Raw genomic sequence first — 57,671 nt, forward strand, 5'->3', positions numbered from 1 at the left:
AACATCGTGACCTGCTTCAACCACTTTGTTAACTTTTGCAACAAGTGAAGCGAAAAACTGTGTTGGTAAGGATGTTACAATCTCGGAAGGTTGAAAATGTTTCATACTTTCCACCTCTTTTGAAAGTTGTTACAATTCTAGTGACAAATGATATAACCTTTCCAAGTTTTTGTAAAGAAAAAATAATTGAAAATGGGGCGGATAAAATGAAAGTCGCATGTATTCAAATGGATATTGCTTTTGGTGATGTGAACACAAATATTGAAAATGCAAAGAAAAAAATAGGAGAAGCGATGCAAAGAAAACCAGACGTTATTGTATTACCAGAACTTTGGACGACTGGTTATGATTTAAAACGACTTCCTGAAATTGCAGATGAAGGAGGAATACAAACGAAAGAACTTCTATCAGAATGGGCGAAGCAATTTGCGGTGAATATTGTTGGGGGTTCTGTTGCAAAGCAAACAAAACAAGGTGTTACGAATACGATGTATGTTGTGAATCGCGAAGGTGAAGTGCAAAATGAATATAGTAAAGTACATTTGTTCCAGTTAATGGACGAACATAAGTATTTAATAGCTGGTGATGGAACCGGTGAGTTCACGTTAGATGATGTGCAGTGCGGGGGGACAATTTGTTACGATATTCGTTTTCCAGAATGGATGCGTGTTCATACTGTAAGAGGGGCAAATGTATTATTCGTTGTAGCAGAATGGCCGCTTGTTCGCTTAGCCCATTGGCGTTTACTTCTTCAAGCGAGAGCAGTAGAAAATCAATGTTATGTGGTTGCATGTAATAGAGCAGGAGAGGATCCGGATAATATGTTTGCTGGACATTCTCTTATTGTTGATCCATGGGGAGAAATTGTAGTAGAAGCAGGAGAAGAAGAATCTATTTTACATGGGAAGCTAAATTTAGAAAAAGTTAAGGAAGTACGTAAGGGAATTCCTGTTTTTACTGATCGACGTCCAGAATTATATAAATAAAAAATATTGACAAATGATTTTTATTCTTGTTATAGTCTGTAGCAGAAAGTTAAAAATTCAAATAAATCATGCAACTCTTATCAAGAGCAGGTGGAGGGATTTGGCCCGATGAAACCCAGCAACCGACCGTAATACCATTGTGAGATGGGGCGTTTATGCGCCAAAAAGGCACGGTGCTAATTCCAGCAGAAAGGATAGCTTTCTGACAGATAAGAGGGGAGAAGCTGAACTTCAAACCTCTTTCTTCATGGAAAGAGGTTTTTCTTATGATGAAAAACCTCTGAATTAAAAAAGGGGGATAAGAAAATGGGATATCGTTCATTAACAGAAGAAACAGCAGTTCAATATGTAAAAGAGCACGGATACTTTGAGAAAAAGGCAAAGGTAACTTGTCATGAAATAGGAGATGGAAATTTAAATTATGTATTTAGGCTCCATGATGGAGAACGCGGTATTATCGTAAAACAGGCTCTTCCATATGCAAAAGTCGTTGGAGAAAGCTGGCCACTTTCGTTAAGTAGAGCCACAATTGAAAGTCAAGCATTACAAGTTTTTGCAAAATATGTACCAGAATACGTTCCGAAAGTATATGGTCATGATGAAGAGTTAGCTGTGACAGTAATGGAAGATTTGTCAACTCTTACAATTACTCGTAAAGGATTGAGTGAAGGGGAAGACTATCCGCTTTTATCTCAGCATATTGGACGTTTTTTAGCACATGTTTTGTTCTATACGTCAGATTTTGGCCTACCAGCAGAAGAGAAAAGGGTGTTAGACGGAAAGTTTGTAAATCCTGATCTTTGTAAAATTACAGAAGATCTTGTGTTTACAGATCCGTTTGGAAACTATGAAACAAACGATTATGAGAAAGAATTGCAACCTGTCTTAGATGAACTTTGGTGTGATAAGAAATTAAAATTACAGGTAGCGCAGTATAAATATAAATTTTTAACTAGAAAAGAAGCGTTAATTCATGGTGATTTACATACAGGTAGTATTTTTTCATCACCTTCTGAAACGAAGGTGATTGATCCGGAGTTTGCAACATTTGGACCGCTTGGATTTGACCTTGGTCAATTTATTGCAAATTTATTGTTGAATGCACTATCAAGAGAAGACGAGAAACGAAATATTTTATTCTATCATATTGAAAAAACATGGAGTAATTTTGTAGAAGTATTTACAAAGCTATGGGTACTAGAAGGGGTAGAACCATATACAAAGGAGAAACGATGGCTTGCGATTGTACTACAAAATATTTTTGCTGATGCAGTAGGATTTGCTGGTTGTGAAATCATTCGTCGAACAATTGGATTAGCGCATGTAGTAGATTTAGATGGAATTAAGGATAAGAATAGAAGAATTCAAGCTAAAAAGCATGCATTATATTTAGGTCGAGAGTTATTATTACATGAAACGACAGGTGCGAATGCTAGATTGTTCCAAACGTTATTTCAAGGTAGTGTTTTGGGAGGGGTAAAAGCATGAACACAACAGTTGCCGTTCCGCGTTCTATAAGTTGGAAAGGAGATTCTATTGCATTATTAAATCAAACGCGGTTACCGCATGTTGTAGAATATAAAACGTTGAACACTATTGAAGATGTGTGGAAAAGTATTGTTATGTTAGAAGTGCGCGGGGCACCTGCAATTGGTATTACAGTTGCTTTTGGATTAGCACTTGCAGTAAAAAAATATAATGTTACGAATATCACTGAATTTGAAAAAAAGTTTAAAAGTGATTGTAATTATTTAGCAACTTCACGTCCGACAGCTGTTAATTTATTTTGGGCAATTGATCGCATGGCAGCTTCTATTAAGCAAGCAACAACAATAAAAGAAGCAAGAAAAATATTAGAAGAGGAAGCACTTAAAATTCAGCAAGAAGATGAAAATATATGTCGTAGTATTGGAGAGCATGCTTTAACTAGGTTTAAAGATGGTGACCATATTTTAACGATTTGTAACGCCGGAAGTATTGCTACTGCTCGTTATGTAACAGCGCTAGCTCCATTTTATATTGGAAAAGAGCGTGGGGTGAATTTACGAGCTTATGCATGTGAAACAAGACCTGTTTTGCAAGGAGCACGTCTTACTACATGGGAATTGCAACAAGCTGGTGTTGATGTAACGCTCATTACGGACAATATGGCGGCACATGCTATTCGAACAAAAAATATTTCTGTTATTATTGTAGGAGCAGATCGAATTGTCGCAAATGGTGATACAGCAAATAAAATAGGAACCTTGAATTTAGCTATACTAGCAAAATATTTTCATATTCCTTTCTACGTTGCTGCTCCACTTTCTACATTTGATATTACGAAAAAAACTGGTGCTGAAATTGTAATTGAAGAACGAGATGAGACTGAAGTTACAAAGATTTTTGGAAAACAAATTTCTCCCGAGGGAGTCGGTGTTTATAATCCTGCATTTGATGTAACTCCTCATGATCTAATTACTGGAATTATTACTGAAAAAGGAATTCTACAAGGAGATTATGCCGTAGAGATTGCTTCATTATTTGAGAAAACAAGCTATATAAATACGCATTGAAAGACCGACATAAAGCCATTCCTTTAAGGTGGAAGAGAGCATCCGCCTATGGGTAGGGCGGTCAATGCCTTTTTTAGCCCCATGCCATATGAAAATAGAAGGAGAAAATGAGTGGAGAACTTCTTTTGTTTTCATAACTGCGACTTATATGTCGGAAAATTAAAAGGGATATATATAATATACAGTAGCTTGTTTTTTTATTGCCCAATTTCCTTTCTTTTGCTTATTTATTTAAAAGAAAGGAGGGGAAATAGATGGGGGAATGGATATCTATGATCGGTAATGTTGGATTTCCAATTGTTGTGACATTATATTTACTGCATCGTATTGAAAGTAAATTAGATGGTGTAATTGTTGCAATTGAGAAATTACCACAACAGATGACAAGGTATGAAGCTCCGCACGAAACAAAATGACAAAAGGCTTTGCTCTCAATGAGCAAAGCCTTTTGTAACAAAGATTATTGCGTCGTATAACCCCCATCAATAACAACTGCTTGGCCGGTTATTCCTTTTGCTTTTTCACTTGCTAAAAATAAAGCATAATCGGCAATTTCCTGAACAGCTAGCAATCGTTTTTGAGGTACGAGGGGATAGATGACATCCTCTAATACTCTTTCTAGTGGAACGTTTCGTGTTGTCGCTAAATCTTGGAGTTGATTCCTGACAAGAGGCGTATCAACATAGCCTGGGCAAAGAGCATTTACAGTAATGCCGTGTACAGCTCCTTCTAAGGCAGCAACTTTTGTTAAACCAATCACACCGTGTTTGGCACTATTATAGGCAGCCTTTCCAGCAAATCCGACAAGACCGTTAATAGATGCAATATTAATAATTCGTCCATACTTTTGTTTTTTCATAATTGGAAACGCATGTTTTATTGCAATGAACGGCGCAATTTGCATGATTTGAATAAGAAGTTCAAACTTATCGGTTGGAAATTCTTCAATTGGTGAGACGTGTTGCATACCAGCATTATTTATTAACACATCAAGTGAGCCGAAATTAGTAATAGTTTCAGAAATAGCTTCTGATATTTCTTGCTCAGATGTAACATCACATCTTAGACCGATTGCCTCATATCCTTCCTTGCGCAACTGTTCGGCAGCTTCCTTTGCACGATCTTCAAGGCGATCACTAATGACCACTTGTGCTCCTTCTTTTGCAAATGCATTTCCCATTTCATAACCAATACCACTTGCAGCACCTGTTAAAAAGACAACACGATTTGTAACCACAATGAAAAACACCCCTTTATATAGAATTTATCTTATTGCTCTATTTAGAGGAGGTGTAACGAAAATCCTGCAAAGATTTTGGGAAAAATGTGGTTATCTATCTTGCATAACAAGATAGAGGGAGGATTTGGATCATGTCGACAAGTCAAATGCTGAAAGGGATTTTAGAAGGAGGTCTCCTTGCCATTATTTCTGAAGGCGAAATATATGGCTATGAAATGAGTGAAAAGCTAGCCAAGTATGGTTTCACAATGACAAGTGAAGGAAGTATTTATCCGTTATTAATATGGATGCAAAAGGCAGGGCTAATAACAAGTACAATGAAGGAATCTCCATCTGGTCCAAAGCGAAAATATTATATATTAGCATAAAAAGGTGAAGATACACTGGATGAATTTATGGATCGCTGGGAAGCGATGCAAAGTAGTGTAGGGCGTTTGCTGAAAGGAAAGGGGAGGCGCGAATCTTTTTGGCGGCAAAGGTTATCAAAGAAAGTGATATTGAGAGTTTTTTAGAAGATGCAGAACTACACTTAATTGAAGGTGAGAATGATGGGAAAAGTATAGAGGATATTTTTGGAAGCTCACCGAAAGTATATGTAAATGAGCTTGTTCGGGTAATGGAAAAAGATCGAAGAGAGAGCTGGAAACAAATCGGATATACAGTGATGAATATTGTTGTATTTTGGGTTATTGCTTCCATTTTAATTGTAAATGATAACGGGCCATTACAGATTTCATTCGTTCAATGTATTGGGTATGGCATGAATGATCGCACTTGTAGCACCTAATATAGCTTCCCGTAAAATGGCTTTTCGGATAGGGTTTATAAAATTAGCTATTTTATTTGTTCTTGTAATGATTTATACAAAATTAGAGACAAGAAAAGTGAATATATAGGATCGCCTTTTCTTTGTGGCCGGTATTGGGCATATAGACTGGAATATTTTATTTTAAACAGTAACGAATGGGTTACTGTTTTTCTTTGTGTAATAAAGAACTTTGTAAAGATAATGCTCGCTGTTCTTTTGTTAATAAAGAATCAATGTGTACTTGATCAGGACGAGGTACAATTGGATACATGAGGTTTGTGGAAGAAGGGTGATGTTCAGAGCCGGTTTGCGAGTGAGGGTCAGCATGTGTAAGTTTCCCTTCTATACGTCGTGTGAATAAAATATGACCAATTTCATGAGCAAGCGTATATATATTTTTCATAGGAGAAGCGGCGTTAGTAAGGATGATATAACCTGTGAGGATTTGGTTTATAACGAATGAATAGGCACATGCAATTACGGATTGCTCTTTAAAATAATTGCTTCCAATATAACAAATATAAATGTCACAATTTGGAATTCGTGATGAGCAAGTGTTAAAAAAAGAAGAAACTTTTGGTTGGATTTGGATAGAATCAATATAACTAATTTCACCATCGTGAAATCTAAATGATTCATTTAGTATAATAACGTCTTTAATTTGAAATGAAATTGGCTGCCATATTGATTCGGCGACTGCTAAGTCTTTTGCAATACGGTCGTCTGTAATATCGGAGCCTGGAGTAATGCAAATACATATATTTACGTATGGATCCATTAGAAACACCTCAAATGGAAAACAGTCTATTGCTATACTGTATGTGACGGGAAAGTACTATGTATGGATATAAACCCTATAAAGGGATGTATTTTAATAAATTGAAAAAATCCAATATTTATATAAATTGAGAAAAGGTACATTGGTGTAATTTGTTTATTGATAGCTGTTTTTTTGACTGACAAGCAAAATATAGATTAATGCAGAACGGAATATAAGAATGAGTAAAAGAAGTCGAAAAATATTCATAGTTTAATTACATTATATGTTATTTATTCTGCTATAGTAAAAGAAAGGGGGAGAATGTATGTATACATTAAAAATTGTATCAGACCGAGAAGCTGTTTACCAGTTTGCAAGTTATGTAAAGGTGGTTCAAGGGGTGAAGGATGTATATGTGGAAGTTGGAGAGTCTTTATATGAACATCCACTTATGAAATTTTATGTACAGGTAACGATTGAAGAGACATATGAGCAGCAAAAAACATTACAAGAAATCGCTCGGTTAGTAGAATTAGGGCGCTTTACATACGTTCATTATCGAAATGAAGAGATTGAAAAAGCATTTGAAGCAGTTAAATATGAAAGTTTTCGAAAATAAATGTAATGAAAAGGGAGCGAATGCTTCCTTTTTTTGTTAGTAGGAATATTTTTTCACATCACACAAAAAAATAAGGAATTTTGCTATGATAAGGAAGGAGAGGAAAGGAGAGTTTATATAATGGGGTATATTGAAGAATTACGAAAATCAGTCGGTACAAGGCCGCTCATTCTTGTAGGAGCAGCTGTGATTATTTTAAACGAAAAACAAGAGGTATTGCTTCAATATCGTTCGGATACATATGATTGGGGTGTACCAGGTGGCGCGATGGAACTAGGAGAAACGACGGAAGAAACGGCTCGACGAGAGCTATTTGAAGAAACTGGGTTAGAAGCGAAGATGTTGCAGTTTCTTGGTGTTCTTTCTGGGAAAGATGTATATTATCGTTATCCAAATGGGGATGAAATTTATAATGTGATTCATCTATATCAAGCACATTATGTGAGCGGAGAAATAAAGCTTGATGAAGAAGGGTTGGACCTTCGATATTTTCCTGCTGAAAAGTTGCCAAATTTAAATAAAACAACAGAGAAAATTTTACAAAAATTTTTATATGCACTAACAGAATAGGAGGGAATATTCCTCCTATTTTTATTATATTAAATATTTTGATTTTTTCGGTATATTTGTAGTATGATAAATGCAGATATACATCTTATGTTATACCATCCAAAAACTTACTAGGGTACATAAGAGAGGGGCAAGTGCAAGATGCATAATGTTGTCATTACAGCTGCAGTTCGTTCACCAATTGGAACTTTTGGAGGAGCATTAAAAAATGTAACACCAGTGGAATTAGCTGTTCCTGTACTTCAGGAAGCTGTAAAAAGAGGCGGAGTGGAACCACATGAAGTTGATGAAGTGATTTTAGGTCATTGTATTCAAAGAACAGATGAGGCGAATACAGCGCGAACAGCTGCATTAGCAGCAGGATTTCCAGATACAGTTACAGGTTATACGATCCAGCGTCAATGTTCTTCAGGTATGCAAGCGATTATGTCAGCGGCAATGCAAATACAATTAGGCGTAAGTGAAGTTGTTGTTGCAGGTGGAGTAGAAGCGATGAGCTCAAGCCCTTATGCATTGAAACAGCACCGCTGGGGACAACGTCTTCAGCACGGAGAAATTCGTGATACGGTGTGGGAAGTTTTAGAAGATCCGTTGCATCATATTATGATGGGCGAAACAGCGGAAAATTTAGTTGAACAATATGAGATTACAAGGGAGGAACAAGATGAAGTTGCGCTGCGTAGCCATCAATTAGCGCTTCAGGCAATTGAATCAGGCTATTTTGATGAGCAAATTGTTCCTATTACAATAAAAGAGCGTAGAAAAGAAGTAGTATTTTCAAAAGATGAACATCCACGTGCAGATATTACAGCAGAAAAATTGGCGGGGCTAAAGCCAGCATTTCGTAAAGGTGGATCAGTAACTGCAGGGAATTCCTCGGGTATTAATGATGGAAGTGCAGTTTTAGTATTAATGAGTGAAGAAAAGGCTAAGGAGAAAGGCTTACAACCATTAGCTAGAATTGTTGGTTATTCTGTAGCTGGGGTAGATCCGAAGATTATGGGGATTGGTCCAGCACCAGCAATTCGTAAAGGTTTAGAGAAAGTAAATTGGTCATTAGAAGATGCTGATTTATTGGAAATCAATGAAGCCTTTGCTGCACAATACTTAGCGGTTGAGAAGGAACTTGGCTTAAATCGTGAGAAAGTAAATGTCAACGGAAGTGGTGTTGGACTTGGACATCCAATTGGTTGCACAGGTGCACGTATTACGGTAAGTTTAATTCACGAATTAAAAAGACGAGGTTTAGAAAAAGGAATTGCATCTCTTTGTGTCGGTGGTGGCATTGGAGTAGCGTTATTTATAGAAGCACTATAAAAAAGAAGGAGCAGCGAGCTGCTCCTTCTTTTTTTGGGTATCAACGAGTAATATTACCTTTTTCTTTATGATTGGAACAAATGATGAAACAAGCGATCCCGATTCTCGAAAAAGAGTTTCATCGTTTGATAATGCTCAGTTTCCTCTAGGATTGCTTCTGTGATTCCTTCTTGTGAGAAAGAATATATATTGGACTCTGGATAAGCCATCAAAATAGGAGAGTGAGTTGCGATAATGAATTGTGATCCTTGCTCTGCTAATTCACGCATACGAATGAGCATAGAAAGCTGCCTCATTGGAGATAAAGCTGCTTCAGGCTCGTCTAAAATATATAAGCTTTGTCCTGTAAAACGGTTCATAAATAAAGAAAAAAATGATTCACCATGTGATTGATTGTGTAAGGAAATACCACCATATGAATCAATAACCTTACCTCCCAAAAATTGTTCAGAATCAATTTCATCGATATAAGAAGCAACATTATAAAATGATTCTGCTCGCAGAAAGAATCCGTCTTTTGGTGTCGCGACGCTTTTTGCTACGCGAATATATTTGTGTAAGGATGAATGCGAATCATGTGTAGCAAAACGGAAATTTTTTGTTCCACCTTCCGCATTAAATCCTAAAGCGATGGCGAGGGCTTCTAACAATGTAGACTTCCCAGTTCCATTTTCTCCAATTATAAATGTTACATTTGGATGGAAGTCTAGTGATTGTAATGTTCGGATAGCGGGTAAGCAATATGGATACACGGAAAAATTAGGGATATGTTCTTTTTGTAAGGAGACGTTCTTTAGAAAGGCTGTACGCTCATTCAAAATATATACCTCAATTCGTTGAAGATTTTGTTTCTAATATAGCAGCAAGTACAAGGATCAGGCAACTTGCAAAGCCGAGAAACCTAGTCCTTCCCAGCCATAGGTGTGTCTCTTTATAATAAAAATCAGTATAGTAGCTATAAAAACTAGTAGATTTGGAATATACTTTACTATTTTTATATATTTCCATAGAAAAAAGCCTATATACGTGGTTATAAAAAGTTCTAATAGAATAAGGAGAAAGACAAACATTAGGGACAAAATGATGTCACTTCCATTTCCTAAATATTACATTTGGATTGTATCATGTAAGTTGTGGATATTCCAATGTCAAAATAAGTGTTGCATATCAAGAATCGATATCGTTATGATAGAGGGTGTCTTACATAGAAATATTTTTTTGGTTTCAGAAGGGAGTAACATATGCCGTTTACATTTGCGCATCCTGCTGCTGTCATTCCTTTTTGCAAGAAACAACGATATGTTTCAGTAACAGCGCTAGTATTAGGAAGTATGGTACCCGATTTTGAATATTTTTTGCATTTTCGACCATATGGTGTCATTGGACATACATTTAGGGTTCTTTTATTTGAACTTACCGCTCGTTTTCAGTCTACTATCGTTATGTAGCATCTATTCCATGGAGGCTTACTTCAGGGAAAGAAATTTTTGTTTTTCTCTATTCTGCATTATTCGGTATGCTTACACATTTCGTTTGGGATGCTTTTACCCATAAGATGGGTTATTTTGTTATGAATTTACCATCTCTACAACAACATATATATTCCATGCCGATATATAAATTCATGCAGCACGGGAGTACATGTCTTGTTTTTTTGCTGCTTATATATGTTCTATGGAAACATCGAGATTTTCAAATAAAAGTAGATATAGTTTCAGCAAGAGAGAAAAGGAAATATTGGGGATGGACGATGATTACGGCGTTAGTAGTGTTTACTATGCACGCGTTGCTAGACCCCTATTTTCAAATTTTACAAATAGGGAGTATAATAGTTTCTGGATTTACAAGTGTTTTTTGTGGTCTATTCATTGTTTCCGCAATATACGAAACAAGAGAAGAATCGAGTTAGTATGAATGAGAGTGTTAGGAGTAAGATGATGAAAGTATGGAAAAGTATTTGTATTTTATGTAGTTCTATTGTTTTGTTAAGCGGTTGTTTTCAAAAGGAAGAAAAAAAAGAAGTAAAGAAAGAATCTATTCCAGAAACAACTGAATACGGTGGCAAGGAATTAAAGAAAGTTGGACAGGTTGTAAAAGAAAAAGGATGGGGAACATTTAAATTAGAGAGGTTAAAACATGTTAATCAAACGTTTGAAGTAGCTCCAATGAAAATTCATGTACAAGATGTAAAGGTTATTGCATTATCACAAATGAGTCAAGATGCAAAAGATACATTGAAAGTATATACCGCATTAAGTCCAGAAGAAGTGCAGCGTAGACTTGGAGACAAAGTCAATCGAGAAGATGCTGAGTTGTACGCTTCGTTAAGCGGAAAAGACATTGGAGATAAAGTGCGTTATGTTGAAATTACATATAAGGTAGAAAATAGTGGAGATAAAGACATGCAGTTTTTCTCTATGAATGATATTACTATTAATGAAACGCAGCACTTTAATGTCCCAAAACAAAACTTTTTATATGAAGAGGATACGCTTGTAGGTACAAAAAGTGTTACAAGAGAAGAGTATAAACCAGGTGAGACGAGGGAAGGGATAATTGGATTAATACTCGAGGATGAGAAAAAAGAGATTACTCAAATCTCATTTACAACAGATGTTCTTGCAACGGGTGATACACATGAAACGGTTACAGAACCGCAAACATTTAACATCTCACTGTCTAAGTGAGATGTTTTTTGTATAGAAAAAGAACAGGAAATTTGTCAAATCAAAGCGAATGTATTATAAAGTGCAAAGGGGGAAGAAAAATGGAAAAAAGATGTTACGAATGCGGTAGTAAGGAGATAGAAAAAGCAACGATAGCACCAGACCAAAAAGGTTATCTTACTTTATTTGCACAAGCAGTCGCAGTGGTAGAAATTTGTAAAAAATGCGGTACTGTTATCGCGATAACAGGGGAACATCCAGGCTATAAAAATCAGCAAATGGACTGAAAAAAATATACTATTTTTGGTTCTTGAAATAAACAGCCGTTATTAGGCGTTTACTGACCGTTTGTTTTACTCATTTAAATAGGTTTCTACGGTTTGTAATTGTTCAGAAATTCGAAATGCTTCTTTTTGTTCCTGAAATTGTTTTTCATTATAAGGACCAAAACGACGATTGTTGTTCATATCAATAATCCAGTAATGTTCGCTCCGTTTATTTGTAATACTAGATTCTGGGTTATTGGGATCGGATTTTTCTTCAATTTGTTTTGCAATAATATATATATCGTCCCATGCAATTTCTACAATTTTAGCTGGGACATATTGTGTAGCATATACAGCGTCTGGTTTTGGAAAAAGTTCAAATGCATTTCCGGAAGTATTTATTAGTTCATATTCTTCATTGATGGTGTAAGCTGAATGGCTAGAGTTTGCTGTGCAACCAGTCAAAAGTATAATGGCAATTACGGTCATCAATCGCTTCAATATGAGACCCTCCTTATAAAATGCTTGTGGTAAACATATTGTACAAGAAAAGGAAAAGAAACGCCAATATATGAGTTGTTTACAATGGTTTTTAGAAATGGTACGATGAGACAGGTAAAGAAGGATACAAAGGAGTCGACATAAAATGAAGTTAAAGATGCATCGTCCAGCGGTAGTAATGAATCGCATAGGTGCTTCCATTATCGATATGTTTTTAATCTCGGTTATGTACGGTGCTGTTGTGGCAGTTGTAACGAGGAATTATGGGGCCATTTTCAATCGTTTTAATATAAGCTTAGGTGATTATCGATATGATCTTGCGCTTGTTTTTATATTAATGGCTATCTATTTTATTTTTGTTCCATTTATATGGAATGGCTGTACAATTGGTAAAAAAATAACCCGAACAAGACTTGTATCATTAACAAGTGAAAAGTTAACAATTCAAACGCTAACAGTACGGTTCTTTGTATTGTTATTACCAAACATATTGTTGCTTGGAATTCCATCTATCTGTAACGTATATATGATGTTGTTCCGTCACGATAATTGTGGGTTCCATGACTTAATTATGAAAACGAAAGTGATGAGTCTCGTTTAAAGAATACTAGGATAGAATGATAAAGAGTTATATTTAGGACGTATTAAAAAATATATGTACCCTTAAGTTTTTACGAAATTCGATAAATTTAATTCGTATAATGGAGTTCATATAGGGCGGACATCTCCTATAGAGTACCCTTCATATTGATGCAGGATGTGTTAAAAAGCAAGCAATAGTAAACTTTTTAACACATCCTATTTTTTGTTGTATTAGACTGAAAATTAGGAAAATGATATGATAAATGAAACAGATGTGTTGTATAACAAGGGGGAGATCGAAATGACAGAAAGTAACTTAATTTTTTGGGGTACTTATTTTTATCGGTCTAGCTTTTGATAAATACAATAGTAAGAAAAAAGAGAAAACAGATAAGTAAGCGATTACAAAAAAAGGAATATGGGCTTTTCCTGCTTGTAGAGCTACGGGCGAAAGGGGTATACTGAGTGACGGTAAGACTTACAGAAGGGGTAATGACGATGAAGCTTGCAGGAAAAGTTGCCGTTGTAACTGGCGGTGGCATCGGTATTGGACGTAGTACGGCTCTTTTGTTGGCAGAACAAGGTGCAAAAGTAATTGTGACGGATATTGATCAGGAAAATGGACAAGCAACAGCGGAGGAAATCGTAGATTTAGGTGATGAAGCCCTTTTTGTTACTCATGATATGGCGAAACAAGGAGATTGGCAACGTGTCATTGGAGTTGCTATTGTCGCTTATAATCGTATTGATATGCTCTTTAATAATGCTGGTTTATATGAAATAGATTCTATTTTCTTACGTCAACAAGAGAACGATTCCAATGTACTTTGTATTAATGACGTTTGGATAGAACTAAAACAATTGACGGTATCTTTTATGAAACATCAAGAAGAAGTAATGCTAACTGATTTACTTATTTTCGGTATTATTAGTACAAAAGAACAGTCATTTCATACAGTAGGAACCCTAGTATAATAGTAGAAAACCGCCCGAAATACATATGTGGACGGTTTTTTTGTATCTGTATGACGTAAAGAAAAGTGGTGCTTTATCGAATACGTTTTTCTGTTGTACTATCAAAGAAATGTGCCTTATTCATATCAAATGCAAGTTTGATTTGATCACCATGTGTAAAGGTATGTCTTGCATCCAGACGGGCTGCAAAATCTTGATTTCCAAGTTTCATATATAAAATAGATTCTGCACCTAATAGTTCAGCAACTTCAATTTGAGTTGTAAATGTTGTATCTTGTGAAGCCTCTAAAAATAAAAGTTCGTCATGGATATCTTCTGGACGTATCCCCAATACAATTTCTTGATGCACATAACCTTGTTCGCGTAATAATTTCATTTTGCCTTCAGATACTTTGATTTTTACCTTATCATCTATAACAAAGTATTGTTCTGTTAATTTACCATGGAAGAAATTCATTGCAGGTGAGCCAATAAATCCACCAACAAAAATGTTTTCCGGTGTTTCATATACTTCTTTTGGTGAACCGATTTGTTGAATTTTCCCATCTTTCATAACGACAAGGCGTGAAGCCATTGTCATCGCTTCTGTTTGATCATGTGTTACATAAATTGTTGTTGTCCCAAGTCTTTGATGCAGTTTAGAAATTTCTGAGCGCATCGCTACACGTAATTTTGCATCTAAATTTGATAATGGCTCGTCCATTAAGAAAATTTTTGCGTCACGAACGATAGCACGACCTAACGCAACACGTTGGCGTTGTCCACCAGATAATGCTTTTGGTTTTCGATTTAAATATTCCGAAAGTCCTAGAATTTGTGCCGCATCCTTTACGCGGCGGTCAATTTCGTCTTTTGGGATTTTACGAAGTTTTAATCCAAATGCCATGTTGTCATAAACGCTCATATGTGGATAGAGTGCATAGTTTTGAAAAACCATTGCAATATCGCGATCTTTTGGAGGAACATCATTCATTACCTTACCATCAATAGAAAATTCCCCTTTTGAAATGTCTTCAAGTCCAGCTACCATTCGTAATGTTGTCGATTTTCCACAGCCAGATGGACCAACGAAAACGATAAACTCTTTATCTTGAATATGTAAATTGAAGTCTGTTACTGCTGTTACGTTATTATCATAAATTTTATAAATATTTTCTAACTTTAGTTCTGCCATGACTTTTCCTCCTAGAAAAATTATGCAAACGTTTTCTTTGAGTTCATTATAAACGAATGTATTTAAAAAATAAATAAAAATGATACAAAAAAATAAAACGTTTTCATAAAAGGGGGGGGGATATTTAATAAATAAAGCCTATTCTCTGTGAAAATTGGTTAAATTAAAATAGAAAAATGTAAGCGCTATTTTCATTTGTTTTAAAATCTGTTATCATTCATTAATGAAAACGTTTGCGCCTGGATTTTTCGATTTAAAAATGAAATGAGGTAGCATGATGGAAAAACAATGGTGGAAAGAAAGTGTTGTATATCAAATTTATCCACGTAGCTTTATGGATAGTAATGGTGATGGAATTGGTGACCTTCGCGGAATCATTTCAAAGCTTGATTATTTACAAAACTTAGGTATAGATGTAATTTGGTTATCACCAGTCTATGAATCTCCCAATGATGATAATGGCTATGATATTAGTGATTATCGTAATATTATGGATGAGTTTGGAACAATGAACGATTGGGACGAATTATTAAGTGAAATGCATCAACGTGATATGAAATTAATGATGGATTTAGTTGTTAACCATACTTCTGATGAACATAATTGGTTCATCGAATCTCGTAAGTCAAAAGATAACCCGTATCGAGATTACTATATTTGGCGTCCTGGGAAAGATGGAAAAGAGCCAAATAACTGGGAAGCGGCTTTTAGTGGACCTGCTTGGCAGTATGATGAAGCGACAGATGAATATTATTTACATTTATTCTCTAAAAAGCAACCAGATTTAAATTGGGATAATGAAATAGTGCGAAAAGATGTTTATGAGATGATGGAGTTTTGGCTTGAAAAAGGAATCGATGGTTTTCGTATGGATGTGATTAATTTTATTTCTAAAACAGAGGGATTACCAACTGTGAAAACGGAGAAAGAAGGTTATGTATCAGGCCATCAATACTTTATGAATGGACCAAATATTCATGCATACTTACATGAAATGAATCAGAAAGTATTGTCGAAATACGATATTATGACTGTTGGTGAAATGCCGGGTGTAACAACAGAGGAGGCTAAACTGTATACAGCTGAAGAACGTCAAGAATTACAAATGGTATTTCAGTTTGAACATATGGATTTAGATTCTGGAAAAGGAGGAAAATGGGACGTAAAGCCATGCTCACTCTTAACGTTAAAGCGTAATTTAACAAAATGGCAGAAAGCGTTGGAACAAACAGGATGGAATAGTTTGTATTGGAACAATCATGATCAGCCCCGTGTTGTCTCACGCTTTGGTAACGATAAAACATACCGCATAGAATCAGCGAAAATGTTAGCGACGGTACTTCATATGATGAAAGGTACTCCTTATATTTACCAAGGAGAAGAAATTGGGATGACAAATGTTCACTTTGATTCGATTGATGAGTACCGAGATATTGAAACGCTGAATATGTACCGTGAAAAAGTAATAGAGCGTGGTGAAGATGAAGAAAAAGTAATGCAATCGATTTATATAAAAGGGCGAGATAATGCTAGAACACCAATGCAATGGGATGATGGAAAGCACGCGGGATTTACAGCTGGAGAACCATGGATTGCATTAAATTCTAATTATAAAGAAATTAATGTGACACAAGCGTTGCAGGATAAAAATTCTATTTTTTATTACTATAAAAAATTAATTGAACTTCGTAAAAAACATGAAATCATTGTGTATGGAACATATGATTTAATTTTTGAAGAACATCCATCTGTTTTTGCCTATATGCGGACATGGAAAGATGAGAAAGTACTTGTCATTGCGAACTTTACTGAGAATGAGTGTGTATTTGAAATACCAGAAGAGGTAAATTATAATAGTTCAGAATTATTGATACACAATTATGATGTGCAAAATGAAACAATTAAGAGTATCGATTTACAGCCATATGAAGCGAGGGTATACAAGTTAAAATAATGAAAAGCCTTGGGTCAGAAATGACACAAGGCTTTTATATTTTACCATTTCAAAATTGAAAATCCATATGGTGGAAGTGTAACCTGTAATGAGTCTGCTTCTGCTGAAAATTCTTCGTTTGTATATAAATTTACAATTTTTTTACCGGCGATATCAAAAGGTATAGGAGCTGAAATTTCTTGGTTTGTTGGATTTAAAACAAAAAATATCGTTTCTTCTCCGTATGTTTTCGTATAAGAAATGTAACCTTGTTCATCGTTTGCTTCAATACATTGGAATAATCCATGTCCACCAAATGCTTTATATTGTCTTCGTAATGAAATTAATCTTTGTATATGCTTAAATAATACTGTATCTTGCTTATCTTCATCCCAGACCATACATTTCCGGCACCCAGGATCCATTCCGCCATCCATACCGATTTCATCACCGTAATAAACGCATGGTGAACCGATGAAAGAAAGGTGGAATACATAAAGTAGTTTTACTTTATTTTTATTTCCTTTACAGGTTGTTAAAATTCTCGGTGTATCATGACTGTCTAATAGATGAAAAGCAGCTTCGTTTACGTTCATGGAATAGGAGTGAAGAGAAGCTGTAATTTGTTCCATAAATTCACTTGCCCCAATTGTTTCGTTTGCAAAGTAAGAATGCAGAGCATTTGTAACAGGATAGCTCATGACGGCATCGAATTGATCACCTTGTAACCATGGCTGAGCATCATGCCAAATCTCTCCTAAAATATAGACTTCAGGGTTAATTGCTTTTATTTCACTACGGAATTCTCTCCAAAAGCTATGATCAACTTCGTTTGCTACATCGAGGCGCCAGCCATCAATGTGAAACTCTCGTACCCAATAACGCCCTACTTTGAGTAAGTATTCTTTTACATCTGGATGGGCTGTATTTAATTTAGGCATATATGGTGTAAAGGCGAAGGTATCGTAGTTCGGAAGTGGCTCTGTTACAATTGGAAATTCGTGAATATGAAACCAGTTGGTATAGCGAGATTGCTTTCCTTTTTTGAGAACATCTTGAAATTTATCAAAGAAATATCCGCTATGATTAAAAACGGCATCTAGCATTACTTTTATACCTCGCTTGTGGCAGGCGTTAACAAGTTTTTTAAAAGTTTCCTTCGTCCCAAATTGCGGATCGATTTCCATGTAATCAATTGTGTCATATTTGTGATTAGAGTGTGCTGTAAAGATTGGAGTGAAGTAAATTCCGGAAATACCAAGTTTTACAAGGTAATCAAGGTGCTGGATAACTCCAGCGAAATTTCCGCCAAAAAAGTTAGTAGTTGTTGGATCAGTGCTCCCCCAAGGAAGAGTATCCGCTGGATTACATGAAGGATCTCCATTAGCAAAACGTTCTGGGAAAATTTGATACCACACTGTATCTTTTATCCATGAAGGAGTTCTAAAAACATCCTGTTCATGAATAAATGGAAAGCAAAAAAAGTTGCCAACATCATCATTAGGTGTTTCAGGGAAAAAGCCGCGTTCTGTATAGACGATCATTTCTGTATTATTTTTTAGTTCAAATCCATATCGTAAGCGCTTAAAGTTCGGTTCGATTGAAACGAACCAATAATCAAATAAATCTGTTGAGCCGCTCTTTTTCATCGGTATGTTTGCTGTGATCCACTTCCCATCTTGCCATTCATAAGGATCGCCATGAATGAGTGAGGCGATATCTACATCATTTTTTTTTGTGCGCAATCGAATATGGAGCGTTTTTTCATCGTAAGCGTATGCGTAATTATCTTTCGGTCTATGGTATATTGCTTCTTTAAACATATAGAAAATCCCCCTTTGATATCTCAATAAATAATAATATATTGCAAACGATTGCTTTTTATATAACTTCAATATTGCTTATAAGAGTAGTATTCATTTTATATAAAGTCAATGGATATAAAGAAATACTTCATGAATTTTTTGGAAAATACATAAAGAAAATATTTGCAAAATATATAAAAGAATGTATAATGATAGACAAATAGCGCAAACGTTTTCATAGATTGGAAGATTGTTTGCGCTTCTATAAAACTTGTAAGTGCAAGCGTTTTCATTTTAGTTGATTATTACATATAACTTAGGGAGGTTTTGAGGGTGAAGAAAGCATTATCATTATTAACAGTTTCAGCTTTGACAATTGGTATGTTATCGGCATGTGGTCCGAAAGATTCAGGAAAAAAGGAAGCGAGTAAAGAGAAGAAAGATTATGACCTTCTTGTTTGGGAAGATCTTAAAAAAGGTCCTGCATTAGAACCAGCAGTAAAAAGCTTTGAAAAAAAATATAATGTAAAAGTAAAAGTGGCCGAAATTCAAATGACAGATCAAACAAAAAAACTACGTTTGGATGGTCCAGCAGGTACCGGACCTGATGTTGTAACATTACCGCATGATCATATTGGAAATGTTGTTACTGAAGGGTTAATTGATGAAGTAAAGGTTGATGATGCTGTAAAGAGCAAATTTACCGATTTATCTATAGAAGCTCAAACATATAAAGGGAAATTATATGGTTTGCCAAAGGCGATCGAAACACCTGTATTTATTTATAATAAAAAGCTTATGCCAAAGGCACCAGAAACAATGGATGAATTATATAATTTCTCGAAAGATTTCACAAAAGATGGTAAGTACGGATTTTTAGCACTAGGAGATAATTTATATTTTGCAAATGCATTTATGGCTGGTATGGGAGGGTATGTATTTGGTGAGAAAGATGGAAAACCGAATACAGCCGATATCGGATTAAATAGTAGTGGCGCGGTACAAGGGATGGAATATATTCAAAAATGGTACAAGGAGAACTTGTTCCCAAAAGGTATTATTGGTGAGTCTGGTGGGGCAGCTGCAGATGGATTGTTTAATGAAGGAAAAGCTGCATCCATTATGAATGGTCCATGGGCATTTCAAGCTATGGAGAAAAACGGAATTGATTATGGTGTAGCACCGATGCCAAAATTACCAAATGGTCAACCGATGAAAACTTTTGTTGGTGTAAAAGGATGGCATGTAACAAGCTTTTCAAAAAATAAAGATTTAGCAACGAAATTTGTTGATTGGGTAACAAATGAAGAAAATGCAAAAATTCGTTATGAAAAATCAAAAGAAATTCCGCCTGTAAAATCATTAATGGAAGATCCAATGATTAAAGACAGTGAAGCTGCAAAAGCAATAACGAAACAGGCTGAGACAGGTATTCCAATGCCGAATATTCCAGAAATGCAAGAAGTATGGGAGCCTGCAAGATTTGCATTAGAGTTACTTGCAGCTGGAAAACAAGAACCAAAACCAGCACTTGATGAAGCTGTGAAACAAATTAAAGGAAACATTGAAGCAAACCATAGTAAGCAAAAATAAGACGGAATTCGTATCTCTTATAAAGAAGGGATACGAATTCTCCTCCTTCCAAGGGGAAGAAAAAAGGGGGAAGAAATATGCAAGCATCCATTGAACCAATGCAAGAGGTAAATGGTTCAAAATACCGCAAAACAGCCGCGATGTTGTCAATCATTCCAGGCGTTGGTCAAATATACAATAAACAATATGTAAAAGCTCTTATCTTTCTTGTATTAACAGGTTCATTTATCGTAGCATTTGCGGATTTGTTAAATATGGGATTGTGGGGAATTGTTACACTTGGTACAGAGGTTCCTCGGGATCATTCTATCTTTCTATTAGTAGAAGGGATTTTAGCACTAATTGTTATTGCGTTTGGACTAGGAATATATGCTTTTAATTTATATGATGCCTATCAAAATGGGAAAAAACGTGATATAGGAATACCGTTAAATTCTGTGAAAGAACAATACCGTAATTTATTAGATCAAGGTTTTCCATATTTGATGGTTTCTCCGGGATTTCTGTTATTGATTTTTGTAGTTGTGTTTCCAATTATTTTCGTATTCTTAATTGGATTTACAAACTATGATTTATATCATTCTCCACCAGCGAAATTAGTCGAGTGGGTTAGTTTTAAAAACTTTACTGATATTTTCACATTACCAATGTGGAGGGATACATTCTTAAGTGTATTCTCTTGGACTGTGATTTGGACATTTGTCGCGACTACTTTACAAGTAGCACTTGGAATTTTCTTAGCAATATTAGTGAATCAGCCTGGTATTAAAGGGAAAGCAGTGATTCGTACAATCTTTATTTTACCGTGGGCAGTTCCAGCATTCGTATCCATCCTTGTCTTTGCTGGTATGTTCAATGAATCATTTGGAGCAATTAATAATCAAGTGTTAGCGCTATTTGGAATTGAAAAAATTGCTTGGATGACAGATCCATTTTGGGCAAAAATTGCTTTGATTTTTATTCAAACATGGCTTGGTTTCCCATTTATTTTTGCAATGACAACAGGCATACTGCAATCGATTCCAGGGGAATTGTATGAAGCTGCTACAGTAGATGGAGCAACGGCATGGCAACAATTTCGTAAAATTACATTGCCGCTTGTTCTATATGCAACAGCACCAATCTTAATTACACAATATACATTTAACTTTAATAATTTCAGTATTATTTACCTATTTAATGGCGGGGGGCCTGCTGTTTCGGGACAAAATGCAGGTGGAACAGATATTTTAATTTCCTGGATCTATAAATTAACAATGACATCAGCGCAATACGGAAAAGCAGCGGCACTTACGATGATTTTATCGTTAATTGTTATTTCTGTGGCGTTATGGCAATTTAAAAGAACAAAATCATTCCAAGAAGAGGATATGATGTAAATGAATATAAAACGACAGAAGATGTTACGTCTTTCATTAAGTTATTTCGTCATTTTCATAATGTGTGTCATTATTTTCTATCCATTACTATGGATTGTTGGTTCATCGTTTAATCCAGGAGATAGTTTATCAGGATCAAGTATTATTCCGAAAAATGCAACGCTAGATCATTATCGAGACCTACTTAATCTTGATAAGAGTAATTATTTACTTTGGTACAAAAATACACTGAAAGTTAGTGTATTGACGATGATCTTCTCAGTACTATCCATTAGTTTCACCGCTTATGCTTTTTCAAGATATCGTTTTGTCGGAAGAAAGAATGGATTATTAACGTTTTTAATTCTACAAATGATACCGAATTTTTCAGCGTTAATCGCACTCTATGTATTAGCGCAGTTGACAGGATTAATTGATACGCATCTAGCGTTAATCTTAATTTATGTGGGCGGAGCAATTCCAATGAATACGTGGCTTATGAAGGGTTACTTTGATACGATTCCAAAAGAATTAGATGAGTCGGCTCGTATGGACGGGGCAGGGCACTTCCGGATTTTTTGGCAAATTATTATGCCGCTCGCAAAACCAATTGTGGCAGTTGTAGCTTTATTTACCTTTATTGGTCCGTTTACAGATTTTATTTTAGCAAGTATCATTTTACGGACACCAGAAAACTATACATTAGCTGTTGGATTATATGAAATGGTAGCGAAGAAATTTGGTAATGAATTTACAACATTTGCAGCGGGTTCCGTATTAATTGCTATACCGATTTCAATTTTGTTCTTATCATTGCAAAAATATTTTATTTCTGGTTTAACAGCTGGAGGTACGAAAGGATGAAAATGGGACATTATGTCCCATTTCTCTTTTTTAGGGAGAATTTCGATTCATATGACATTGTAAGGGGAAAGATGTGAAAAAAATAGTATATTATAGTATAGGAAAATAAGCTTGTATCCCTTACAATACATGAAGAGGGAGAATATTAGTTTACATTAATATAATTTTTTGAGAAATGAAATAAAGTAATGGCGGCTTTCGTTTTCTCCTACTACCTGTAGAACTGCAGGATAAAAATAGATATGAATGAAGAATTAGAAGAGAGGAGGAGATTTTATGACAGTTACAATTAAAGATGTAGCGAAAAAGGCAAATGTTGCGCCTTCCACTGTGTCTCGTGTAATTGCTGATAATCCAAGTATAAGTGAAAAAACAAAGCGCCGTGTCCGTAAAGTAATGAGTGAACTAGGGTATCATCCAAATTTAAATGCGAGAAGCCTTGCGAATCAAACAACAAAAACAATCGGTCTTGTTATGCCGAGTTCTGCAAGTAAAGCATTTCAAAATCCATTTTTCCCAGAAGTAATTCGAGGGATTAGCTCGTTTGCACATGTCGAAGGTTATGCGTTGTATATGTCAACTGGTGAAACAGAAGAGGAGATTTTTAATGGCGTTGTGAAGATGGTACAGGGTCGTCAAATCGGCGGAATTATTCTTCTTTATTCACGTGAGAACGATCGTATTATTCAATATTTACATGAACAAAATTTCCCATTTGTTTTAATTGGAAAACCATACGAAAGAAAAGATGAAATTACATATGTAGATAATGATAACTATACAGCTGCAAGAGAAGTAGCGGAATACTTAATTTCACTTGGACATAAACAGATAGCGTTTATTGGCGGTGGTTCTGATTTACTTGTTACGAAAGATCGTTTAGCTGGAATGAGCGATGCTTTAAAACTAGCTGACATTATGTTGCCAAATGAATATATTTTACATTTTGATTTTTCAAGAGAGGGTGGTCAGCAGGCTGTAGAAGAGTTAATGGGACTTGAAAAGCCGCCGACGGCAATTATGGCAACAGATGATTTAATCGGTCTTGGGGTGTTAAGTGCGCTTGCCAAAAAAGGGCTTGCTGTACCAAAAAATGTTTCAATCGTGAGCTTTAATAATGCTTTATTATCTGAAATTGCGAGCCCGCCGCTTACAACCGTTGATGTGAATATTTATCAATTAGGGTATGAGGCTGCAAAAGCGTTAGTTGATAAGGTGGAGCATTCCGAGTCCACTTCAAAATGCATTATTATTCCGCATAAATTACTGAAGCGCCAAACTTGTGATCATTATGCGTAAAAAGCTAAGAGTGTTATCTCTTAGCTTTTTGTTTTAAAAATTCTTCTAAACGATCGCAGCCTTCTTTTAGTGTTTCCATACTATAAGCGTATGAAAGACGAATATACCCTTCACCATACTCTGAAAATGCTGTTCCTGGAACAACAGCGAGTCTAGCTTCTTTAACAAGATCAATGGCAAAATCAAATGATGAGGATGTAAGATTTCCAACGTATGGGAATAAATAAAAGGCACCAGTTGGTTTCTCAACAGTTAAGCCCATTTGAATCAGTCTGTTGTATACGTAATCACGGCGTTTTTTATATTGATGACGCATCATTCGCGGTGCATCTTTTGCTGCTGTTAACGCTTCGATTGCAGCGTATTGTGCGATTGAAGTTGCACATGTAACGTTGTATTGATGAACTTTCAAAATATGCCCTGCTAAATAGCCTGGAGCAAATAAAAGACCGATGCGCCAGCCTGTCATTGAATGTGATTTTGATAGTCCATTAATGACGATTGTTTTATTACGCATTTCTGGAAAATGAGCGATGGATGTATGACTATCTTCATATATAAGCTCACTATAAATTTCATCAGAAAGAACGAAAATGTTTTTATCTTTTAAAACAGATACAATATCTGTTAGTTCTTCTTTTGACAGTGTAACACCAGTCGGATTAGAAGGATAAGGTAAAACGATGCATCTTGTTTGATCTGTAATTGCATTTTGAATCGCTTCTGCTGTTAATCGAAATCCAGTTTCACGAACATCTACAAACACAGGGATTGCCCCGCACAGTCTAATAATGGGTTCATAGCCTGGATAAATAGGAGCTGGTAAAATAACTTCTGTTCCAGGTTCTAAAATAGTACGAAATGTAACATCGATTGCTTCACTAGCACCGATTGTAACGATGGTTTCGTTTTCAGGTGAATAGTGTAAATCGTAATTTTCCTTTAGAAAATGACAAGCTGCATTGCGTAATTCTAATAGGCCGGCGTTGTGTGTATAGCTCGTATAGTTTTCTGTAATCGCTCGTTTAGCAGCTTCTTTGACTAAAGAAGGAGTTGGAAAATCAGGTTGTCCAATTGTTAAAGAAATGAGATTATCATAGTTTTGAATCATATTAGAGAATTGACGAATACCGGAAATTTGGATATCCTTCACTCTAGGATTAATGAATTGTTCCATTTTGTCTCCCTTTCTTCCGTTTACAAAATTTCTTTTATTTTATCATAAATTTTATATTTTCGCTTTGGAGCGCAAAAAAAAGCCGCTTAAAGCGACTTTTTAATACCCATATTCCCAATCTATTTCATCTTCATTCCAAAGAACTGAAGAAACTTTTCCAAGGTGTACCACAGATTCATTCACAGCGCATGTGCAATTTTCTTCCCCAGCTTTGTCTTGCAATTCTTCGTATACTGATTTATCCACATTTTCGAGAACGACCAAATTCTCCTCTTTTAAAACAAGCGTAGTTCCTGTCATAGTTATCATCCTCCTACTAAAATAATAATTACTTCTTTGTACACGTAGATAGTATGGATTATATGCTGTATGTTATTATGGTTGTCTGTTTATTGGACTATGTTTTATTTTATTTGTTAACCCGTATTCATTGTATACTGCATCATGGTAGTTTGGTACAGGGTTTACAATCATTTCGGAAAGTTGTAACATTTCTTAACGTTTATTCACAAATAATTTACAAATATGTTAAGAAAAATCTAAATTTTAAAACAAAAGCAACTGTAAAATGATATAATCATATCAAAATACATATAGGGGATGAGAGGCTATGGAGCTAATTCGTGACTTAATGATCCAAGTCGCGATCATTATTTTGCCACTGTTTTTATATGAAGCGATTCGTCTAAACCGTTATCAAGATATGCTTCCAAAGCCCAATCGCTATTTTATTATGTTCTTATCTAGTATTACGCTTGTTCTCTCTATGACGTATCCGATTTATTTTGTCGATGCTTGTAGTTACAATTTCCATGCGATTCCGATTATGAGTGCTTTTTTGTATGGTGGGATTGTAGGGATTATCCCAGCTTGTATTTTTATTGTATACGAATGGTTTTTGAATGGTTTACAGTGGTTTCGGATAATAGAAGTTTTATGTCTTGCAATCATTCCTTTCCTGCTATCAAAAAAGTGGTCTGTTTTTCCGAGAGAAAAAAAACTTATTGTGGCCTTTATTATTTCATCTTTGTATGTTCTTGTCGGTTTAGTGTGTAGTATGTTTGGGATTTTACTGAGAGTAGGCTTTACGCCACCTATGTCGCATTTGTATAGTGGATACATATTTGCTTCCTTTATTATGGTTATGACAATGGTATTTCAAGTGTATTTAACAGAGTATTTAAATGAAAATGCATTGTTACGTACAGAAATGCAAAAATCTGAAAAGTTAAACATTATAAGCGAGCTAGCGGCAAGTGTAGCACATGAGGTGCGAAATCCCCTCACAGTTGTTCGAGGGTTTATTCAGCTATTAGAGAGTACAGAAGATATGAAGAATAAGGACTATATGCGTCTTGTACTAGCTGAGCTTGATCGGGCCGAACAAATTATTTCGGATTACTTAAATTTAGCTAGACCGCAAATTGAAAAAAAGGAACATATATGTTTATCAGCGCAGCTTATAGAAATGACTACTTTAATGTCTTCATTTGCGGCTATGCAAGGCGTTTATTTACAAGTTGAAATTTCTGAGAGCCTTTATACGATTGGTGATAAGACAAAGTTAAAGCAAGCGATTATGAATATCGTTAAAAATGGAATTGAAGCGATTCAAGAAAACAAAGGGTATTTAAAAGTAACCGCCATTCAAAAAGATGATGTGATTATAGTGCGAGTAAAAGATAGTGGCGTTGGAATGACGAAAGAACAGCTAGCAAGGCTTGGACAACCGTATTATTCATTAAAAGAAAAAGGAACGGGTCTAGGGCTTATGGTTACCTTTAGTATTTTACAAGCACATAATGGTACGCTGGAATATAAAAGCGAGAGTGGAAAAGGAACGGAAGCAATTATTACATTACCAGCAGTTAGAAATAAGGAATAAAAGTTACCGATATAAGGTAACTTTTTTATTTATCTATATAAATTCAAGTTGAAAAAACGACATAAACTCCTTCGTTTTAGTTGGGAGAGAGGATCCAGCCATGCATAGAAGCGGTCAGAGCCTTTTCCTGCCCCATGCCAAGTAAAAATAGAAAGAGAAAACAACTAACGGTTACTTTTTCTGCTTCGCGTGAGCGACTAATATGTCGAAAAACTAAAATAGATTTATATACGTGAAAATGAAAGGCTTGTAAAGCTTCTACCTTGGATGATGAAAAGCTAACGATGAAGGTTTTATTCATTTGTTTTTTCTGGTTTGACTCGAATAAATAAATTTTTAAATGATTGAAATAAGCTTTGCTCCTTTGAGGCGGCGATTAGTCGTTTTGTTTCTTGAATTTCACGAATGACTTGCATAAGCTGTGCATCTCGATTGTTGTCTTTATTGTAAACGTGATTGACAAGCTTGTTCATTTTTTCTTCTTGCTTTGATTCACGCTTATACATATGATTCATCAATAAGTCCATTTTTTCTTTTTGTAGGGCATCTGTTTGAGCTGCGTGATCAATAAGCTCTTGCAGCATTTCTTCTTGTGTACCTTCTTTTACATAAACTTGTTGCATTAATTCATCTAGTTTTTCATCTTTTAAGCGGTTTTGTGTAATTAAGGTAGAGTTTTGATGAATAATTGCTTCGTTTAATTGGGCGAGCATCTCAAGTTTTAACATGAATTCTTCAAAGTTTCGGTCTTCTTCTTTCGCATGTACTTCTTGATTTTGTTTTAACATCGGTACAGGTGGACTGTCTTTTTCTTTTAAAATGATAGGAATTGTTTCTGTAATATCTTCTTGTAAAGTGGCTGCTCGTTCGTGAATTGATTTTAAAAGCTTCATATCATCCATTTTATATATACGAGCATCAGCAGTTTTTGCAATCATATAACCATGTTGTTCTAAAAGTTGACTATATTTTCGAACTATATGTTTCGGGATTCCTGTTTTATTTGTAACATCCTTCGTTTTATATGTCGCCTCCATAACATTTCCTCCCCAAAAAGTATCGTATATACAAATTCCATCTTTTATTTAGACTTCCTTTGAAAAAGAATGTCGGAAGTCTAGAAGTTTTCTACATGATTAGCGAAAAGTTGCATAAAAATGAATGTTTTTGGCGTAAAGGGGAGGAAGGGATAAAATAATGTCTGAAAACATATATGGAGGAAGTTTGTTATAATAGCCTAGGAAAAGAAATTGGGTCGAAAAACGGAGGTACATATATGAAACAATTAAAAGGCATTATCATTTCGATTATTGCTATTCTTTCTATTTTAGTTGCTGTCTATGAAGCGTTTATACCAACAGAACCAAAGAGTAAGAAAGAAGTTACATATGATCAAGTTCTAGAATTTCCAAAAGAACGTTATCCAGAGACGGGGAAACATATAGCAGATGCGATTAAAGAAGGGCATTCTAAAGTATGTACGATTGATCGAAGTGGTGCAGCTGATAGAAGAAAGTTGTCTCTAGCTCCATATCCAGCAAAAAAAGGGTACGATCGTGATGAATGGCCAATGGCAATGTGCAAAGAAGGTGGAAAAGATGCGCATATTGAATATATTAACCCTGCTGATAATAGAGGCGCAGGTTCATGGGTGGGAAATAAGCTAGATAAGTACCCAGATGGGACACGTGTGAAGTTTGAGGTTAAGTAGTAGAAGGGAATGGTGCTTGTGGAATTAACAATTTCCTACTCACAATTAATCGTGATGAATTATGAGGGGGAACAGCCTTATGTAGACTGGACGAATGAAGATTTTGAGAGGGGATACGCTGAAGCAGAAGGAGTAATTGTTTTTGAGGCACTTTCTGATTATACGTGTGAAATTAAAGCAACAGTTGGGAAGCGTATTGAGAAAGAAGAGACAATGAGAACGATATCAGTCCCTTTTAGGGTGGGGGACGAAGGAGTTTTTGTAAGGAGTATTCTTTCTGACAAATTTCCCATTTCAATTCCAAAAGGTGATTATCTGTTGGTACTACAAGCAATACCGCTTGAGGAACCAACAGATGATGAATTGTACAAGATACAATATGAATTGTTTTTTGAAAAGAAAGAGTAAAAAAAAGGCCACGGTATCGTGGCTTTTTCTTTTAAACTTCGTTACAATGAAGAACGGAAGAAGGTGTAAATATACGCCAAGTTTGCGGCGTAATCTTATCATTTATTGGATCGGCTGCTTTTCAACATCGTGCGGATTAAGTTTGGTTATTCTATTTGTGTTTCTTTATATAGAAGAACTAGGAATTGATGATGTGAATAAATTAGCGTAATTGTCAGGAAGTTCATTTTATTTTTATTTGTACCACCTTGTTATTGGCGATGAACGCTAGTTGAAATATAGAATAAGGGTATCCTTTTAAAGGACACTCTTATTTCCTTATGCGTTTGTTTTTAGAAGAGAGCGGGCCTCTTTAGCAGCTTGAACCATATGCTCTAAAGCAGGTATAACTTCTTCTGTTCTTCTTGTTTTTAAACCACAGTCTGGGTTAATCCAGAAGTATTTTGGATCACATACTTTTAAGGATTGTTCTACAATTGTATACATTTCATTTTTACTTGGAACACGAGGGCTATGAATATCATAAACTCCTAAACCGATCCCTTTTTCATATGTTGTATGTTCTAATGTATGAATGAATTCACCATGACTTCTTGATGTTTCGATAGAAATAACATCGGCATCTAATGCACGAATTGCATCTACGATATCTTCGAAGTTACTGTAACACATATGTGTGTGAATTTGTGTTTCATTCGCTACAGAAGAAGTTGCTAGAAGGAATGATTGAACAGCCCATGTAATATATGTGTTCCAATCTTTTTCTTTTAGCGGCATTCCTTCGCGAAGTGCTGGTTCATCGACTTGAATAACACGGATACCGGAAGATTCAAGCAATTTAATTTCATGACGAAGTGCTAATGCAATTTGGTAAGAAACTTCTTTTCGTGAAATATCATTCCGAACGAATGACCAGTTTAGAATGGTCACAGGACCTGTTAACATGCCTTTTACAACTTTATTTGTAAGGCCCTGGGCATATGCGGTTTCTTTAATTGTCATCCCATTAATAAAGGCAACATCACCATAGATTACAGGTGGTTTTACACAGCGGGAACCGTATGATTGAACCCAACCATTCTTAGTGAAAGAGAAACCAGCAAGTCTTTCGCCAAAGTATTCTACCATATCAGTTCGCTCAAATTCACCATGAACGAGCACATCAAGGCCGATTTCTTCTTGATATCGAATCCATTTTTCAGTTTCTTTTTCAATAAATTGTTCATATTGTTCATTTGTAATGTCACCGCTTCGCCATTGTTTACGCGTTTGACGAACTTCAGTAGTTTGCGGGAAGCTACCGATTGTTGTTGTTGGAAGTAGCGGTAACTGTAATGCTTCTTGTTGCAAAGCATAACGTTGTTCAAATGGAAGAGGACGAGAGAAATCTTCTTCTTTAAGAGTTGCTCTTGCTGTTTGTACATCTTCACGATTACGTGCAGCTGAAGATCGAATTGCTTCATGAGCGCTACGGTAAGTAGCTAATTCCGTACTAACACTTTCTGCACCCTCAGAAAGCGCGCGTTTAATAAGTGTAAGTTCTTCTAATTTTTGATTTGCAAATGCAAGGGCATCAAATAGTTCTGTTGATAAGTGTGTTTCTTCCGTTTTATCAATTGGAGTATGTAATAAGCTACATGAAGGCTGAACGATCCACTCTTTCGGTGTAATGTGATCTTGTAATGTTTTAAATAAAGAAAGGACTTCGTCAAGATCAGCTCTCCAAATGTTACGGCCATCTATACAACCGACTGCTAAAATTTTATCGGATGGGAATCCATACTCTAAAACTGTGTTTACATTACCTTCTTTACCGTGAACAAAGTCCAATCCAATGCCGGATACAGGGAATGTAATAATTTCTTCATAGTTCTCTTCTACACTATCAAAATAAGTTTGTAAGATAAGAATTGCATTTGGAACGCTTTTACGAATTGTCGCGTAAAGTTCTTTCGCCTCTGCTATTTCTTCTTTTGTTAAAGATGCAAAAATTGGTTCATCAATTTGGATGAATTTTGCACCAGCTTCGTGTAATTCAGTTAATAGCTGTACATAAGGAACAACTAGTTGATTTAAAATAGTAGCAAATTGCTCTTGTTTATATCCTTTTGCTAATTTTAAGAATGTATAAGGTCCTAATATAACTGGTTTTCCATCAACGCCTAATTCTTGTTTTGCTTCTTCGTATAAGCGAAGTGGTCGATTGTCTTTTAAAGAAATCTTCAATCCTTCTTCATATTCTGGAACAATATAATGATAGTTTGTGTTAAACCATTTTGTCATTTCGGAAGCAACGTGATCTTTAGAGCCACGTGCCATTGCAAAATATACATCAAGATAAGAAGTGAACTCTGAAAAACGAGATGGAATAAAGCCAAGCATGTAGGCTGTGTCCAGCACATGATCATAATATGTAAAGTCGCCAATTGGAACTAAATTGATTCCTTTTTCTTGCTGAGCTTTCACATGTTGAAGACGAATTTCTTTCATTGTTGTTGAAAAGTGCTGCTCATCAATCTTATTTGACCAAAAAGCTTCCAACGTTTTTTTCCATTCTCTGTGTAACCCAATTCGTGGATACCCTAAATTACTTGTTTGAATTGCCATTTAAAATTCCTCCCTAATTGAAAGTAAGCATTTCCGTTTACTCGGAAATGCATGTAACGAAAAGTATAAAGGTACAGAAAATAGCCCTCTCTTCTCGTTCATAACACCTAATCATCATCCGTGAGTCTATCAGTGTTGTTAAAATAGGCAGGTCTCCTGGCTTATGCTTCATATGACTTCTTTCACCTTCCCGTTTTCACAGTGGTATAGAAAAGAAGTCTCTGCACTTACAGTGGCGGGACCGCGTTGGAATTTCACCAAACTTCCCTTTTCAACACGAACTCAGAAATGTCGTGTACCTATTTTCCTTTTGAAAGGAATTTAACAAGCGAATATGATATTGAAACAAATTCTAACATAATTTTTTGAATTTTGTCTACTGTTTTAAAATAAGAATATTTATAAAATCATAATTTTCACCATTATGAAAATTATGATTTTATAAATGGGGTGGAATCAAAGGTTCTATGTTTGTTTTCAACATGAATGATGAGGATTTATGTCTAAATAAGAGAGAAGAAATAATAAAGGGCATAAGGCGGTGGATGGTAGGGAGAATGATCAGTGAGGAAAATCCCCACTGATAAAGTGTCAATTTCCATTCATTCCTATTTCTGAAAGGCGACCAGCACTTGCATCTTTATGGAGTTCATTTAACCAACGTAATTCAACAGTAATATGTTCAATAACACTGTTTAAAATATAAAGCTGTGCACGCGGAACATTTTCCTTGCTATGTTCGTATATGGATTGCATCGTATGTAAATATTGAATTGTGTCATCTCTCTTTTTTTCTAAAATAGGAATGATTGTTTTTTCATCACCAAAGTGAGAGAAGGATAGTGCTGAATAGATTGGTTTATATATTTGGTTTTTTGCCTCGAATTGCTTTAAAAGCAGTGTATGGAAAAATTCTCTTCCAGTTTCAGTTATATGGAAAATTGTCTTATCTGGTCGATTGGTATCTCGTACAACATTTGTAACCGCAATTGCCCCTTGTTTCTCCAATTGTTCAAAGGCGTAATAGAGGGATCCTTTTGCGTATTTAATATAACAATTCATTTGTCGTTCTTTCATTATATGCTGCACTTCATATGGATGTTTATCTCCTTCGAGTAGCAAGCCGAGAATGACTAATTTCATGCTCACGCTGTCTCAACTCCTGTAATATAAACTTTATACATATTATAAACGGTATATCTCTTTATCGAAAGAGATATACCGTTTCATTTTGGTGTGTATTAACTTACCTGTTTCTGTTTTTTCTTTGTTCCCGTTAAGAGACGTTCTTTACCCATCAGTATAATACAGATAATACTTAGAACAGCTGGGATAAGCGCCCAGCAAAATGTATCGGCAATAGATGTCCCAAGTGCTTGTTTAATTCCATCCAATATTTGAGGTGGAATTTTTTCAGTAGCATGTGGTGACAATAAAAAGCTTGTGTCTCCACCTGTTGGTACCATTTTTTCTAATTCTGGAGGGAAAACAGCTTTTAATTTATCAGTGAAAATCTGATTTTGAATCGTACCGAAAATTGTCACACCAAGAGTCATTCCAAGAGAACGGAAGAAAGAGTTTGTTGATGTAGCAGAGCCGCGATCTCTCATTTCTAAATTGTGAATAGAAGACATACTTAAAATAGAGAATGAGAAGCCAACTCCAAGCCCAGTTAGAATCATAAAGGTTGTTACGAGTGTACGTGATGTTTCTAGTGTTAATGTGCCAAGTGAATAAATCCCAAGTACAAAGAAAATTCCAGATACGATCATAATGTTACGGTAACTTGTTCGAGACGCCAATTGTCCACCTACTTGACTTCCGACTACAGAACCGACCATCATTGGTGTTAAAATTAATCCTGCATTAGATGCTGAACCGCCAAGAACGCCTTGGACAAAGATTGGAATGTAAACTGTACAAATAATAAAAGTTGCTCCATAGAAAAAGGCAACACCTTGGCTCGCTGCAAATAAGCGCTTTTTAAATAAATGGAAAGAAATAATTGGCTCTGTTGCTCGTCTTTCTACGAAGAAGAAGATAATAAGCATAATAGCAAAAGTAGCAAATAAGCCAAGAATCATATTAGAATTCCAAGCATATTCCTTACCACCAAGTTCTAGAGCAAACATTAAGCAAACAATGCTTATTACAAGTGTAATGGCACCAGCCCAATCGATTTTTTGTTTTCTATATTGTAGAGATTCTTTGTAGTACTTCGAGATGAAGAAGAAGGAAATAAGCCCTAATGGAATATTGATATAAAAGACCCAGTGCCAACTTATATAATCAGTAATATAAGCCCCTAATAAAGGACCGAATACGCTTGATGTTCCAAAAACTGCTCCAAATAGTCCAGTCATTTTCCCTCGTTTTTCCGGCGGGAATATATCATACATGATTGTGAATGCAATTGGCATTAAAGCGCCGCCACCAATTCCTTGAATCGCTCTGTAGATACTTAACTGTTCAATACTTGCTGCTGTACCGCAAAGAATAGAACCAAGCAAAAAGAGAAGCAATCCACCGATATAAAAACGTTTACGTCCATACATATCAGATAATTTCCCGAAAATCGGCATCCCTGCCATTGTTGCTACCATATAAGCTGATGTGACCCAAACAAATTTATCAAATCCTCCTAGGTCTCCAACAATTGTCGCCATGGCAGTGGCAACGATTGTATTATCCATTGCTGCCATTAAAATACCAAGTAACAATCCAGCAACAACAAACTTTGTTTTACTTCCTTTGTTTTGAGATGCTTGTTCTTGCAAACATACCCCTCCTTTTATATAAGATCAACTGTTCTGTAGGAAAATCTTATTAGTAGTTCGTACTTTAGCATGTCTTTATGTAGGACTATAATTTCACTATTCCTTTTATAAGAGAAGATAGTGCCATAAAGAATAGAAAGCATAAATCATATTATAGTCAAATTTGACTAAAAGGCAAATTTTTTTATTTTATCCCGCTATTTTGGGGCAGTAATATTCCCACCTCAAGATTTAGCGAAAGCTCAGAGGTTAGGTGAGAGCTAATAATCAGTGGGGATGAAGAAAATCTCTACTGAATTAAAGTTTCACTTTATAGCTTTTAATATTGAAGAAACAAAAGGAATCTAGCGAATGAAGGAGTGTATAGCTATTTAAAATGGTTTTTTAATCACGTCGTCGAATAAGATAAAGAAGAAAGATAAAAATGTTGAAGACGTGTATTTTTATTGGAATAAATAGGGGAATGTTTTAAGGTGAACGAATTGGAGAAGGGTAGTTTATTATTTAGGAGAGCAGAATAAATTTGTACAGATAATACCATCTGGAATGAGGTGAATTGTGATTGTGAAAATGTGGGAAATAAGTCTAGATAAAGAATTGTTTCCGTTATCTTTACAACCTGTTATGTGGATGGAAGGTGGTTCTAAAGAAGTTACGAGCAAACAGTCCAATCCAAATGTAGCGGTAACATTACAAATTCGCAGTAAAAAAGAAAAGTGTTTTTCACAAGAAGTTGTTTATGATGTACATGAAATTCTTTTTATTCAATTAGAAGTTGAAAACATAGGAAGCGAAGAAATTTCTCGCGTAATCGTTAGTCATATGATTCGTGATCATTTTGCATATATCCCTAATACATTACAAACGAGTAAAGGGACGGGAGAGTTTTTATTCCAACTTGTAAGGTGGAGGATTGATGAATTACTACCAGGTGAAAAAGCTCAATTAATCTGTCAGGTGAAAGCATCACGTATACAAATCCCGTCTCATATTTCGTTACGTGCTACATACACATTTCAGCAGAAGGGCCGATTATATGGACCACTTCAAACAAAAGAAGCAATATTGATACAACAATAAAAAGGAGCCCCGGGAAGTGGGTTCCTTTTTTAATGCAAATTATGCTTCTTTAGTAATTCTTTTTGTTCCAAGCCTTTTTTTCCTACATAGTTATTTTTATATCCGAAGTATAAAATAAATAAGAAAGAAGCAACATTTATGATAGCATCAATTTGGTCATTTGTAATAAAAGAAAGCCCGAATGATTCAAATAATAGTTTTAATGATAAGAGAAATCCGGCTAAAAAACGAATGACGTCTTTTCTCTTTGTAACATCTTTTTCTCCTTTCGGTAATGGATATATATTATATAAATACAAATTGAAAGACCGACATAAAACCTTTTTTTAGGTGGTAGAGAGCATCTGGCCATGCAGACCCTTTTCCTGCCCCATGCCAATTTAAAACAAAGAGAGAAAACAAGTAGCGGTCACTTTTCGTTCTTCATAGCATCGATTTATATGTTGGAAAATCAAAATAGATATATACTATATATATGAAATAGAAAAGAAAATGAATACAAGTTTAAGAGAGAAAATGTACGAAAAATACGTACATTTTTGTTTTGTAAAAAAATATTATTGATATAGAAGCATACAGTATGATTAGTAATGCAAGATGTATAGATGCTCAATCCTTTTTGCTTTACTTATAATTTATATTATATAAAAGGTATTCAGTTATTATTTTAGACGGTAACTTATCCAGGAGAGCGAAAATCATTAGAAGAGCTATGAAATAAAGTGAGAACTCAATCGTATAACATAGAGATTTAAAAAATAGAGAATTATAAAAGTTTCTTCGTAACAATTTCATCTCTTTTGTTACAAAAAAATGATATTTTGTAACAAAAGTCTTTAAAAATAGATTTAAACATCATATAATTGTAATGGATGTGTCAATACATTTTGCACAATGTTTTTTTATTTAAAAGTGTAGGGAAAACAATCTCTACACTTTTCCTTTTGAGGGAACAAAAAGAATATTTGTAAATTGTTGCAAGTAAACCTTTACACTGTGTAAAATGAACAAGAAAAGATTGATAGAAAGAGAGAAGGGGAATGGTAGAATGATAGACGTGAGGAGCCGACGATCACCTTTGATCAGGTGGCTAGTTATAATTGCTATTGCAATTAGTGCTATCGCGGCGGGGTTTTTCATATTTCAATCCTTTACATCACCTGCAAGAGCTGTAGCCACTCAGGTAAACCCAATCCAGCTTGCTAGTGAACAGGTAAAAGTTGAGTTGGATAAAAAAGCACCGGTGAAATTTAATGGGGAAGTACGCAAAGTTGCATACTTAACTTTTGATGATGGGCCGAGTGAATTTCAAAAAGAAATTTTAGATATCTTAAAGAAAAATGAAATAAAAGGAACATTTTTCATGATTGGTGGAAACATCCCTTCTCATACAGAGAGTGTGAAACGTTTAGTAAAGGAAGGACATTATCCAGGTGTTCATAGCATGACACATGATTATGCCAAACTGTATAAACAAGGACAGTTTGTAGAAGAGATGAAACAAGCGCAGAAAATTGTGAAAGATGTTACAGGGATGGAACCTAAGCTTGTTCGTTGCCCGTACGGAAGTATGCCAGGGCTTAATCAAGCATTGCGGGACCAAATGGCAACAGTAAATATGAAAGAATGGGACTGGACTATTGATTCTTTAGATTGGAAATTACCAGGGAATCCGAATGGTGTAGTACAAAATGTCATTTCAGGGGCTAAACAAGAACGTGAAGTCATTTTAATGCATGAAAAAAAACAAACTGTACAAGCATTGCAAACAATTATTGATGATCTTCGTAAAAAAGGGTATGAGTTTGAAGTGTATGAAGAAGCTGCTCATTTTCCATTAAATTTTTGGCATGATGATCGTATATAAGTAGGAGGAAAAAAAGTTGAAATATAATAAAATAGCAATTGTAGCGGCTTTATCTATGACATTATTAGCTGGTTGTTTCGGACCAAAACCAGAAGAGGAATTATATGTAGCATTTGAAAATGCTGCGAAGCAAGAAAAGCCAATGTTTGAAGACGCGAAAAAATTAGAGGCATTAGAAAAAGAAGGCCAAACATTATACGGTCAAATCGTGCAAGAAGGAAAAGATAATAATCAAGCTGCGAAAGAAAAATTAGATCAAGCAATGAAAAATACAGCAGAACGTGGAAAAGTAATTGATAAAGAAAAAGAAGCATTAAACAAAGCACAAGAAGAAGTGAAATCGGTTGATAAATATGTGAAAAAAATCGAGAATGGTAAGTTAAAAGAACAAGCAGACAAAGTAAAGAATACTTACGAAAAACGATATGAGTCTTTTAAGAAGATGTATGACAACTATAGTAAATCATTAAAGTTAGAAAAAGAATTATTCACAATGCTTCAAGATAAAGGAGCAAAATTAAAAGATATTAGTGAGAAAGTAAAAACGGTGAACCAATCTTATAAAGATATTGATGCTGAAAAAGATAAGTTCAACGAATATACAAAATCATATAATACAGAAAAAGTAGCATTTTATAAACAAGCGAACATTAAAATAAAAGAAGAGAAGAAATAAAGCAGGTTGGCCATTATGGCCAAGCCTGCTTTATTTCTTTGTATACGTACGCCGATACCAAGGAATTGGTTCGCTTAATTTTTTTTCCTGTTTTAGCGCTTCCGGCCCAATAAAATCTTGAAGCGTTTTTTTTGCTACTACTAAAGAAAGAGTTGTTTTGGGGTTTCTATAGGAAGATTCAAGGCTACCGAGATGTGGGAGAGTACTGAAATCATCTTTTGTAGGAGGGATATGGAAAAAATAGTCACCTAACCGAACGAGAACATCTGATTGTTGCTGACTAAAACGTGGATTCCTAGAGAAATGTAATCCTTCTTTTATTGCTTTCTTTTCACTAATTAAACGTTCTAAAGCAATCTTTTTCAACCAATATAAATATTTAGGATTTGTAGCAGCTTTGGCATGCCGGTTCACAATGAAAATAGATTGAGCTAATTGATCAATAGAATATTGTTTGTGTGATTGAGACTGTGGTTGTGAAGGTTTCATAGTGGGACCCCTTTCTAGTTTTTCAATATTATAGCATAAATAAAAGTAGTTTTTATTATATACAAAAAATGATTGTATACATTTTCAATATTAAAGCAATATTGTTACAAAAAACAACTATTTTGTATAATAGTGATAGGAATGATTTCTAGAAATTTGATAATGAAAGAGTGAGAAGTGTGAAAGATATATTGAAACAGCAATATGCCATTATTGATATTGGTTCAAATACAATGCGATTGGTGATTTATGAAAAACAAAATGGAGGCTTTTATAAGGAAGTTGAAAATACAAAGGTTGTTGCACGATTAAGAAATTATCTAATAGATGGTGTGTTAATACAAGAAGGGATGGATATACTGCTGCAAACATTACTTCAATTTCAAGAAAGTACAAGGTTTCACGGATTACATAATGTGCTTTGTGTTGCGACAGCAACAATTAGACAAGCAAAGAATCAAGAAGAAATAAAAAAACTTGTAGAAGGAAAAACTGATTTTGTGCTTAGGGTATTATCTGAATATGAAGAAGCACGCTATGGTTACTTAGCTGTGATGAATTCAACTTCTTTTACAGAAGGAGTTACTGTCGACATAGGTGGGGGAAGTACAGAGGTTACATATTTTCGGGACCGAGAAATTGTAGAATATTATAGCTTTCCTTTTGGAGCGCTTTCTTTAAAACAACAATTTATTCATCGTGAGACACCAACCACAGAAGAATTAGAAGAATTAAGAAGATATCTATGGTATCAATTTCAAACGTTACCTTGGTTAAAGGAAAAAAGACTACCCCTTATTGCTATAGGTGGGAGTGCTCGAAATATGGTGAAAATTCATCAAAATGCAATTTCTTATCCGATAGCAGGTTTGCATTTATATAAAATGAAGGAAGCAGATATAAGGGATGTAAGAGAGGAACTAGAAAGTCTTTCTTTTACAGAATTACAGAAGTTAGATGGGTTAGCAAAAGATCGAGCTGATACAATTATTCCAGCGATAGAAGTATTTTATATGCTAACAAATATTATACAAGCCCCATCATTTGTATTAAGCAGAAAAGGGTTACGAGAAGGTATTTTCTATGAGGAACTTACAAAAAAATTAGGTATTTCTTATTATCCAAATGTAGTAGAGGAAAGTTTACACTTATTGTCCTATGAATATGAAATGGATATGAAATTTGTCGTTCAACTTATTAAGCAAGGAACGTTAATTTGTACACAACTTGAAGAGTCTGAAATTATTTCTTTTTCAGAAAAAGATTGGGGTATATTTTATCAAGCTGCCAAAGTATTTAATATCGGGAAATACATAGATACAGAAGCAAGCCGTCTGCATACATTCTATTTATTGGCGAATAAAACAATCGACGGCATGATGCATAAAGAACGTATTAGACTTGCACTCATCGCATCTTATAAGTCGAAAATGCTATTTAAACAGCACTTAACACCATTTGAAGGTTGGTTTGATAAGAGTGAACAGAAAAAAATTCGATTGTTAGGGGCAGTTTTACAATTTTCAGCTGCTTTAAATGTGAGACAAAGGGCGCTTATTGAAAAGATTAACGTAGAAAAAAATAAAGAGAAGCTTGTATTCCACATTGTTTGTAAACAATCAGCTTTAGCAGAAAAGGTACAAGCAGAAAAGCAGAAAAAGCAGTTAGAAAAAGCATTGAAGATGAATATTGATTTAATATTTGAAGAGGAATATTAAGTTGTACGGATGTCTTTACAAAAGTTTTACACTTCGATAAATTGGAATTTGTTACAATAAATGTAACTAAATTATATTGAAAAAGTTTCAAGGGAAGTGTGAGGGGAAATGGAATTGGAATTGATGAAGGAAAGCTTTGTAAATTTGAATGATACTGCTTACTATAATAACCGTGAATTAAGCTGGCTTGCTTTTAATGAACGTGTGTTACAAGAGGCACAAGATGAAAGTAATCCACTTTTAGAAAGATTAAAGTTTATTAGTATTTTCAGTTCAAATTTGGATGAATTTTTTATGGTACGTGTTGCTGGATTAAAAGATCAAGTAAAAGCGGGCTTCAATCAACCAGAAAATAAGGCTGGATTAACACCAAAACAGCAGCTAAATAAAATTGCTACGAAAGCTCATGAATTGATGACAGTTCAGTATAATACATTTAAAAATACTGTGCTGCCAGCGCTTGGAATGGAAGGTATTGAGCCGTTAACATTTCAAGATTTAACGAAAGAGCAACGTGAGTTTATTGAAGAATATTTTGATGAACAAATTTTTCCAGTCTTAACACCTGTAGCGATAGATGCATATCGTCCGTTTCCGATGCTTTTAAATAAAAGTTTAAACTTAGCTACTATTCTCTATGATGAGAAACAGGTAGAGGAAGAGAACAGAACAAAGCTTGGTATTGTCCAAGTGCCTTCATTACTCGAGCGTTTTATTTTTTTGCCAAGTGAAGATCAAAAACATAAATTTATTTTATTAGAAGACGTAATTAGTAGTTTTACTCATAAATTATTTACAGGATATAAAGTATCCTCGGTCACTCGTTTTCGTATTACGCGTAATGCGGATTTGACAATACATGAAGAGGGTGCACGTGATTTATTGAAAGTAATTGAAAAAGAGTTAAAAAAACGTAAGTGGGGGACGGCTGTTCGTTTGGAAATTGGAAAAGAACACGTAGATGAAAGAGTTTTAGCTTTATTATATGAAGTGTTAGAGGTAAAGGATGAAGATGTATATATGATGGAGGGACCATTAGATTTAACATGTTTATTTTCCTTATACAAAAAATTAGCACCTTTATATGAACATCTTGTTTATCCAGCTCTTATTCCGCAACCGCCTCAAGATTTAGACGATGAAGAAGATGTATTTGAGAAAGCAATTGAGCACGATATTTTATTGCATCATCCATTTGAATCTTTTCAGCCAGTTGTTGATTTTGTGCGTGATGCGGCAGATGACCCGAATGTGCTGGCTATAAAACAAACGTTATATCGTGTAAGTGGAGATTCTCCGATTATTCAGGCATTAAAGACCGCAGCAGAGAAGGGGAAACAAGTAACAGTGCTTGTTGAATTAAAGGCTCGTTTTGATGAAGAAAATAATGTCCATTGGGCAAAGGAACTTGAACAAGCGGGTTGCCACGTTATTTATGGTGTAAGTCATTTGAAAACACATAGTAAAATTACACTTGTTGTACGAAGAAAAAACGGAAAAATTGAAAGATTTGTACATTTAGGGACAGGAAACTATAATGATGCGACTGCAAAGCTATATACAGATTTTGGCTATATTACATCCCGGAAAGATTTTGGAGTAGATGCAACAAATTTCTTTAATTATTTGAGCGGTTATACAACGAAACCTCATTTTCATCATTTGTCAGTGGCACCTTTTGATATACGCCAGCAATTTATGGAGCTAATAGATGAAGAGATTCGCTATCATAAGCAATATGGTAATGGACACATTATTGCTAAGATGAATTCATTAACAGATAAACCGTTGATTCAAAAGTTGTATGAGGCATCGCAGGCTGGAGTGAAGGTGGAACTTATCGTGAGAGGAACATGTTGCTTACGCCCTGGTATTCAAAATGTAAGTGAAAATATTAGGGTGATTAGTCTCGTTGGGCGCTACTTAGAACACAGCCGTATTTATTATTTCCATCATAATGGAGATGAAAAAATTTATTTATCTTCCGCTGACTGGATGACAAGGAATATGGAAAAGCGAGTAGAAATATCTTTTCCAATTCTAGGCCTTGAACTGAAGGCAAGAATAAACGCAATATTACAGCTTGTTTTAGAAGATAATGTAAAAACGCGTGAACAAAACAAAGATGGTGAATACTATTATGTAATCAATAATAGTTCGCAAGAGATTGATAGCCAAGTGAAATTATTTAAGATGGCTTATCAAAATACTGATGTAGAGTAATGTTTTGTATATATGAAATAGTTAATAATAACTTATGAGTAAGTATCTAGTACTAAGATTATAAGGATATTATATATGAATACAAATTGAAAAAAACGACATAACTCCTTTTTTTAGGTGGGAGAGAGCATCCAGCTATGCATAGGAGCGGTCAATCCCACTTCCTGCTCCATGCAACGATAAAACAAAGAGAGAAAACGAATGCAGATCACTTTTTGTTCTGTATAGTAGCGGATTATATATTGGAAAATCAAAATGGGTTCATATAGAAAAATGATCAAATAAAATTTCAATTAATAGAAATGAATGAAAAAAGCCTCTTATATAAATAAGGGGCCTTTTCATAGTTTTTGTTTATATCAATAATAATACGGCTGGCATGGCCCTCCGTAACAAGGAAACGGTGTTGGCGGATATGGAGGATAGTAAGATGGTCTAGGGCCGAATGCTAATGCTCCGCCAAGTAAGCCGCCAGCAAGTCCTGCTAAGAATGGAACACCGAAGAAGGGTAAGAAGCGTGAGTCACTTACTGGGCCAATGGGTCCTGAACGAACTAGATAGGGCTGAGGATATGGGTACATGTAAAAACCTCCTTTATTGGACTCATTGTTATCATATGGTGAAAAAGCATGGATGAGCGAGTACAAGAAAGGATATATGAGAAAATAGGCAATTATAGGTTACAGGTGCTGAAGGGTGAATACTGTAATTTCAGGCCTGGACAAAAAACGAAATGGAACACGTGTCCTTCCAAGACCGCGATTTACATAAAGGAGTAATTCTTGAATATGATAAAATCCCTCAATGTAATGTTTTGCTAGTGCTGGGGTAATGATCGCTCCTAAAAAGGGAAGTTGTACTTGTCCACCATGACTATGTCCAGAAAGTTGGAGGTTTACTGGGAAGTTTGCAATTTTAGGTGCTATATCAGGTTCATGTACGAGCACAATTGTATATAGCTCTTTTTGCACATGGTGTAATGTTACCTCGATTTCTGGTTTGCCAAGAAGCATGTCATCGATTCCGAAAATAGAAATTTCACTATTATCGAATAAACGAATACGTTTTTCGGTATTTTGTAATACTTCAAAACCTGCATCACTCATAATTTGACTATAGTATTCGGTTCCATACCCACCATGATCATGGTTTCCATAGATTGCAAATTTACCAAAGGGTGCACGAATATTTCGCAAAATTGAAGAAACAAAAGGAGTTTCGCTATATGTTTGGTAGTCATCGATTAAATCACCAGTAAAAAGGACAATATCAGGCGCAGCACTATTTATTTTTGAAACGATTGTTGAAAGGTGCTGGAGAGAAAAATAGTATCCTAAATGTAAATCACTAAATTGGACGATTTTCATACCGTGAAAGTTTTTGGGAATAAGTGGAGAACGAAGGGTATGATGTGTGAAAGAAAGAAAGTTCGGCTCTATATATTTTGCATAGTAATAGCCGAGACCAGCTGTAATACAAGTATAGAGACAAGTGCGTATTCCTGTTTTTATAAAGTTTCTTCTCGTTATTTGTTTCATAGGAATATGAGCGAACCTATAGTATACAAAAGGAAGTTTATAAGATATACAGGCAAATCATTATAGGTCACTTGGCTCTCCTTTCCATTTATTTCTTGTTCTAGAATTATATTTTGAGATATCGAAAAGTAGTATATATAAATACAAATTGAAAAACCGACAAAAACCTAATCTTTAGGTGGGAGAGAGCATCCGGCCATGCATAGAGGCAGTCAGATTTTTTTCCTGCCCCATGCTAAGTGAAAACAAAGAGAGAAAACAAGTGCGGGTCACTTTTTGTTCTGCATAGCAGTGGATTATATGTCGAAAAACCAAAATGGATTTATATAGATTATAAGAAATATGGCAATGAAAGTGATTTACTTATCTAAAGATATCAGAAAAATTTAAAAATATAAAGATTTCTATGAAATAAAGTGGTAAAATGAATGTGTATTCATTTTTAGGGAGGGGAAATTTTGAAAGAAAAAGTAGCGATTATAACAGGTGGTTCAAGCGGAATGGGAAAAGGGATGGCAGCTCGTTTTGCAAAGGAAGGAGCACGCGTTGTTATTACAGGGCGTACACAAGAAAAGCTGGAAGAAGCGAAAAAGGAGATTGAGCAATTTTCAGGACAAGTATTGACAGTACAAATGGATGTTCGAAATATAGAAGATATAAAAAATATGATTGAATATGTTGATGAAAAATTTGGACGCATTGATATTTTAGTAAATAATGCAGCAGGTAATTTTATTTGTCCTGCGGAAGATTTATCGATTAATGGTTGGAATGCGGTTATTAATATTGTGCTTAACGGAACTTTTTATTGTAGTCAAGCAGTAGGGAAGTATTGGATTGAGAAGGGCATAAAAGGAAATATCATTAATATGGTAGCAACGTATGCATGGGATGCAGGACCGGGTGTCATTCATTCTGCTGCGGCGAAAGCAGGTGTGTTGGCAATGACAAAAACGCTCGCTGTTGAGTGGGGGCGTAAATATGGTATTCGCGTCAATGCAATTGCTCCTGGACCAATTGAACGAACAGGTGGTGCGGATAAATTATGGATTTCAGAAGAGGCAGCCAATCGTACACTGCAAAGCGTCCCGCTTGGTCGGCTTGGTACGCCAGAAGAAATTGCGGGTTTAGCTTTTTATTTATGCTCTGATGAGGCAGCGTACATAAATGGAACGTGTATGACAATGGATGGTGGACAGCATTTGCATCAGTATCCATTTTAAAGGGATTATATAAAGTGAAACGTGGGGATTACTGCCCATGAATGTGAGGTAAAATGTGACGGATTTGTGACATATGAAAGAAAAGTGTTTACAACAGGTGTTTTATAAGGTATATTTAAGACCTCTTTTTTCTTCATAGTAGAATTGCTAATTCCCCTTAGCATTTTACCCCTCTAATCCCTTCAGGAAAACTGAAGGGATTTTTTATTATTTTTCTATACATACCGTGTTATAATTTTTGAAAAGTAAAGGGAGGGAAACATTTTGGTAGATGCATTAGATGTGATGAGTAATTTAGATAAAGTCCTTCCTTATTATCAAGCTATTTTTAGTGCTGATGAGCATACAGTAATTGGATATGAGGTAGTAGGACGTATCCAAACGGAAGAAGGGATACAAAGTCTTTCTTCTTTTTTTCATGATGATTCCATTCCAGGTGAATTTCAACTAGAGGCGGATAATGTCATAGTAGAAAAAGCATTAGAACGTTACTTGGAAACAGATCAAAAATTTTTATTGTTTATACATCGGGGTGCGAACATATTAATGAATGATGAAGATGAAAGTTTACTTCATTTGCTGTTAATGTATGAAAAAAAAGGATTGAACTTAGGGAATATCGTTTTAGAAATAACAGAGCATGATTGTAAGGAAGATATAGAACAATTTAATCACTTACTTATGTATTACCGTACATATGGCATTCAAATTTCAATTAATAAAGTAGGGACAGGTACGAGTAATCTAGAACGAATTAGTGTGCTGGCACCTGATATTTTAAAGGTGGACTTAACGAATTTAAGACAAACTGCACTTTTACAATCTTATCAAGATATTTTATATTCTTTGTCTTTATTAGCAAGAAGAATTGGTGCGACATTATTATATGAAGAAATTGATGCTTTTTACCAACTGCAATACGCTTGGAAAAATGGTGGAAGATATTATCAAGGGGATTATTTAAAAAAATGTTTACCTGATTTTATTGAAGCGGATATTTTAAAAGAACGTCTTGGTAATGAATGTCATCAATTTATTCAACATGAAAAGAAAAAACTACAAAAAATTTATCAATTAACGGAAACATTGCGTAATCAAGTTGGGAATGTTTTATCTAAGCAGAAAAAGAATGAAGACGTTAATGATTGGTTATTGCATTTTAGTCAACATGTATCGCATTATAGTTTTCGAATCTTTATTTGTAATGAAGACGGCTTTCAGCAATCAGGAAACATTATGAAAAAAGATGGTGAATGGATTGTTATGCCAGAGTATTATATGAAAAATTGGAGCTGGCGTCCGTATTTTTTAGAAAATATAATGAAAATGAGATTTGAAAATAAAGCAAGACTCTCTGATTTATATGCAGATATAGAAACAGGAGAGATGGTACGAACGTTTTCCTTTCCAATTGACGATGAACATTTTTTATTTATTGATTTGTCCTATGAATTTTTATACGAAGAAGATGTTTTATTTTAATGCACGAAGCAATTCGTGCATTTTTTTGTTTGTTTTTAGCATAAATTGGTAATAGTGAAAAAGATGGCAAAAATGCTGTCTATCATTGTAAAGATTTTACGAACGAAACCATCCCTTTCTTTACATAATCATTGTTACAATGAATACTACAAAGACAAGCTCTGTTAAAGGAAGGTGAGAAAATGAGAAAATATGGAATTTGGTTTGTTCTATTTTTATGTGTTGCCTTTCTAGTTGGGTATAGTGTTACAACGGTTCTTGGTAAAGAAGAAATAAAAGTGGATCGAAAAGAAGTGTTTACAACCATTCAAAAGGGATATGAGGTACAATTTTCAATTCGTGGGAAGCATTTATCAATGGGGAAGATGTATGATGCACTATCACCTTATTTTACAAATAACTTTCTTCAAGTTTTTACAGATGAAAATAGTAACGGTGACAAACAAAGTGGTGAACATTTACTTCCTACAAAAGAAGCTCCTTTTTCTTTTACTTCTCAAACAAAGTTAGCATTTGACGAAGAACATGGGCTTTTATACGTATATGAATGGGTGAAAAATGAACAATATCAAATTATCACGTTGCAAAAGGAAGAAGGGAAATGGAAATTAGCTGGTTATCATGAGAGTCAGGAGCTTTTAATAGAAATGAAAAAATTACAAGAGTTGAAAGAACAGGAATAGGTGAATCATTGCCTATTCCTGTTCTAGATTTAGTAACTGTTGTAATTTTTCAATTTGAAAACCAGAGACAACTTCCCCATCAATGACAACGGTTGGAGTTGAGTATGAGTTATAGTCATATAAAAGACGGTCGCGAGCAGCGGAATCCTTTTTGACATCAAATTCTTTGTATGTTATGTTGTTGTGTTTTAAGAATTCTTTTACAATGGTACATGGTGGGCAATCTGGTTGTGTATAAACCTCTATTTTTTTCATTATAAATCCTCCTCTTTTTCTGCTTTTTATTATATTCCGCAGCTACAAAAACCGCAATAAAGGAAAAAAAAGATTTCCTTTCCGCTTTTTACTTCTTTTTTCGACAAATTTTAGTTGAGTTTCTCGTCAAGAAGCTTTATCCTAGAGTGTGGAACATTTTTTCTGTTATGACGGATAGAATGAGTATAGCTGTAAAACCTATTGGTAGGAAGATTAGAGAAAGGGGAGATTTCATGTCTCTACTCCAAGGAATTTTAACTCGACTTGTTAGTCTACAAGAACAAGCTGAAAGCGGTGAAGTAGCACAACGCTATTTTGAAGTGAACGGTGAACGCAAATGTAGCGTGAAATTTTTCGATAAAAGTGAAATGTATGAGTTAGAAGTGTATCAGCAAGGCGAAAAGCCACAAGTGTATCAATTCGATAACATTGATATGGTTGCAATTGAGATCTACGATATTATTTCTTGATACATACAAAAAAGGTACCGCGAGAAGCGGTACCTTTTTTGGTGATTTTAATAATAACTTCATTCTTCATTAATGGGTAGTAAGAGGATAAGGAATTAAAGAAGATATGTGGAGATAACGATTTGTAAAAGCTTGATGGAAGTTTCACTTTATATGTATAAGATTTTTTGGTTCTTCCTACACTGGTATTAAAAGTTTGAAGGGAATGTGGAGTGTGGAACGATTACCAATTGTTGTTTGTCCAAAATGTCATATGTCATTTGAAATTGATCATGTGCTAACAGCTCAGTCTAATCAGAATGTAATTTATACTTGTCCAGCATGTAAGTATTCCATCCGAAATATAGAAACAAGTAAAGGATAATAAAGTCATATTTTCCTCTTTTGTCCCATACAATGAGAATGCAAAAAGTCTGTCTAATCGAAGGGACGTGACTATGTGGACGGTGAGCATCCATTTTATAATGTATCAGAGAGAAATATGAATTTTGAAACGGTTTTCTCACGCATCTGTAATTTTATTAAAAGAGATCCACGCAATTTATATCGACTGTCTATTGGAACTGATTCACAAGCACATCAAAAAGATACTCGTTTTATTACGGCAGTGCACATTCATCGTGTTGGGAAAGGAGCATGGGGATGTTTAAAACATAAAGCAGTACATAAAAGACCACCTACCTTACGTGAGAAAATATATTTAGAAACACAGTTTAGTCAAGAAGTCGCCTGTTTGTTTACACCGGAACATATAAGGCGGATATGGGAGATTTTACATCCATACGCTCATGAAGGAGCTGGATTTGTAATGGAAATTCACTTGGATATAGGAAATAATGGATTAACAAAAGAATTTATTTCGGATATGACAATGAAGGTGAAGGCGATGGGGCTGACTGCAAAAATTAAACCTGATGCTTATGCAGCTTTTAGTTATGCAAATCGATATACAAAGTGAAAAACTGAATTTTTTATCTATTAAACTAAGCGAATATTTTATATAATAAATAATAAGAAAAAAGCATAAGGAGAGGAGTATATGCAGACGGAAGTTACTTTAACAAACGAAGAAAAAAGCTTGCTGTTAGATATTTTATTTCGTCAAAACTACGCTACTGAAATTCTAGCTGTTGAGCTTACAGATATTGAAATTGGTTTAAAAAAAGCTGATATTTCCCAATATAGAAGAATTACAAGGTTATTTAATCGATTAAAAAATGAAGGATACTAAGAGCTACCAGAAAGGTAGTCTTTTTTTTGTGTTCTATGGTAAAATGAACTGTGTATCATTATTTTTTGTTGTAATAAATAAGGACAAAATAATAATATGAAAACGCTATCATAAGATATGAGTAGAAATGGGAAATAAAGTGAAACTTTTAGCCGTGGATATGATTAACTTCGAACAGTAAGGTTCTTATGAATAGTCTATTGGAGATCATGTTAGCAGGAAAAAGGGAGAAAAAGTGGGGGATATAAAATGATTAGTATTCCGAAAGATGAGTTTCAACAAGTTCTTGTAAAGGATTTAATGATTTCATCAGAAAAAGTTGCACATGTTCAAATTGGAAATAGCTTAGAACATGCTTTACTTGTTCTTGTAAAGTCTGGATATTCTGCGATTCCTGTTTTAGATCCCATGTATAAATTGCATGGATTAATAAGTACTGCGATGATTTTGGATGGTATTTTAGGGTTAGAACGCATTGAATTTGAAAAGCTTGAGGATATGAAAGTGGAGAATGTAATGAAAAAGGACATTCCGAATCTTGGACTTGAAGATTCATTTGCTAAAGCGTTAGAAATGACAATTGATCATCCATTTATTTGTGCTGTAAACAATGACGGGTACTTTGAAGGAATTTTAACAAGGCGTGCTATTTTAAAATTGTTGAACAAAAAAGTAAGACAGTATAATCGATAAAGAAGGGTAAGCGACTTCGAATAAAAAAGAAGTCGCTTTTTTATCATGCGTCTCTTTTCCATTGTGTATAGGGAACAGCGTCAACAAGTATAAAAGGTTAAGTGAAATGTCAATTTATCCAAGCTTCTTGAAAATAAAAATTAAATATCGCATGTTAGAGAATAGTGCAACATATATATTGAGCTTAGATGTAAGATAAGGAAAGAGGGAGAAAGTTGCAAATTGATGATTTTCAAATGATGGTTGTTTTAGCACAGGAATCCAATATGAGAAAAGCTGCGGAGCGCTTATTCGTTTCACAACCTGCACTCAGTCAACGATTACAATCAATGGAAAAACAGTGGGGAATGAAATTTTTTATCCGTTCTCAAAAAGGCCTGACAATTACACCAGAAGGGGAAAAAGTGGCCAATTATGCGAAAGATATGTTGCAAAGGGAAGAGGCAATTAAAAGTGAATTAGCAATCTATCGTACGGAAACATATGGGACATTAAAGATAGCTGTGGCATCTGTGATTGGACAATATTGGTTACCACCTGTTTTAAAGCGGTTTGTACAAAAATATCCATTTGTTAAAATTTCCCTTTTCACGGGATGGAGTAGTGAAGTACAGAAGCAATTCTATGAAGGGGATGTTCATGTAGCTATACTACGAGGGAAACAAGAATATAAAGGGTATAAACAGCAATTATTTGAGGATGAGCTGTATTTAGTTGACACAGAAATTAAAGATATTTCTATGTTGAAAGATACAAACAGACCGTTTATACAATTTAAAAGCGATTCCACATACTATGGACAAATACAAAATTGGTGGTATAGTTTATTTTCTAATCCTCCTAAACGAACGATTGTAGTGGATCAAATTGAAACATGTAAGCAGCTCGTTTTAAATGGAATTGGTTATGCGCTGTTGCCTTCTACTGTGTTAAAAGAAGTAAGAGAAAAGACATATAAAACGCCTGTTCAATTGACTCGAGAAACGTGGTTATTGACAAGCGATTCTGCAAGGCAACTTAAGCAAGTGCAAGCATTTTTAGATATTATAGAAGAAATTCAAATGGAAAAATAAGATTATTGTCTTGCTAGTAGCTCTTTCGTTTGGTAGAGTAACATTATAAATGGATTTAGGAGGCAACAAGCATGAAAATGATGGATGCAAACGAAATTATTTCGTTTATTCAAAAAAGCGAGAAGAAAACTCCTGTAAAGGTATACATAAAAGGGGATTTAAAAGAAGTAACATTCCCTGAAACAGTACAAGCATTTGTAAATAAAAAATCTGGTGTTTTATTTGGAGAATGGTCTGAGATTAAGACAATTCTTGAAGACAATAAAAAGCACGTTGTAGATTACGTTGTTGAAAACGACCGTCGTAATTCTGCTATTCCAATGCTTGATTTAAAAGGTATTAAAGCTCGTATTGAACCAGGTGCAATTATTCGTGACCATGTTGAAATCGGTGATAATGCAGTTATTATGATGAATGCAACGATTAATATCGGTGCAGTAATCGGTGAAGCTTCAATGATTGATATGAATGCAGTGCTTGGCGGACGTGCTACAGTAGGTAAAAACTGTCACGTTGGTGCTGGGGCAGTACTTGCAGGTGTGATCGAACCACCTTCTGCAAAACCAGTTATCGTTGAAGATGACGTTGTAATTGGTGCAAATGTAGTTGTCCTAGAAGGTGTTACAGTTGGTAAAGGCGCGGTTGTTGCAGCAGGTGCAGTTGTAACGGAAGATGTACCGCCATATACAGTGGTTGCAGGAACACCAGCTCGTGTTATTAAAGAAATTGATGAGAAGACAAAAGCAAAAACAGAAATTAAACAAGAACTTCGTCAATTAAACCCAGAAAAATAAAGTACAAAAGCGTAAGGGCAAATAAGCTCTTACGCTTTTTATAAAGTGAAACTTTTACGGGCAGTTGATCACCCACCTAACTTCTTTGCTTTCGCTGAATTTTGAGTTGGAGGTCTTACTGCCCGCGAATAGCGAGATAAATGGTGGTGGAGACATGACAGTCAGTAAATTTGTACAAATTCGTAGGGATTTACATAAGATTCCGGAGTTAGGGTTTAAGGAATGGAAAACACAACAATATATTTTAGATTATATTTATACTCTTCCTAAGGAATATATTGAAGTTAAAACATGGAAAACGGGCGTAATCGTTAAAGTGAATGGCAGAAATCCAAGGAAAACGATTGGTTATCGTGCAGATATTGATGGTTTACCGATTTCAGAGGAAACTGGGTATGAATTCGCTTCTATTCATGAAGGAATGATGCATGCATGTGGTCATGATGTGCATGCTACAATCGGCTTAGGACTCTTAACAGCGGTTGTAAATGACAGGATAGATGATAACCTTGTAGTTATTTTTCAACCGGCGGAGGAAGGACCAGGTGGCGCTTTACCTATGTTAGGAAGCGAAGAACTACAAGAGTGGAAGCCTGATATCATTCTAGGTCTTCATATCGCACCAGAGTATCCAGTGGGGACAATCGCAACAAAAGAAGGATTACTATTTGCAAATACATCGGAACTATATATTGATTTAAAAGGAAAAGGTGGACATGCAGCATATCCACATACTGCGAACGATATGATCGTTGCGGCAAGTCATCTTGTTACACAGCTTCAATCGGTTGTTAGTCGTAATGTGAATCCACTTGATAGTGCGGTTATTACAATTGGTAAAATTACAGGTGGTACAGTCCAAAACATTATTGCAGAAAAGTCTCGCCTAGAAGGGACAATTCGAACACTATCAGTTGAATCGATGAAACGAGTGAAGAGCAGAATAGAAGCGATTGTCACAGGTATCGAAGCAGCATTTCAATGTGAAGCTGTTATTGATTATGGAGCAATGTATCATCAAGTATATAATCATGAAGAGTTAACGCAAGAGTTTATGATGTTTGCATCTGAGCAAACGAATATGAATGTTGTTACATGTACAGAGGCGATGACAGGAGAAGATTTCGGGTATATGCTTCGTGATATCCCAGGATTTATGTTTTGGCTTGGGGTAGACTCAGAATATGGTTTACATCATGCAAAGCTACAACCGAAAGAAGAGGCAATCGAACAAACCATTTCGTTTTTAAATCAATATGTAAAATGGAAAGGGAACAGGGGTTAAAGCCTGTTCTTTTTATGTGGAAAATTATAATTTATGATGCATTTTTTTTGTAATTCTAACACAATACTTTATAATGGTAGGTGGAGGAACAAGTTGTTAGTAAGTTATTTTATAATAATTATCAAATAAAATTGACTAAAAACTAATTCCTCTTATATAATACAAGAGTAGACAATATATGATAAAAAATTTACGGAGGTTGATACATATGGCAGAACGTATGGTAGCAAAACAAGCGCCACGCTTTGAAATGGACGCTGTTATGCCAAACAAAGAATTTGGTAAAGTAAGTCTTGAAGAGGTTATGAAACAGGACAAATGGACGGTACTTTTCTTCTATCCAATGGACTTCACTTTCGTATGTCCAACAGAAATTATCGCACTTTCTGATCGTTATGATGAGTTCGAAGATTTAGATGCAGAAGTAATTGGTGTATCTACTGATACAATTCACACTCACTTAGCTTGGATTAACACTGACCGTACGAAAAACGGTTTAGGTGAATTAAAATACCCTCTAGCTGCTGATACAAACCATGTAGTATCTCGTGACTACGGTGTATTACTTGAAGAAGAAGGTATCGCACTTCGTGGTTTATTCATCATTAGCCCAGAAGGCGAATTAATGTACCAAGTTGTACATCACAACAACATTGGCCGTGAAGTTGACGAAGTAATTCGTGTTCTTCAAGCTCTTCAAACTGGTGGACTTTGCCCAGCAAACTGGAAACCAGGTCAAGCAACTTTAAACGTTTAATTTTATTGTGAAATATAGCAGGGTCTAACAATATTTTGTTAGGCCTTTCTCTACATTCGTAAGGGGGGAAAATCATGAAATTACGTCAACCAATGCCTTCTTTAGACGGTGCAACAACAGTGTTAAATGGAGAAGTAGTACGTGAATCACTAATTGGCGAAAAGCCAACACTTATTCATTTCTGGTCAGTTAGTTGTCACTTATGTAAAGAAGCAATGCCAGATATTAATAAATTCCGTGATGAATATAAAGAGCAATTAAATGTTGTTGCAGTTCATATGCCACGTTCAGAAGAAGATTTAAATCTTGAGCAAGTGGAAGCAGTTGCAAAAGAGCACGGAATATCCCAACCGATTTTGGTGGATAACCAACACAAGATTGCCGATGCATTTGAAAATCAATATGTACCAGCGTATTATGTATTTGATAAAAATGGTGTGCTTCGTCATTTCCAAGCAGGTGGAAGTGGAATGAAAATGCTAACAAAACGAGTAAATCGTGTGTTAGATGAAGCGAAAAAAGAAGCTGAATAAGATGGGAAGCTTTCTCTTTACATGCTAGATGACTTGGAAGGAGAAGTTTCTTTTGATATGTGCAAAGCCTCCTTTTCATTAGGAGGTTTTTGTTTTATTACGCTATTCATGGGTGGTAAGAGCTCCACCTCAACATGCAGCGAAAGTAAAGAAGGTAGGTGGGGGGGAAGAAACCTCCATTGATTAAAATTTCACTTTATAAATAGTAGGATAAATGAGAAATGGGACGTGTACATACTAATTTAGAAATAAAAATCTTACTGAAGGAAATGGAACTGTATGTTTTAGTTTACTTTTTATGCGATAAATGTGTAAAATCAATGTGATATATAGAAAAAAGGGTGGGGAATCAGGTGCAGATTGGCAGTGCAATCTTGTGTTTCTTTTTATACGCATATGTTATTATTGCAGCAGTTTATTTCGGGATAAGTTTTTACGCATATCGCTTAACGAATAAACGAGGATATGAAGAAACATATAAATGGGTGAAAGGTTATTTATCACCAGTATTAGAGATTATGAATGGATTCGTTCTTTTTTTATTTATTGGTCTAATTGCCTTTTCGACAAGTCTAGTTGGAAATAAGACAACATTATTTGTAATTGGCGTCACTATTTTTATGCTTTTAGGAATTCGAATAGGAAATGCTGTGTTTTGGAATGAAAGGAAAATTGACGGATGGACAGGTATGCTGATTCCAAGTATGTTAGCAGCTATTGTTACGAATATAGAACATGAATATAATCAGTTACATTTTTGGTTAATCATCGTATTAACAATTCTTTCTGTCCTGTATATAAGTACAGCATTTTTAACGTATTGCGCAAATGAAAAAGGTGATTTTAATGGGATTCGATTTTTTCGGAGTCGAGCGTTATTTTGGAGTGTTCCCACGATGTTAGTCATTGGAATTATTGCACTTGTTGTAAATGGATATAACTTTGCAGGATGGCAAGTGTTTTTAGAGACCTGGTGGATATTTATTATTTCATTTTGTGCATTTTTAGGAGCAACTCATTATTTATTTCATCAACAGCATTATAAATGGGCGCTCTTATTTGCTTTTACACAGCTCTTATTTGCCTTTTTTGGTCAAGAAACATTATTATTTGTGTTTCAAACGTTTAGTTCGTTTGGAAATATTTTTGTTTTTGGTATGCTCATTTGTATTATTGCATTTTATTTGCAGCAGTATTTCTATATACAAAAGCAAAAATAAGTATACGTTGATTACTAGTCTTTGTGGCGAATATAAAGTATGCTACAATAAAAGTAGACAGGACTTGATGTTATTGGAGGAATTCATGTGAGTGAGAAAGAGAAAGAATTTGCTGTCATCGGACTTGGACGTTTTGGAGGCAGTATTTGTCGTGAATTAGCTCAATTAGGTATGGAAGTAATGGCAATTGATTCTGATGAAGACAAGATAAATGAATTTGCAAATATTGCTTCGCATGCAGTGATTGCAGATTCAACAGATGAAATGGTCTTAAAGAGCCTTGGAATTCGCAATTTCGATCATGTAGTTGTTGCGATTGGTGACAATTTAAATGCGAGTATTTTAACGACTCTTATTTTAAAAGAATTAGGCGTAAAAAATATTACTGTTAAGGCTCAAAATGATTATCATGAAAAAGTGTTAACTAAAATAGGGGCAGATCATATTGTCCATCCTGAACGCGATATGGGAAAACGAATTGCGAATAATATTGCTTCAAGTAACGTATTAGATTACTTAGAGCTTTCAGATGAGCATAGTATTGTAGAAATTATCGCAAATAAAAAAATTGATGGCCACTCTTTAATTGAACTAGATATTCGTGCGAAGTTTGGATTAAACATTGTGGCAATTAAGCGAGGGAAGGAAGTTATTGTTTCTCCTCGAGCTACAGAAAATATTCAATCAGGAGATATTTTAATTGTAATTGGTCATGATGATGAAGTGAATCGCTTTAAGCACTTCTTACGATAGGATATAATGTGAAATAAAAAAGGACAATGCTCGCAGCAAGCATTGTCCTTTTTTTATATTTCCATAATGATTGGTAAAATCATTGGACGGCGTTTTGTTTTTTCATACAAGAATGGTGCTAATGTATCTGTAATCTCATTTTTAATTTCAGACCATTGAGTTGTCTTTCGCTCCATTACTTTTTCTAAATGAGTAGTAATTAAAGTTTGGGCATCGTTGATTAAATCGCTACTCTCACGCATATAAACGAATCCACGAGAGATAATATCAGGTCCTGCTGCAACTTTAAATTCTTTCATATCAATGCTGACAACTACGATAACAAGTCCTTCTTCAGAAAGAATACGACGGTCGCGTAATACAATGTTACCAATATCACCAATGCCGTTTCCATCAATATAAACAGAGCCGGATGGGATTTTTCCAGCAACGTTTGCTTCATCTGAACGTAAGGCAAGAACATCACCATTGTCCATAATGAAGCAATTTTCTTCTGGAATACCACAATCGTTTGCCAATTTCATATGCATACGTTGCATGCGAAATTCACCATGAATTGGCATAAAGTATTTAGGTTTAATGAGACGTAGCATTAACTTCTGTTCTTCTTGTCCACCATGTCCACTTGTGTGAATGTTTGAAAGTTTACCATGAATAACATCAGCACCAGCACGGTATAACATATTAATTGTACGGCTTACGCTAACTGTATTCCCTGGAATTGGTGAAGAAGAGAAAACAACTGTATCACCAGGGATAATTTGAATTTGACGATGTGTACCGTTAGCAATACGAGAGAGTGCTGCCATTGGTTCCCCTTGACTACCTGTGCATAAAATAACAACTTTATTAGCTGGTAGGCGATTTAGTTGAGACGCTTCTATAAATGTATCTTTTGGACAACGAATATAACCAAGATTATGACCAATCTCAATTGCTGCTTCCATGCTTCGGCCAAATACAGCTACTTTACGATTGTTTTCAACAGCAGCTTCTACAACTTGTTGTAAACGATGAATATTGGACGCGAAGGTTGCAAAGATAATACGTCCTTCCACTTTGCGGAAAATATCTTGAATGCTATCACCGACGCGGCGTTCAGACATTGTAAAGTTAGGTACTTCACTATTGGTACTATCAGATAAGAGACAAAGGACACCGTCTTTACCGATTTCTGCCATTTTCGTTAAAT

General features: G+C 35.1%; 59 protein-coding genes, 3 pseudogenes and 2 riboswitches (2 of these 64 running past the window's edge). Of the genes and pseudogenes, 43 read left to right on the forward strand and 19 right to left on the reverse strand.

Annotation, left to right across the window (positions count from 1 at the left end; all coding sequences use genetic code 11):
• On the reverse strand, positions 1-105 hold the start of the coding sequence (locus tag C568_RS0104015) for a pyridoxal phosphate-dependent aminotransferase (RefSeq protein WP_018780851.1). The gene continues 1,086 nt to the left of window position 1, outside the view; only the first 105 of its 1,191 coding nucleotides appear in the window; the start codon lies at positions 103-105; its stop codon lies off the left edge, out of view.
• 14 nt (positions 106-119) lie between these two features.
• On the opposite strand from C568_RS0104015, the gene C568_RS0104020 reads away from it, so the two are divergent.
• From C568_RS0104020 to C568_RS0104035, 4 genes are all read left to right on the forward strand, one after another.
• Positions 120-986, forward strand: coding sequence for a carbon-nitrogen family hydrolase (locus tag C568_RS0104020; protein ID WP_029426881.1), 867 nt, complete (start codon positions 120-122; stop codon positions 984-986).
• Between the two features lie 74 nt (positions 987-1,060).
• Positions 1,061-1,202: riboswitch (SAM riboswitch) on the forward strand.
• Positions 1,203-1,292: 90 nt separating this feature from the next.
• Positions 1,293-2,474, forward strand: coding sequence for an S-methyl-5-thioribose kinase (gene mtnK, locus C568_RS0104025; protein ID WP_018780853.1), 1,182 nt, complete (start codon positions 1,293-1,295; stop codon positions 2,472-2,474).
• Positions 2,471-3,541, forward strand: a complete 1,071-nt coding sequence (mtnA, locus tag C568_RS0104030; protein WP_018780854.1) for an S-methyl-5-thioribose-1-phosphate isomerase — start codon at positions 2,471-2,473, stop codon at positions 3,539-3,541. Before mtnK ends, mtnA begins: the two co-directional genes overlap by 4 nt.
• A 254-nt stretch (positions 3,542-3,795) precedes the next feature.
• On the forward strand, positions 3,796-3,957 hold the full coding sequence (locus C568_RS0104035; protein WP_016116126.1) for a YvrJ family protein: 162 nt from the start codon (positions 3,796-3,798) through the stop codon (positions 3,955-3,957).
• A gap of 44 nt (positions 3,958-4,001) precedes the next feature.
• On the opposite strand, the gene C568_RS0104040 is transcribed toward C568_RS0104035, so the two are convergent.
• Entirely contained in the window at positions 4,002-4,778 is a 777-nt protein-coding gene (locus tag C568_RS0104040; protein ID WP_003199877.1) for a 3-hydroxybutyrate dehydrogenase, read from the reverse strand.
• A gap of 134 nt (positions 4,779-4,912) precedes the next feature.
• Here C568_RS0104040 and C568_RS34120 point away from each other — a divergent pair.
• Positions 4,913-5,293 (forward strand): annotated as a pseudogene (locus C568_RS34120) (PadR family transcriptional regulator).
• Positions 5,242-5,611 (forward strand): annotated as a pseudogene (locus C568_RS0104050) (HAAS domain-containing protein); the annotation flags it as partial. The pseudogenes C568_RS34120 and C568_RS0104050, both read left to right, overlap by 52 nt.
• Before the next feature lie 138 nt (positions 5,612-5,749).
• On the opposite strand, the gene C568_RS0104055 reads toward C568_RS0104050, so the two are convergent.
• Entirely contained in the window at positions 5,750-6,367 is a 618-nt protein-coding gene (locus tag C568_RS0104055) for an ImmA/IrrE family metallo-endopeptidase (RefSeq protein ID WP_018780856.1), read from the reverse strand.
• 307 nt (positions 6,368-6,674) lie between these two features.
• Here C568_RS0104055 and C568_RS0104060 point away from each other — a divergent pair, with 307 nt between their 5' ends.
• The 3 genes from C568_RS0104060 to C568_RS0104070 all read left to right on the forward strand — a co-directional run bounded on the left by C568_RS0104060 (position 6,675) and on the right by C568_RS0104070 (position 8,855).
• A complete protein-coding gene (locus C568_RS0104060) occupies positions 6,675-6,968 on the forward strand; it encodes a DUF3928 family protein (protein WP_003199881.1) in 294 nt (97 codons plus the stop codon).
• Positions 6,969-7,088: 120 nt separating this feature from the next.
• Positions 7,089-7,538, forward strand: coding sequence for an NUDIX hydrolase (locus C568_RS0104065; protein ID WP_003208272.1), 450 nt, complete (start codon positions 7,089-7,091; stop codon positions 7,536-7,538).
• 141 nt (positions 7,539-7,679) lie between these two features.
• On the forward strand, positions 7,680-8,855 hold the full coding sequence (locus tag C568_RS0104070; protein ID WP_003199883.1) for an acetyl-CoA C-acetyltransferase: 1,176 nt from the start codon (positions 7,680-7,682) through the stop codon (positions 8,853-8,855).
• Positions 8,856-8,920: 65 nt separating this feature from the next.
• Here the strand turns inward: C568_RS0104070 and C568_RS0104075 are convergent, their stop codons facing one another.
• Positions 8,921-9,673 carry an AAA family ATPase gene (locus C568_RS0104075; RefSeq protein WP_006095840.1) on the reverse strand — a complete coding sequence of 251 codons (753 nt, stop codon included), beginning with the start codon at positions 9,671-9,673 and terminating at the stop codon, positions 8,921-8,923.
• 423 nt (positions 9,674-10,096) lie between these two features.
• Between C568_RS0104075 and C568_RS31720 the strand changes: the two are divergent.
• The 3 genes and pseudogenes from C568_RS31720 (at position 10,097) to C568_RS0104095 (ending at position 11,808) form a co-directional block, all read left to right on the forward strand.
• Positions 10,097-10,764, forward strand: a pseudogene (locus tag C568_RS31720) (DUF4184 family protein).
• A 25-nt stretch (positions 10,765-10,789) separates the two neighbouring features.
• The gene (locus C568_RS0104090; protein ID WP_029426884.1) at positions 10,790-11,542 is read left to right on the forward strand and encodes a hypothetical protein; all 753 of its coding nucleotides are present in this window, start codon (positions 10,790-10,792) and stop codon (positions 11,540-11,542) included.
• An 80-nt stretch (positions 11,543-11,622) separates the two neighbouring features.
• The gene (locus tag C568_RS0104095) at positions 11,623-11,808 is read left to right on the forward strand and encodes a hypothetical protein (RefSeq protein ID WP_018780859.1); all 186 of its coding nucleotides are present in this window, start codon (positions 11,623-11,625) and stop codon (positions 11,806-11,808) included.
• A gap of 66 nt (positions 11,809-11,874) precedes the next feature.
• On the opposite strand, the gene C568_RS0104100 is transcribed toward C568_RS0104095, so the two are convergent.
• Positions 11,875-12,276, reverse strand: a complete 402-nt coding sequence (locus C568_RS0104100) for a DUF3997 domain-containing protein (protein ID WP_442852861.1) — start codon at positions 12,274-12,276, stop codon at positions 11,875-11,877.
• A gap of 157 nt (positions 12,277-12,433) precedes the next feature.
• Here C568_RS0104100 and C568_RS0104105 point away from each other — a divergent pair, with 157 nt between their 5' ends.
• Positions 12,434-12,889 carry an RDD family protein gene (locus C568_RS0104105; protein WP_018780861.1) on the forward strand — a complete coding sequence of 152 codons (456 nt, stop codon included), beginning with the start codon at positions 12,434-12,436 and terminating at the stop codon, positions 12,887-12,889.
• Positions 12,890-13,335: 446 nt separating this feature from the next.
• Positions 13,336-13,845 (forward strand): SDR family NAD(P)-dependent oxidoreductase, encoded by a 510-nt coding sequence (locus C568_RS0104110; protein ID WP_018780862.1) that lies wholly within the window; start codon positions 13,336-13,338, stop codon positions 13,843-13,845.
• Positions 13,846-13,918: 73 nt separating this feature from the next.
• Here the strand turns inward: C568_RS0104110 and C568_RS0104115 are convergent, their stop codons facing one another.
• Complete coding sequence (locus C568_RS0104115; RefSeq protein ID WP_018780863.1) at positions 13,919-15,019, reverse strand: ABC transporter ATP-binding protein; 1,101 nt, start codon at positions 15,017-15,019, stop codon at positions 13,919-13,921.
• A 277-nt stretch (positions 15,020-15,296) separates the two neighbouring features.
• On the opposite strand from C568_RS0104115, the gene C568_RS0104120 reads away from it, so the two are divergent.
• Positions 15,297-16,973, forward strand: a complete 1,677-nt coding sequence (locus tag C568_RS0104120; protein ID WP_006095833.1) for a glycoside hydrolase family 13 protein — start codon at positions 15,297-15,299, stop codon at positions 16,971-16,973.
• Between the two features lie 41 nt (positions 16,974-17,014).
• Here C568_RS0104120 and C568_RS0104125 read toward each other — a convergent pair whose 3' ends face one another.
• Entirely contained in the window at positions 17,015-18,775 is a 1,761-nt protein-coding gene (locus tag C568_RS0104125) for an alpha-glycosidase (RefSeq protein WP_018780864.1), read from the reverse strand.
• A gap of 315 nt (positions 18,776-19,090) precedes the next feature.
• Between C568_RS0104125 and C568_RS0104130 the strand changes: the two genes are divergently transcribed.
• The 4 genes from C568_RS0104130 to malR all read left to right on the forward strand — a co-directional run bounded on the left by C568_RS0104130 (position 19,091) and on the right by malR (position 23,871).
• Entirely contained in the window at positions 19,091-20,350 is a 1,260-nt protein-coding gene (locus tag C568_RS0104130) for a sugar ABC transporter substrate-binding protein (RefSeq protein ID WP_006095831.1), read from the forward strand.
• Positions 20,351-20,427: 77 nt separating this feature from the next.
• Positions 20,428-21,729 carry a sugar ABC transporter permease gene (locus C568_RS0104135; protein WP_006095830.1) on the forward strand — a complete coding sequence of 434 codons (1,302 nt, stop codon included), beginning with the start codon at positions 20,428-20,430 and terminating at the stop codon, positions 21,727-21,729.
• Positions 21,730-22,572 carry a maltosaccharide ABC transporter permease MalD gene (malD, locus tag C568_RS0104140; RefSeq protein ID WP_016116108.1) on the forward strand — a complete coding sequence of 281 codons (843 nt, stop codon included), beginning with the start codon at positions 21,730-21,732 and terminating at the stop codon, positions 22,570-22,572.
• Positions 22,573-22,848: 276 nt separating this feature from the next.
• Positions 22,849-23,871, forward strand: coding sequence for a maltose operon transcriptional repressor MalR (gene malR, locus C568_RS0104150; RefSeq protein WP_018780865.1), 1,023 nt, complete (start codon positions 22,849-22,851; stop codon positions 23,869-23,871).
• Positions 23,872-23,884: 13 nt separating this feature from the next.
• Here the strand turns inward: malR and C568_RS0104155 are convergent, their stop codons facing one another.
• Together C568_RS0104155 and C568_RS0104160 are read right to left on the reverse strand one after the other, a co-directional pair.
• On the reverse strand, positions 23,885-25,048 hold the full coding sequence (locus C568_RS0104155) for an aminotransferase A (RefSeq protein WP_018780866.1): 1,164 nt from the start codon (positions 25,046-25,048) through the stop codon (positions 23,885-23,887).
• 99 nt (positions 25,049-25,147) lie between these two features.
• Positions 25,148-25,348, reverse strand: a complete 201-nt coding sequence (locus tag C568_RS0104160) for a hypothetical protein (RefSeq protein ID WP_003199899.1) — start codon at positions 25,346-25,348, stop codon at positions 25,148-25,150.
• Positions 25,349-25,658: 310 nt separating this feature from the next.
• Here C568_RS0104160 and C568_RS0104165 point away from each other — a divergent pair, with 310 nt between their 5' ends.
• Positions 25,659-26,933, forward strand: coding sequence for a sensor histidine kinase (locus C568_RS0104165; protein ID WP_006095828.1), 1,275 nt, complete (start codon positions 25,659-25,661; stop codon positions 26,931-26,933).
• Between the two features lie 293 nt (positions 26,934-27,226).
• On the opposite strand, the gene C568_RS0104170 is transcribed toward C568_RS0104165, so the two are convergent.
• Positions 27,227-27,970 (reverse strand): DUF3967 domain-containing protein, encoded by a 744-nt coding sequence (locus C568_RS0104170; RefSeq protein WP_003199901.1) that lies wholly within the window; start codon positions 27,968-27,970, stop codon positions 27,227-27,229.
• 239 nt (positions 27,971-28,209) lie between these two features.
• On the opposite strand from C568_RS0104170, the gene nucA reads away from it, so the two are divergent.
• From nucA to C568_RS35160, 3 genes are read left to right on the forward strand one after another with little or no spacing between them, the layout of a single operon-like run.
• Positions 28,210-28,644, forward strand: a complete 435-nt coding sequence (gene nucA, locus C568_RS0104175; protein ID WP_029426887.1) for a DNA-entry nuclease — start codon at positions 28,210-28,212, stop codon at positions 28,642-28,644.
• Between the two features lie 18 nt (positions 28,645-28,662).
• Positions 28,663-29,052, forward strand: a complete 390-nt coding sequence (comJ, locus tag C568_RS0104180) for a competence protein ComJ (protein WP_029426889.1) — start codon at positions 28,663-28,665, stop codon at positions 29,050-29,052.
• A gap of 46 nt (positions 29,053-29,098) precedes the next feature.
• Complete coding sequence (locus C568_RS35160) at positions 29,099-29,263, forward strand: hypothetical protein (RefSeq protein WP_003199904.1); 165 nt, start codon at positions 29,099-29,101, stop codon at positions 29,261-29,263.
• Positions 29,264-29,370: 107 nt separating this feature from the next.
• On the opposite strand, the gene metE is transcribed toward C568_RS35160, so the two are convergent.
• The 3 genes from metE to C568_RS0104195 all read right to left on the reverse strand — a co-directional run bounded on the left by metE (position 29,371) and on the right by C568_RS0104195 (position 34,436).
• Positions 29,371-31,659, reverse strand: coding sequence for a 5-methyltetrahydropteroyltriglutamate--homocysteine S-methyltransferase (gene metE / locus C568_RS0104185; RefSeq protein WP_006095826.1), 2,289 nt, complete (start codon positions 31,657-31,659; stop codon positions 29,371-29,373).
• 129 nt (positions 31,660-31,788) lie between these two features.
• A riboswitch (cobalamin riboswitch) is annotated at positions 31,789-31,977 on the reverse strand.
• Positions 31,978-32,250: 273 nt separating this feature from the next.
• Positions 32,251-32,808, reverse strand: a complete 558-nt coding sequence (locus C568_RS0104190; protein ID WP_018780868.1) for a PadR family transcriptional regulator — start codon at positions 32,806-32,808, stop codon at positions 32,251-32,253.
• A 92-nt stretch (positions 32,809-32,900) separates the two neighbouring features.
• Complete coding sequence (locus tag C568_RS0104195) at positions 32,901-34,436, reverse strand: MDR family MFS transporter (RefSeq protein WP_018780869.1); 1,536 nt, start codon at positions 34,434-34,436, stop codon at positions 32,901-32,903.
• A 564-nt stretch (positions 34,437-35,000) separates the two neighbouring features.
• Here C568_RS0104195 and C568_RS0104200 point away from each other — a divergent pair.
• Complete coding sequence (locus C568_RS0104200) at positions 35,001-35,516, forward strand: hypothetical protein (protein WP_029426891.1); 516 nt, start codon at positions 35,001-35,003, stop codon at positions 35,514-35,516.
• Positions 35,517-35,545: 29 nt separating this feature from the next.
• On the opposite strand, the gene C568_RS0104205 is transcribed toward C568_RS0104200, so the two are convergent.
• Complete coding sequence (locus tag C568_RS0104205; RefSeq protein ID WP_051091452.1) at positions 35,546-35,800, reverse strand: phage holin; 255 nt, start codon at positions 35,798-35,800, stop codon at positions 35,546-35,548.
• A gap of 764 nt (positions 35,801-36,564) precedes the next feature.
• Here C568_RS0104205 and C568_RS0104215 point away from each other — a divergent pair.
• The gene (locus C568_RS0104215; protein WP_018780872.1) at positions 36,565-37,383 is read left to right on the forward strand and encodes a peptidoglycan-N-acetylglucosamine deacetylase; all 819 of its coding nucleotides are present in this window, start codon (positions 36,565-36,567) and stop codon (positions 37,381-37,383) included.
• Positions 37,384-37,438: 55 nt separating this feature from the next.
• Positions 37,439-38,059, forward strand: a complete 621-nt coding sequence (locus tag C568_RS0104220; protein ID WP_050774439.1) for a YkyA family protein — start codon at positions 37,439-37,441, stop codon at positions 38,057-38,059.
• A 30-nt stretch (positions 38,060-38,089) separates the two neighbouring features.
• Here the strand turns inward: C568_RS0104220 and C568_RS0104225 are convergent, their stop codons facing one another.
• On the reverse strand, positions 38,090-38,548 hold the full coding sequence (locus tag C568_RS0104225) for a YkyB family protein (RefSeq protein ID WP_006095822.1): 459 nt from the start codon (positions 38,546-38,548) through the stop codon (positions 38,090-38,092).
• Positions 38,549-38,727: 179 nt separating this feature from the next.
• On the opposite strand from C568_RS0104225, the gene C568_RS0104230 reads away from it, so the two are divergent.
• Positions 38,728-40,266: a Ppx/GppA family phosphatase gene (locus C568_RS0104230; protein WP_018780873.1), complete on the forward strand. Its 1,539-nt coding sequence runs from the start codon at positions 38,728-38,730 to the stop codon at positions 40,264-40,266.
• 114 nt (positions 40,267-40,380) lie between these two features.
• Positions 40,381-42,489, forward strand: coding sequence for an RNA degradosome polyphosphate kinase (locus C568_RS0104235; RefSeq protein WP_018780874.1), 2,109 nt, complete (start codon positions 40,381-40,383; stop codon positions 42,487-42,489).
• A gap of 359 nt (positions 42,490-42,848) precedes the next feature.
• Here C568_RS0104235 and C568_RS0104240 read toward each other — a convergent pair whose 3' ends face one another.
• Together C568_RS0104240 and C568_RS0104245 are read right to left on the reverse strand one after the other, a co-directional pair.
• Positions 42,849-43,070, reverse strand: coding sequence for a hypothetical protein (locus tag C568_RS0104240; protein WP_003208297.1), 222 nt, complete (start codon positions 43,068-43,070; stop codon positions 42,849-42,851).
• Between the two features lie 99 nt (positions 43,071-43,169).
• Complete coding sequence (locus C568_RS0104245) at positions 43,170-44,027, reverse strand: metallophosphoesterase (RefSeq protein WP_006095819.1); 858 nt, start codon at positions 44,025-44,027, stop codon at positions 43,170-43,172.
• Between the two features lie 458 nt (positions 44,028-44,485).
• Between C568_RS0104245 and fadH the strand changes: the two genes are divergently transcribed.
• The 3 genes from fadH to C568_RS0104260 all read left to right on the forward strand — a co-directional run bounded on the left by fadH (position 44,486) and on the right by C568_RS0104260 (position 47,415).
• Entirely contained in the window at positions 44,486-45,250 is a 765-nt protein-coding gene (gene fadH, locus C568_RS0104250) for a 2,4-dienoyl-CoA reductase (RefSeq protein ID WP_003199919.1), read from the forward strand.
• A gap of 264 nt (positions 45,251-45,514) precedes the next feature.
• The gene (locus tag C568_RS0104255; RefSeq protein WP_003199920.1) at positions 45,515-46,732 is read left to right on the forward strand and encodes an EAL domain-containing protein; all 1,218 of its coding nucleotides are present in this window, start codon (positions 45,515-45,517) and stop codon (positions 46,730-46,732) included.
• Between the two features lie 182 nt (positions 46,733-46,914).
• Positions 46,915-47,415 (forward strand): DUF3993 domain-containing protein, encoded by a 501-nt coding sequence (locus C568_RS0104260; protein WP_003199921.1) that lies wholly within the window; start codon positions 46,915-46,917, stop codon positions 47,413-47,415.
• 12 nt (positions 47,416-47,427) lie between these two features.
• Here the strand turns inward: C568_RS0104260 and C568_RS0104265 are convergent, their stop codons facing one another.
• The gene (locus tag C568_RS0104265; RefSeq protein WP_018780875.1) at positions 47,428-47,670 is read right to left on the reverse strand and encodes a glutaredoxin family protein; all 243 of its coding nucleotides are present in this window, start codon (positions 47,668-47,670) and stop codon (positions 47,428-47,430) included.
• A gap of 233 nt (positions 47,671-47,903) precedes the next feature.
• On the opposite strand from C568_RS0104265, the gene C568_RS0104270 reads away from it, so the two are divergent.
• The 12 genes from C568_RS0104270 (at position 47,904) to C568_RS0104325 (ending at position 56,479) form a co-directional block, all read left to right on the forward strand.
• On the forward strand, positions 47,904-48,140 hold the full coding sequence (locus C568_RS0104270; protein ID WP_000055151.1) for a YkuJ family protein: 237 nt from the start codon (positions 47,904-47,906) through the stop codon (positions 48,138-48,140).
• Between the two features lie 214 nt (positions 48,141-48,354).
• Entirely contained in the window at positions 48,355-48,504 is a 150-nt protein-coding gene (locus C568_RS34590; protein WP_042511459.1) for a hypothetical protein, read from the forward strand.
• A gap of 75 nt (positions 48,505-48,579) precedes the next feature.
• Positions 48,580-49,098: a ribonuclease H-like YkuK family protein gene (locus C568_RS0104280; protein WP_003199924.1), complete on the forward strand. Its 519-nt coding sequence runs from the start codon at positions 48,580-48,582 to the stop codon at positions 49,096-49,098.
• A gap of 81 nt (positions 49,099-49,179) precedes the next feature.
• Entirely contained in the window at positions 49,180-49,371 is a 192-nt protein-coding gene (gene abbA / locus C568_RS0104285) for an antirepressor AbbA (RefSeq protein WP_003199925.1), read from the forward strand.
• Between the two features lie 249 nt (positions 49,372-49,620).
• Positions 49,621-50,064 (forward strand): cyclic-di-AMP-binding protein CbpB, encoded by a 444-nt coding sequence (gene cbpB, locus C568_RS0104290; RefSeq protein WP_003199926.1) that lies wholly within the window; start codon positions 49,621-49,623, stop codon positions 50,062-50,064.
• Between the two features lie 215 nt (positions 50,065-50,279).
• Positions 50,280-51,137, forward strand: coding sequence for a LysR family transcriptional regulator (locus C568_RS0104295; protein ID WP_003199927.1), 858 nt, complete (start codon positions 50,280-50,282; stop codon positions 51,135-51,137).
• Between the two features lie 71 nt (positions 51,138-51,208).
• Entirely contained in the window at positions 51,209-51,931 is a 723-nt protein-coding gene (dapD, locus tag C568_RS0104300) for a 2,3,4,5-tetrahydropyridine-2,6-dicarboxylate N-acetyltransferase (RefSeq protein ID WP_018780876.1), read from the forward strand.
• A gap of 154 nt (positions 51,932-52,085) precedes the next feature.
• Positions 52,086-53,216, forward strand: a complete 1,131-nt coding sequence (locus C568_RS0104305) for an N-acetyldiaminopimelate deacetylase (RefSeq protein ID WP_018780877.1) — start codon at positions 52,086-52,088, stop codon at positions 53,214-53,216.
• A gap of 208 nt (positions 53,217-53,424) precedes the next feature.
• Positions 53,425-53,973, forward strand: coding sequence for a peroxiredoxin (locus C568_RS0104310; RefSeq protein WP_003199933.1), 549 nt, complete (start codon positions 53,425-53,427; stop codon positions 53,971-53,973).
• Between the two features lie 74 nt (positions 53,974-54,047).
• Positions 54,048-54,506, forward strand: coding sequence for a TlpA disulfide reductase family protein (locus tag C568_RS0104315; RefSeq protein WP_003208302.1), 459 nt, complete (start codon positions 54,048-54,050; stop codon positions 54,504-54,506).
• Positions 54,507-54,859: 353 nt separating this feature from the next.
• Positions 54,860-55,726 carry a cytochrome d ubiquinol oxidase subunit II gene (locus C568_RS0104320; protein ID WP_016116081.1) on the forward strand — a complete coding sequence of 289 codons (867 nt, stop codon included), beginning with the start codon at positions 54,860-54,862 and terminating at the stop codon, positions 55,724-55,726.
• An 87-nt stretch (positions 55,727-55,813) separates the two neighbouring features.
• The gene (locus C568_RS0104325; protein ID WP_003199938.1) at positions 55,814-56,479 is read left to right on the forward strand and encodes a potassium channel family protein; all 666 of its coding nucleotides are present in this window, start codon (positions 55,814-55,816) and stop codon (positions 56,477-56,479) included.
• Positions 56,480-56,532: 53 nt separating this feature from the next.
• Here C568_RS0104325 and rnjA read toward each other — a convergent pair whose 3' ends face one another.
• Positions 56,533-57,671, reverse strand: partial view of a ribonuclease J1 gene (gene rnjA / locus C568_RS0104330; protein WP_003199940.1) — the 3' portion only. Its footprint extends 529 nt past the window's final position; only the last 1,139 of its 1,668 coding nucleotides appear in the window; its start codon lies off the right edge, out of view; it ends in the stop codon at positions 56,533-56,535.

Origin of the sequence: Bacillus sp. 95MFCvi2.1, assembly GCF_000374965.1 — a bacterium.
Lineage (GTDB): Bacteria > Bacillota > Bacilli > Bacillales > Bacillaceae_G > Bacillus_A > Bacillus_A pseudomycoides.

What these genes read in the sequence shown, in the direction of transcription:
- C568_RS0104160 (WP_003199899.1), bottom strand. Translation starts at nt 25,348, where the DNA reads ATGACAGGAACTACGCTTGTTTTAAAAGAGGAGAATTTGGTCGTTCTC.
- C568_RS0104225 (WP_006095822.1), bottom strand. Translation starts at nt 38,548, where the DNA reads ATGAAACCTTCACAACCACAGTCTCAATCACACAAACAATATTCTATT.
- malD (WP_016116108.1), top strand. Translation starts at nt 21,730, where the DNA reads ATGAATATAAAACGACAGAAGATGTTACGTCTTTCATTAAGTTATTTC.
- C568_RS0104065 (WP_003208272.1), top strand. Translation starts at nt 7,089, where the DNA reads ATGGGGTATATTGAAGAATTACGAAAATCAGTCGGTACAAGGCCGCTC.
- C568_RS0104125 (WP_018780864.1), bottom strand. Translation starts at nt 18,775, where the DNA reads ATGTTTAAAGAAGCAATATACCATAGACCGAAAGATAATTACGCATAC.
- C568_RS0104060 (WP_003199881.1), top strand. Translation starts at nt 6,675, where the DNA reads ATGTATACATTAAAAATTGTATCAGACCGAGAAGCTGTTTACCAGTTT.
- cbpB (WP_003199926.1), top strand. Translation starts at nt 49,621, where the DNA reads ATGATTAGTATTCCGAAAGATGAGTTTCAACAAGTTCTTGTAAAGGAT.
- abbA (WP_003199925.1), top strand. Translation starts at nt 49,180, where the DNA reads ATGCAGACGGAAGTTACTTTAACAAACGAAGAAAAAAGCTTGCTGTTA.
- C568_RS0104170 (WP_003199901.1), bottom strand. Translation starts at nt 27,970, where the DNA reads ATGGAGGCGACATATAAAACGAAGGATGTTACAAATAAAACAGGAATC.
- C568_RS0104135 (WP_006095830.1), top strand. Translation starts at nt 20,428, where the DNA reads ATGCAAGCATCCATTGAACCAATGCAAGAGGTAAATGGTTCAAAATAC.
- C568_RS0104105 (WP_018780861.1), top strand. Translation starts at nt 12,434, where the DNA reads ATGAAGTTAAAGATGCATCGTCCAGCGGTAGTAATGAATCGCATAGGT.
- C568_RS0104270 (WP_000055151.1), top strand. Translation starts at nt 47,904, where the DNA reads ATGTCTCTACTCCAAGGAATTTTAACTCGACTTGTTAGTCTACAAGAA.
- C568_RS0104070 (WP_003199883.1), top strand. Translation starts at nt 7,680, where the DNA reads ATGCATAATGTTGTCATTACAGCTGCAGTTCGTTCACCAATTGGAACT.
- C568_RS0104155 (WP_018780866.1), bottom strand. Translation starts at nt 25,048, where the DNA reads ATGGAACAATTCATTAATCCTAGAGTGAAGGATATCCAAATTTCCGGT.
- malR (WP_018780865.1), top strand. Translation starts at nt 22,849, where the DNA reads ATGACAGTTACAATTAAAGATGTAGCGAAAAAGGCAAATGTTGCGCCT.
- C568_RS0104100 (WP_442852861.1), bottom strand. Translation starts at nt 12,276, where the DNA reads ATGACCGTAATTGCCATTATACTTTTGACTGGTTGCACAGCAAACTCT.
- C568_RS0104265 (WP_018780875.1), bottom strand. Translation starts at nt 47,670, where the DNA reads ATGAAAAAAATAGAGGTTTATACACAACCAGATTGCCCACCATGTACC.
- C568_RS0104095 (WP_018780859.1), top strand. Translation starts at nt 11,623, where the DNA reads ATGGAAAAAAGATGTTACGAATGCGGTAGTAAGGAGATAGAAAAAGCA.
- C568_RS0104055 (WP_018780856.1), bottom strand. Translation starts at nt 6,367, where the DNA reads ATGGATCCATACGTAAATATATGTATTTGCATTACTCCAGGCTCCGAT.
- C568_RS0104305 (WP_018780877.1), top strand. Translation starts at nt 52,086, where the DNA reads ATGACAGTCAGTAAATTTGTACAAATTCGTAGGGATTTACATAAGATT.
- C568_RS0104120 (WP_006095833.1), top strand. Translation starts at nt 15,297, where the DNA reads ATGGAAAAACAATGGTGGAAAGAAAGTGTTGTATATCAAATTTATCCA.
- C568_RS0104165 (WP_006095828.1), top strand. Translation starts at nt 25,659, where the DNA reads ATGGAGCTAATTCGTGACTTAATGATCCAAGTCGCGATCATTATTTTG.
- C568_RS0104240 (WP_003208297.1), bottom strand. Translation starts at nt 43,070, where the DNA reads ATGTACCCATATCCTCAGCCCTATCTAGTTCGTTCAGGACCCATTGGC.
- C568_RS0104115 (WP_018780863.1), bottom strand. Translation starts at nt 15,019, where the DNA reads ATGGCAGAACTAAAGTTAGAAAATATTTATAAAATTTATGATAATAAC.
- C568_RS0104035 (WP_016116126.1), top strand. Translation starts at nt 3,796, where the DNA reads ATGGGGGAATGGATATCTATGATCGGTAATGTTGGATTTCCAATTGTT.
- C568_RS0104245 (WP_006095819.1), bottom strand. Translation starts at nt 44,027, where the DNA reads ATGAAACAAATAACGAGAAGAAACTTTATAAAAACAGGAATACGCACT.
- dapD (WP_018780876.1), top strand. Translation starts at nt 51,209, where the DNA reads ATGAAAATGATGGATGCAAACGAAATTATTTCGTTTATTCAAAAAAGC.
- C568_RS0104215 (WP_018780872.1), top strand. Translation starts at nt 36,565, where the DNA reads ATGATAGACGTGAGGAGCCGACGATCACCTTTGATCAGGTGGCTAGTT.
- C568_RS0104090 (WP_029426884.1), top strand. Translation starts at nt 10,790, where the DNA reads ATGATGAAAGTATGGAAAAGTATTTGTATTTTATGTAGTTCTATTGTT.
- mtnA (WP_018780854.1), top strand. Translation starts at nt 2,471, where the DNA reads ATGAACACAACAGTTGCCGTTCCGCGTTCTATAAGTTGGAAAGGAGAT.
- C568_RS0104220 (WP_050774439.1), top strand. Translation starts at nt 37,439, where the DNA reads ATGACATTATTAGCTGGTTGTTTCGGACCAAAACCAGAAGAGGAATTA.
- nucA (WP_029426887.1), top strand. Translation starts at nt 28,210, where the DNA reads ATGAAACAATTAAAAGGCATTATCATTTCGATTATTGCTATTCTTTCT.
- C568_RS35160 (WP_003199904.1), top strand. Translation starts at nt 29,099, where the DNA reads ATGAAGAACGGAAGAAGGTGTAAATATACGCCAAGTTTGCGGCGTAAT.
- metE (WP_006095826.1), bottom strand. Translation starts at nt 31,659, where the DNA reads ATGGCAATTCAAACAAGTAATTTAGGGTATCCACGAATTGGGTTACAC.
- C568_RS0104310 (WP_003199933.1), top strand. Translation starts at nt 53,425, where the DNA reads ATGGCAGAACGTATGGTAGCAAAACAAGCGCCACGCTTTGAAATGGAC.
- C568_RS0104260 (WP_003199921.1), top strand. Translation starts at nt 46,915, where the DNA reads ATGAGAAAATATGGAATTTGGTTTGTTCTATTTTTATGTGTTGCCTTT.
- mtnK (WP_018780853.1), top strand. Translation starts at nt 1,293, where the DNA reads ATGGGATATCGTTCATTAACAGAAGAAACAGCAGTTCAATATGTAAAA.
- C568_RS0104315 (WP_003208302.1), top strand. Translation starts at nt 54,048, where the DNA reads ATGAAATTACGTCAACCAATGCCTTCTTTAGACGGTGCAACAACAGTG.